At 73.7% G+C, this 57354-nt stretch carries 48 protein-coding genes and 1 pseudogene (1 of these 49 only partly in view); 22 read left to right on the top strand and 27 right to left on the bottom strand.

Features of this window, described 5'->3' with window-relative positions:
* From ilvB to KIT14_21880, 4 genes are all read right to left on the bottom strand, one after another.
* On the bottom strand, positions 1–1458 hold the 5' portion of the coding sequence (ilvB, locus tag KIT14_21895; GenBank protein ID MCW5893176.1) for a biosynthetic-type acetolactate synthase large subunit. Its footprint begins 390 nt before the window's first position; only the first 1458 of its 1848 coding nucleotides appear in the window; its start codon is at positions 1456–1458; its stop codon lies beyond the left edge, outside the window.
* 163 nt (positions 1459–1621) lie between these two features.
* A complete protein-coding gene (locus tag KIT14_21890; GenBank protein MCW5893175.1) occupies positions 1622–2197 on the bottom strand; it encodes a tRNA-(ms[2]io[6]A)-hydroxylase in 576 nt (191 codons plus the stop codon).
* Between the two features lie 83 nt (positions 2198–2280).
* Positions 2281–4206, bottom strand: coding sequence for a hypothetical protein (locus KIT14_21885; protein ID MCW5893174.1), 1926 nt, complete (start codon positions 4204–4206; stop codon positions 2281–2283).
* Between the two features lie 47 nt (positions 4207–4253).
* The gene (locus KIT14_21880) at positions 4254–5693 is read right to left on the bottom strand and encodes an amidohydrolase family protein (protein MCW5893173.1); all 1440 of its coding nucleotides are present in this window, start codon (positions 5691–5693) and stop codon (positions 4254–4256) included.
* A gap of 238 nt (positions 5694–5931) precedes the next feature.
* On the opposite strand from KIT14_21880, the gene KIT14_21875 reads away from it, so the two are divergent.
* Positions 5932–6600 (top strand): 7-cyano-7-deazaguanine synthase, encoded by a 669-nt coding sequence (locus tag KIT14_21875; GenBank protein MCW5893172.1) that lies wholly within the window; start codon positions 5932–5934, stop codon positions 6598–6600.
* Here KIT14_21875 and KIT14_21870 read toward each other — a convergent pair.
* The gene (locus tag KIT14_21870; GenBank protein MCW5893171.1) at positions 6582–7328 is read right to left on the bottom strand and encodes a class I SAM-dependent methyltransferase; all 747 of its coding nucleotides are present in this window, start codon (positions 7326–7328) and stop codon (positions 6582–6584) included. The two genes, KIT14_21875 and KIT14_21870, sit on opposite strands and share 19 nt — an antisense overlap.
* 185 nt (positions 7329–7513) lie before the next feature.
* Between KIT14_21870 and dusB the strand changes: the two genes are divergently transcribed.
* From dusB to KIT14_21855, 3 genes are all read left to right on the top strand, one after another.
* On the top strand, positions 7514–8602 hold the full coding sequence (gene dusB, locus KIT14_21865) for a tRNA dihydrouridine synthase DusB (GenBank protein ID MCW5893170.1): 1089 nt from the start codon (positions 7514–7516) through the stop codon (positions 8600–8602).
* A gap of 96 nt (positions 8603–8698) precedes the next feature.
* Positions 8699–9379: a recombination-associated protein RdgC gene (gene rdgC, locus KIT14_21860; protein MCW5893169.1), complete on the top strand. Its 681-nt coding sequence runs from the start codon at positions 8699–8701 to the stop codon at positions 9377–9379.
* The gene (locus KIT14_21855) at positions 9376–9918 is read left to right on the top strand and encodes a hypothetical protein (protein ID MCW5893168.1); all 543 of its coding nucleotides are present in this window, start codon (positions 9376–9378) and stop codon (positions 9916–9918) included. Before rdgC ends, KIT14_21855 begins: the two co-directional genes overlap by 4 nt.
* Positions 9919–9928: 10 nt before the next feature.
* Here KIT14_21855 and KIT14_21850 read toward each other — a convergent pair whose 3' ends face one another.
* Together KIT14_21850 and KIT14_21845 are read right to left on the bottom strand one after the other, a co-directional pair.
* Complete coding sequence (locus KIT14_21850; protein MCW5893167.1) at positions 9929–11749, bottom strand: sulfatase; 1821 nt, start codon at positions 11747–11749, stop codon at positions 9929–9931.
* A gap of 177 nt (positions 11750–11926) precedes the next feature.
* Positions 11927–12454, bottom strand: coding sequence for a gamma-glutamylcyclotransferase (locus tag KIT14_21845; GenBank protein MCW5893166.1), 528 nt, complete (start codon positions 12452–12454; stop codon positions 11927–11929).
* Between the two features lie 109 nt (positions 12455–12563).
* Here KIT14_21845 and KIT14_21840 point away from each other — a divergent pair, with 109 nt between their 5' ends.
* Together KIT14_21840 and arsC are read left to right on the top strand one after the other, a co-directional pair.
* Positions 12564–15254 (top strand): GNAT family N-acetyltransferase, encoded by a 2691-nt coding sequence (locus KIT14_21840; protein MCW5893165.1) that lies wholly within the window; start codon positions 12564–12566, stop codon positions 15252–15254.
* A gap of 54 nt (positions 15255–15308) precedes the next feature.
* Entirely contained in the window at positions 15309–15659 is a 351-nt protein-coding gene (arsC, locus tag KIT14_21835) for an arsenate reductase (glutaredoxin) (protein ID MCW5893164.1), read from the top strand.
* Positions 15660–15830: 171 nt separating this feature from the next.
* Here the strand turns inward: arsC and ettA are convergent, their stop codons facing one another.
* The 3 genes from ettA to KIT14_21820 all read right to left on the bottom strand — a co-directional run bounded on the left by ettA (position 15831) and on the right by KIT14_21820 (position 19291).
* Entirely contained in the window at positions 15831–17513 is a 1683-nt protein-coding gene (gene ettA, locus KIT14_21830; GenBank protein ID MCW5893163.1) for an energy-dependent translational throttle protein EttA, read from the bottom strand.
* Positions 17514–17846: 333 nt separating this feature from the next.
* A complete protein-coding gene (locus KIT14_21825) occupies positions 17847–18623 on the bottom strand; it encodes a DUF456 domain-containing protein (GenBank protein ID MCW5893162.1) in 777 nt (258 codons plus the stop codon).
* A 5-nt stretch (positions 18624–18628) separates the two neighbouring features.
* Positions 18629–19291 (bottom strand): methyltransferase domain-containing protein, encoded by a 663-nt coding sequence (locus KIT14_21820; GenBank protein ID MCW5893161.1) that lies wholly within the window; start codon positions 19289–19291, stop codon positions 18629–18631.
* 169 nt (positions 19292–19460) lie between these two features.
* Between KIT14_21820 and KIT14_21815 the strand changes: the two genes are divergently transcribed.
* The 4 genes from KIT14_21815 to KIT14_21800 all read left to right on the top strand — a co-directional run bounded on the left by KIT14_21815 (position 19461) and on the right by KIT14_21800 (position 24654).
* A complete protein-coding gene (locus tag KIT14_21815; GenBank protein MCW5893160.1) occupies positions 19461–21641 on the top strand; it encodes a DUF4215 domain-containing protein in 2181 nt (726 codons plus the stop codon).
* A gap of 131 nt (positions 21642–21772) precedes the next feature.
* A complete protein-coding gene (locus KIT14_21810) occupies positions 21773–22507 on the top strand; it encodes an FKBP-type peptidyl-prolyl cis-trans isomerase (GenBank protein MCW5893159.1) in 735 nt (244 codons plus the stop codon).
* Positions 22508–22626: 119 nt separating this feature from the next.
* Entirely contained in the window at positions 22627–23613 is a 987-nt protein-coding gene (locus KIT14_21805; protein ID MCW5893158.1) for a hypothetical protein, read from the top strand.
* 381 nt (positions 23614–23994) lie between these two features.
* A complete protein-coding gene (locus KIT14_21800) occupies positions 23995–24654 on the top strand; it encodes a hypothetical protein (GenBank protein ID MCW5893157.1) in 660 nt (219 codons plus the stop codon).
* A 6-nt stretch (positions 24655–24660) separates the two neighbouring features.
* Here the strand turns inward: KIT14_21800 and lpdA are convergent, their stop codons facing one another.
* The 4 genes and pseudogenes from lpdA to KIT14_21780 form a co-directional block, all read right to left on the bottom strand.
* Positions 24661–26046, bottom strand: a complete 1386-nt coding sequence (gene lpdA / locus KIT14_21795; protein MCW5893156.1) for a dihydrolipoyl dehydrogenase — start codon at positions 26044–26046, stop codon at positions 24661–24663.
* Positions 26047–26048: 2 nt separating this feature from the next.
* A pseudogene (odhB, locus tag KIT14_21790) lies at positions 26049–27375 on the bottom strand (2-oxoglutarate dehydrogenase complex dihydrolipoyllysine-residue succinyltransferase).
* A 29-nt stretch (positions 27376–27404) separates the two neighbouring features.
* Positions 27405–30236, bottom strand: a complete 2832-nt coding sequence (locus KIT14_21785) for a 2-oxoglutarate dehydrogenase E1 component (protein MCW5893155.1) — start codon at positions 30234–30236, stop codon at positions 27405–27407.
* Between the two features lie 51 nt (positions 30237–30287).
* A complete protein-coding gene (locus KIT14_21780) occupies positions 30288–30593 on the bottom strand; it encodes a hypothetical protein (GenBank protein ID MCW5893154.1) in 306 nt (101 codons plus the stop codon).
* Between the two features lie 92 nt (positions 30594–30685).
* Between KIT14_21780 and KIT14_21775 the strand changes: the two genes are divergently transcribed.
* Complete coding sequence (locus KIT14_21775; protein ID MCW5893153.1) at positions 30686–31735, top strand: redoxin domain-containing protein; 1050 nt, start codon at positions 30686–30688, stop codon at positions 31733–31735.
* Between the two features lie 44 nt (positions 31736–31779).
* On the opposite strand, the gene KIT14_21770 is transcribed toward KIT14_21775, so the two are convergent.
* The 3 genes from KIT14_21770 to ilvA all read right to left on the bottom strand — a co-directional run bounded on the left by KIT14_21770 (position 31780) and on the right by ilvA (position 36778).
* The gene (locus KIT14_21770; protein ID MCW5893152.1) at positions 31780–32817 is read right to left on the bottom strand and encodes a type IV pilus twitching motility protein PilT; all 1038 of its coding nucleotides are present in this window, start codon (positions 32815–32817) and stop codon (positions 31780–31782) included.
* A 187-nt stretch (positions 32818–33004) separates the two neighbouring features.
* Complete coding sequence (locus tag KIT14_21765) at positions 33005–35209, bottom strand: alkaline phosphatase D family protein (protein ID MCW5893151.1); 2205 nt, start codon at positions 35207–35209, stop codon at positions 33005–33007.
* A 57-nt stretch (positions 35210–35266) separates the two neighbouring features.
* Positions 35267–36778, bottom strand: coding sequence for a threonine ammonia-lyase, biosynthetic (gene ilvA, locus KIT14_21760; GenBank protein MCW5893150.1), 1512 nt, complete (start codon positions 36776–36778; stop codon positions 35267–35269).
* Positions 36779–36866: 88 nt separating this feature from the next.
* On the opposite strand from ilvA, the gene KIT14_21755 reads away from it, so the two are divergent.
* Entirely contained in the window at positions 36867–37259 is a 393-nt protein-coding gene (locus KIT14_21755; GenBank protein MCW5893149.1) for an MAPEG family protein, read from the top strand.
* Here KIT14_21755 and KIT14_21750 read toward each other — a convergent pair.
* Both KIT14_21750 and KIT14_21745 read right to left on the bottom strand, forming a co-directional pair.
* Entirely contained in the window at positions 37256–37765 is a 510-nt protein-coding gene (locus KIT14_21750) for a GNAT family N-acetyltransferase (GenBank protein MCW5893148.1), read from the bottom strand. The two genes, KIT14_21755 and KIT14_21750, sit on opposite strands and share 4 nt — an antisense overlap.
* Complete coding sequence (locus tag KIT14_21745) at positions 37762–38829, bottom strand: hypothetical protein (protein ID MCW5893147.1); 1068 nt, start codon at positions 38827–38829, stop codon at positions 37762–37764. Before KIT14_21745 ends, KIT14_21750 begins: the two co-directional genes overlap by 4 nt.
* Before the next feature lie 308 nt (positions 38830–39137).
* Here KIT14_21745 and KIT14_21740 point away from each other — a divergent pair, with 308 nt between their 5' ends.
* Positions 39138–39602: a DUF427 domain-containing protein gene (locus KIT14_21740; protein MCW5893146.1), complete on the top strand. Its 465-nt coding sequence runs from the start codon at positions 39138–39140 to the stop codon at positions 39600–39602.
* Positions 39603–39614: 12 nt separating this feature from the next.
* Here KIT14_21740 and KIT14_21735 read toward each other — a convergent pair whose 3' ends face one another.
* Positions 39615–40022: an OB-fold domain-containing protein gene (locus KIT14_21735; protein MCW5893145.1), complete on the bottom strand. Its 408-nt coding sequence runs from the start codon at positions 40020–40022 to the stop codon at positions 39615–39617.
* On the bottom strand, positions 40019–41209 hold the full coding sequence (locus KIT14_21730) for a transporter (protein ID MCW5893144.1): 1191 nt from the start codon (positions 41207–41209) through the stop codon (positions 40019–40021). The genes KIT14_21735 and KIT14_21730 overlap by 4 nt, the downstream gene beginning before the upstream one ends.
* A 91-nt stretch (positions 41210–41300) precedes the next feature.
* Here KIT14_21730 and KIT14_21725 point away from each other — a divergent pair, with 91 nt between their 5' ends.
* Together KIT14_21725 and KIT14_21720 are read left to right on the top strand one after the other, a co-directional pair.
* Positions 41301–43466 carry an acetate--CoA ligase family protein gene (locus tag KIT14_21725; GenBank protein MCW5893143.1) on the top strand — a complete coding sequence of 722 codons (2166 nt, stop codon included), beginning with the start codon at positions 41301–41303 and terminating at the stop codon, positions 43464–43466.
* Positions 43438–43641 (top strand): hypothetical protein, encoded by a 204-nt coding sequence (locus KIT14_21720; GenBank protein MCW5893142.1) that lies wholly within the window; start codon positions 43438–43440, stop codon positions 43639–43641. Before KIT14_21725 ends, KIT14_21720 begins: the two co-directional genes overlap by 29 nt.
* Before the next feature lie 6 nt (positions 43642–43647).
* On the opposite strand, the gene KIT14_21715 is transcribed toward KIT14_21720, so the two are convergent.
* Together KIT14_21715 and KIT14_21710 are read right to left on the bottom strand one after the other, a co-directional pair.
* Positions 43648–44331 carry a LysM peptidoglycan-binding domain-containing protein gene (locus KIT14_21715; GenBank protein MCW5893141.1) on the bottom strand — a complete coding sequence of 228 codons (684 nt, stop codon included), beginning with the start codon at positions 44329–44331 and terminating at the stop codon, positions 43648–43650.
* A 98-nt stretch (positions 44332–44429) separates the two neighbouring features.
* Positions 44430–45068: a TetR family transcriptional regulator gene (locus KIT14_21710; protein ID MCW5893140.1), complete on the bottom strand. Its 639-nt coding sequence runs from the start codon at positions 45066–45068 to the stop codon at positions 44430–44432.
* Positions 45069–45181: 113 nt separating this feature from the next.
* Here KIT14_21710 and KIT14_21705 point away from each other — a divergent pair, with 113 nt between their 5' ends.
* From KIT14_21705 to KIT14_21690, 4 genes are all read left to right on the top strand, one after another.
* Positions 45182–46690, top strand: coding sequence for an NAD(P)/FAD-dependent oxidoreductase (locus KIT14_21705; protein ID MCW5893139.1), 1509 nt, complete (start codon positions 45182–45184; stop codon positions 46688–46690).
* 78 nt (positions 46691–46768) lie between these two features.
* Positions 46769–48292, top strand: a complete 1524-nt coding sequence (locus tag KIT14_21700) for a hypothetical protein (GenBank protein MCW5893138.1) — start codon at positions 46769–46771, stop codon at positions 48290–48292.
* Positions 48293–48338: 46 nt separating this feature from the next.
* Positions 48339–50135, top strand: coding sequence for an ABC-F family ATP-binding cassette domain-containing protein (locus KIT14_21695; protein ID MCW5893137.1), 1797 nt, complete (start codon positions 48339–48341; stop codon positions 50133–50135).
* A 209-nt stretch (positions 50136–50344) separates the two neighbouring features.
* On the top strand, positions 50345–50656 hold the full coding sequence (locus KIT14_21690; protein MCW5893136.1) for a helix-turn-helix transcriptional regulator: 312 nt from the start codon (positions 50345–50347) through the stop codon (positions 50654–50656).
* On the opposite strand, the gene KIT14_21685 is transcribed toward KIT14_21690, so the two are convergent.
* The 4 genes from KIT14_21685 to KIT14_21670 form a co-directional block, all read right to left on the bottom strand.
* Positions 50629–51459 carry a hypothetical protein gene (locus KIT14_21685; protein ID MCW5893135.1) on the bottom strand — a complete coding sequence of 277 codons (831 nt, stop codon included), beginning with the start codon at positions 51457–51459 and terminating at the stop codon, positions 50629–50631. The genes KIT14_21690 and KIT14_21685 overlap by 28 nt on opposite strands.
* 11 nt (positions 51460–51470) lie before the next feature.
* Positions 51471–52319 (bottom strand): hypothetical protein, encoded by an 849-nt coding sequence (locus KIT14_21680; protein ID MCW5893134.1) that lies wholly within the window; start codon positions 52317–52319, stop codon positions 51471–51473.
* Positions 52320–52396: 77 nt separating this feature from the next.
* Positions 52397–52972, bottom strand: coding sequence for a tetratricopeptide repeat protein (locus KIT14_21675; GenBank protein ID MCW5893133.1), 576 nt, complete (start codon positions 52970–52972; stop codon positions 52397–52399).
* Between the two features lie 374 nt (positions 52973–53346).
* Complete coding sequence (locus KIT14_21670) at positions 53347–54765, bottom strand: hypothetical protein (protein MCW5893132.1); 1419 nt, start codon at positions 54763–54765, stop codon at positions 53347–53349.
* A gap of 153 nt (positions 54766–54918) precedes the next feature.
* Here KIT14_21670 and KIT14_21665 point away from each other — a divergent pair, with 153 nt between their 5' ends.
* From KIT14_21665 to KIT14_21655, 3 genes are all read left to right on the top strand, one after another.
* The gene (locus tag KIT14_21665) at positions 54919–55530 is read left to right on the top strand and encodes a hypothetical protein (protein MCW5893131.1); all 612 of its coding nucleotides are present in this window, start codon (positions 54919–54921) and stop codon (positions 55528–55530) included.
* 49 nt (positions 55531–55579) lie between these two features.
* Positions 55580–56452 (top strand): ferredoxin--NADP reductase, encoded by an 873-nt coding sequence (locus KIT14_21660; GenBank protein ID MCW5893130.1) that lies wholly within the window; start codon positions 55580–55582, stop codon positions 56450–56452.
* A 545-nt stretch (positions 56453–56997) separates the two neighbouring features.
* Positions 56998–57354 (top strand): hypothetical protein (locus KIT14_21655; GenBank protein MCW5893129.1); only part of this gene is annotated, 357 nt, incomplete at its 3' end.

Below are 57354 nucleotides of genomic sequence, written 5' to 3'. Positions count from 1 at the left end.
CTCGAGCTCGCCGAGGTTCATGCGGATCGAGCCGTCGCCGTCGACGTCGATGACGAGCTTGCCGGGGTTCGCGAGCTGCGCGCCGATGGCCGCGGGCAGGCCGAAGCCCATCGTCCCCATGCTGCCCGACGTGAGCCACGTGCGCGGATGCTTGAAGTCGAGGTACTGCGCCGCCCACATCTGGTGCTGGCCGACGCCGGTCGCGACGATCGCCTCGCCCTGCGTGATCGCGTTCAGCTGCTCGAGCACGTACTCCGCCTGGATGCGGTCGGAGCCCGCGTTGTACGCGAGCGCGTGCCGCTTCTTCAGATCCGCGAGATACGCCCGCCACGGCCCGAAGCCCTTCTTGAAGCCGGCGCCGTAGTCGGTGAGCTGGCGCAGCCCCGGCTTGCAGTCGCAGACGTGGGCCCAGTCGACGTGCTTCACCTTGCCGATCTCGGAGGCGTCGATGTCGAGGTGCGCGATCTTCGCGTTGGGCGCGAACTCCTTCACCTTGCCGGCGACGCGATCGTCGAAGCGCGAGCCGACGGCGAAGAGGAAGTCGCAGTCCTCGACGGCGTAGTTGGCGTACGCCGTGCCGTGCATGCCGAGCATCTGCAGCGACAGGTCGTCGGTCGTGTCCATCGCGCCGATGCCGAGCAGCGTCGTGACCGCGGGGATGCCGAAGCGGCGCGAGAACGTGCGCAGCTCCTCCGCGGCGTCGCCGTTGATGACCCCGCCGCCGGCATAGATGAGCGGCCGCTCGGAGGCGGCGAGCAGCTTCCAGAACGCCTCGGCCTCGGCGGGCTGGATGCCGGCGTTCTCGATGCGGTCGACGCGCTCCTTGTAGCCGTGCAGCGGCAGCAGGCCGTGGCCCTTGAAGACGCCTTCGGCGAGCTGGACGTCCTTCGGGATGTCGATCACGACCGGCCCCGGGCGCCCGTGCCGGGCGATGTCGAACGCGGTGCGGATGGTCTCCTCGATCTTGGTCTCGTCGGTGAGGAGGAAGACGTGCTTCGCGCAGGCGGCCATGATGTTGAAGACCGGCGCCTCCTGGAACGCGTCGGTGCCCATCGCCGCGCGCGGCACCTGGCCGCAGATGAGGACCACCGGCACCGAGTCGGCCTGGCAGTCACGGATCGGGGTGACCGCGTTCGTGGCCCCCGGCCCGGAGGTGACGAGGAAGACGCCGACCTTGCCGGTCGAGCGGGCGTAGCCGGCGGCCATGAAGCCGGCGCCCTGCTCGGTGGCGGGGACGATCAGGCGGATCTCCTTGTCGGCGTGCTCGGCGTTGTAGCGGAAGACGGCGTCGTAGGTGGGCAGGATGGCACCGCCGCTGTAGCCGAAGATCGTGTCGACGCCCTCGTCGGCGAGCACCTGCAGAATCATGTCGGCGCCGCTCATGGTCGTGCCGGCGAGCGGGTGCGGGGCGGGAGGGGTCGGGGTCTGGCGGAGGGCCGCCTTGGCCGCCTTGGTCATGGGTTCGCCTATACCGTGTCCTGGTTGCGGGCGCGACGGCGGTGGTCGCCGCGGCCGTACGCGGGCGAGGCGGGGTGCGCGGTCGGGGCGGGCACGGCGTTGCTCGCGCTCGGGGGGTGGCGAGTGCGGGGGGGCGTGCCCTCCTCGAGAAGGCTCGCTCGGGTCAGGCGTGGAAGCGGGGCGTCGGAGGCATCCGGGCCAGCACTGCTGCTTCGTGTCGGGCGAGCTCCTGGAGGCGCTGCTTTGCGGCGTCGGGTGAGGCGATCTCGGCGGCGAGGTCGACGTAGGTGGTGTGGTGGCGGGCCTCGGAGGCGAGGAGGCTGCGGTAGAGGGTGGCGAGGGGCTGGTCGGGGACGGCAGCGGCGAGGAGCTGCATGCGTTCGCAGCTGCGGGCTTCGATGAGGGAGAGGCAGAGGAGCGTGTCGAGGAGACGTTGCGGCTCGGGCGGGCGGACGGCGCGCAGGAGGGCGGCGGCGTAGGGGGCGGGCTCCTGGTGGCGGAAGGGGATGCCGCGCGCCTCGAGGTGTCGGAGGACCTCCTCGAAGTGGGCGAGCTCCTCGCGCGCCAGGCGGCTCAGCGGAACGAGGAGCGCGGGGCGCTCGGTGTAGCGGAAGAGGAGGCTCACCGCAGTCGACGCGGCCTTCTTCTCGCAGTGGGCGTGGTCGACGAGGATCTCGTCGAGGTGCGCGACGGCGCGCGCGACCCAGGCCGGGTCGGTGGGAGTCGCGAGGTTCAGCATCGTCCGGCGGCCGACGCTGGCACGCACCGGCGTGCGAGTCGAGGGCGGCCGCGACGCGGGCTGCGTCGCGGCCGCCCCCCCGATCAGGGCAGGAGCGGCAGGTCGGCCTGCTTGATGAAGTAGCCGAACATGTTGCACATGTCGTCGTCGGCCAGCTCGCCGAACACGACCGGCATGGGCTCGCCCTCGGCGTAGGTGCGCAGCGTGGTGTGGTAGCCCTGCGCCACCCCGCGGCGGAAGATGCAGGTCCGGGTGGCCGCGTCCCAGCCGCACGAGCCGCAGTTCTCGTGGCACCGCTTCGGCGGCTTCGACGGATCGCCCTCGACGCCGTTCGTGTGCGTGCACGTCCAGCGCAGGCCCTCCGTCTTGTCCACGAGGAGGTACGGCTTCTGGTACTCGACCACCGGGGCCCGGTCCCAGGCCGACGTGTAGTAGATGGGCGCATCCTCGGCGCCCGCCGGCTTGTTGCAAACCTGGTCCTTCGGACAGCCGCCGCCGCCCCCGCGGCCCGGCCAGCAGCGGCAGTCGTCGTCGCGCCCGCACGCCCAGTCCGGACGGCCCGAGCACGTGCCGCCGCGCACGATGTCGATCTGGAACTCCGTGCCGCGCTTGTGCATGTGGCCGAAGAGCTGGAACACGGCCGCGTCGGTCGAGCCGCCCGAGAGCAGCCCGCGCGGCATCCACATGCGCGAGTAGGTCTTCGACGTGTAGGGCTCGACGAAGAGGTCCTGGTAGTTGATGGCGAAGATGCCGTCGAGGATCGCCTTGAACTCACCCGGCTTGTAGAAGTCGAGGTTGAGCCAGGCCTCGGAGTAGATCGGCTGCGCGGGCTGGAACGGGTTCGTGTAGTGGAGGTTGGCGATCAGCACCGTATCGGGCGTGAGCACGGGGATGCCGACGCCCTCCGGGTAGTTCACCTCGTAGCGCGTGCCCGCCACCTGCGTGCCGCCGATCGGGATCGTGTACTGGCTGGCGTCGGGCGGGCAGTCGTTCGGGTTCTCGGACTCGCAGTTGGCGGCGTTGCAGGGGAAGAAGCCGTCGGCCCAGCCCTCGGGCGTCGGCCCGAAGTACGCGTACAGGAGCAGGTGATGGCTGCCCTCGTGCATGCGGTACGTCTGCTTCTTGATGATCGGCGTCTCGCCGGGCGCGTAGCCGGCCGCGAGGCCGAGCTGCTGCCAGGGGATGTTCTTGAACGCGAAGCAGGTCTCCCACTCCGTGCCCGGGACGACGTCGCGCTTCGGCGTGTAGAGCTGGAGACCCGTGCCCGGCGCGGGAGGCTCGAGGGCCGGCTGCGGCTCCCAGACGAAGTTGCCGGTGCGCAGCGGGCGGTCGTTGCAGGCCTTCTTGCCCTTACGCTTCTTGCCGCTGCCGTCCGAGGGCGGACACTCGTCGAACGTCGTCTTCGCGCCGCGATCGATCCAGCGCTCGATCAGCTTGATCGTGCCGTCGGACAGCTGCGAGCCCACCGGCATGCGGTCGCCCGGCGCGGTGCCGCGCAGCTTGCGGACGAGGAAGCTCGACTTCGGATCGCCGGGCACGACCAGCTTCGCGCCGCCCGCCTCGGGGTGGGAGGCCGGCCGATCGACGAGCGCCGCGTACGCGACCTCCTCCGACTCGAGCACGAGGCCGCCCTGGCGCGTGAGCGTCGAGTGGCAGGTCGACAGCGCGCAGCTCTGGGTGAAGACCGTCTGGATCGTGCGGAAGGGCCGCAGGCCCTTGCCGCAGCCCACGGCCGCCTCACAGCGCGCCACCGCCGTCTTGCAGCTACGCGGGAAGCCCCCCGACGCGATCGCCGCGTTCAGCGACTTCTTCACGCACTGCATGTACTTCTTGGCGTTGGTCGCGCCCGCGCAGTCGCACTCGCCGGCGATGCCGGTCTGCATCGCCGAGATGGCGGCGAGGTTCTGGCACTTCGACGTCATGCACTCGCTCTGCGCGGCCGCGAGCTGTGCACTGCCGACGAGCGCCATGGCCGCGAGCGCGAGCCCGCGCGAGATCGTCCCCATCATTGCGAACCTCCTGCGGCCCGAGCGGCCGCTCCCTTTCCGAAGAGCCCTCACCCGACCAGCTGCTTCTCGCGCCGGAGCATCGCGAAGAACTGCCGCCGCGTCTGCGGTCCCCACCAGCGCAGGCTGCGTCCCTCGCGGGCCCCGCCCTGTGCCTCCTGGAGCGTCGCCAGCTGATCGACGTTGATGGTGCAGCGCTTGGCCTTGCGCTTGACCCCGTAGAGACGGGCGGCGTTCTCGCCGAGGATGCGCTTCTTCACGCGCTCGGTGAGCTGCGGGAAGCCGTACTGCTCCCGCATCGGCGCCGGGATCTGGAGGTTCTTGAAGGCGTCGATGAGGAACTGCGGCGAGCCCCACCAGATGGAGTCCGTGCCCCAGAGGATGTTGCGCGAGCCGAACGTCTTCAGGAGCTGGCCCATGAAGCGAGCCGCCCCCTCGGGACCCTGATCGAGCAGGATGAACGCGAACGTGCTGCCGATCTCGGCGTAGCAGCGCTTGCGATGCTTCTTCGGCATCGCCTGGACGATCTCGATGAACTCGGAGTTGCCGAGCTTGCCCTCGGGATGGGTGTCGTCCTGGAACCAGCCCGAGTGGTAGGCGCAGAAGTTGAGCTTCGGGAAGTCGCGCACGACCTTCGGGAAATCCGTCGTCCGCACCGACTCGGAGCTGCCCCGCGCGAAGATCGCGGGCAGCCCCTTGTGGCAGTTGACGAGGCGCAGCCCGAGATCCTGCGCCTTCTGGAGCATCGGGTACGCGAGGTCCTCGTCGTCGAGACGCCAGCCGTCGTACGAGTAGGTGTAGGTCTTGAGGGCGCGGCCCTTCAGTGTCTTCACCTGATACTCGAGCGTCTCGAGCGACGTCACGGTTCCCTGCGGCGCCTTCGGATCGATGATCGCCTGCGACAGCGCGCGCTCCGAGCCGGCCAGCTGGTTGATGAGATCGCGCGTCGCCGCCATCGCGTCCGGGCCCATCGGTGCGCCGTAGGGCAGCCCGCTGATCACGCCCACGTCGGTCTCGCTGTTCACGTAGACCTCGCGGATGAAGTTGTTCTGCGCGATGCTCTCCGGGCAGTTGGCGCGCAGCTCGGGCGTGAAGGCGAGGAAGCACGTGCCGGTGCCCGGGAAGGCGGCGGTGTCGACGTGGTGCTGCTGCACGTCCATCACGAACAGCTTGCGGCCGAGCAGCTCACGGCCGGCGGCGATGTCGTCGCAGTGCACCTTCTTGAGCGGCATCGCGGCGGCGTCGCCGGACTGGTCGAGGCCGTGGAGCTTGTTCAGCACCATGAAGGCCGTCGCGGTGGCGGCCGCGGTACGCAGGAACTGGCCGCGCGTCAGACCGTGGCGCTTGGCGCGCGCTTCGGTCTCCTCGCGGATCAGCTGCGCGGCGACACGCTGCTTCGGAGTGATCCCGTTCGGCACCCACTCCATGTTGGAGACGGGTGCGACGGGGAACGGTAGGGTGACGTCGTCCTCGGGCGGTGTCTTCGGCATGCTTCCCCCTCCGAGCCCCACAGAAAGCCGAGACTCGTCCGTGGGGTAGCACGCCCGACTCGCAGCGGTCGATGTCGACCGAGCGAGGGAACGACCGCTCGCGCAGCCGATCGTGCCGGACAGCGTCATGGACCCCGCCGACGCCTTCGCAATCGCCCTGACGCGTGGCGCCGTGGGGCCACGACCCCGCCGATCGCGCACCTTGACGGGTGCCCCACCCGCCGATAGCGGCGCGCCCATGGAGAGCGTACGCGGCCCCGTCGGCGTGCTGTGCTCGGGCGGCCTCGACTCCGCGGTGCTGCTGGCCGAGCTCGGCCGCAACGTCGGCGCCATCCCTCTCTTCGTGCGGGCGGGCCACCCCTGGGAGGACGCGGAGCGTGCGGCGCTGGGGCGCTTCCTCGCTGCGGCCGCCGTGCCGGGTCTCGGCGCCGTGCGCGAGCTGGCGATGCCGATGACCGACGTCTACGGCCGCCACTGGAGCGTCACTGGCGACGGTGCTCCGGGGTGGGACGCGCCGGACGCGGCCGTCGAGCTGCCCGGCCGCAACCTCGTGCTGCTCGCGAAGGCGATCGTGCTCGCCGCGCTCGAAGGCTGGCCGACGCTGGCACTCGGCTCGCTCGCCGGCAACCCGTTCCCCGACGCGACGCCCGGGTTCTTCGCGGCGCTGGCGCGCGCCGCCGGCCCCGCGGTGCGCGCCGAGCTGAGCATCGTCGCGCCCTATCGCAGCCTCCACAAGGACGCCGTCATCCGCCGCGGCGACGGCCTGCCGCTCGAGCACACGCTCTCCTGCCTGCGCCCGACGGGCGGCGGCGACCACTGCGGCGCCTGCAACAAGTGCCGCGAGCGCGTCGAGGCCTTCGCACGCGCCGGCGTGCCGGACCGCACCGTCTACGCGCGCGGGCGCTGAGCCGCCCACAGCGCCTTCGACGCAGGGCCGTCGCCGAACGGGTCGTAGCCCTCGCACCCGAGCGCGACGAGCCCGGCGGCGGCGAGCGCGGCCGTCACCTCGGCGTCGGCGAACGGCCGCTGCCGGACGTGGTCGCGGCGCACGTCGGCGCCGCGACGGATCGTCACCTCCGCCTCGACACACGACGTGCCCGGCACCGGCGCGTGCGTGCGCGTCACGGTGACGTCGCCCAGCACCTGCATCTCCGTGCCCTGCCACCAGCGCGCGTACGCCGCGGGCAGGTTCAGCTCGAAGAGGAAGACGCCGCCCGCGACGAGCGCGTCGCGCACGGCGGCGCAGGCGGCGGCGAGGTCGCCGTCGGCGGTGAGCTGGTTCATCACCGTGTAGACGCAGATCGCGGCGTCGCACGGGGCGCCCGGCGCCAGCGCCCGCAGATCCTGCTCGAGGAGCCGCGGCGGGCGCGGCAGCGCGGCGGCGGCGACCTTGGCCCGCGCCACCTCCAGCATGGGAGCGGAGCGGTCGACACCGACGACGTCGAAGCCGCGCCGGGCGAGCGCCACGACGAGGTCGCCGGTGCCGATCCCGAGGTCGACGAGACGGCGCGCGCCCGGCGCCCACCGCCCGAGGGCCGCGAGGAGACGCGGCAGGATCAGCGCGTCGTAGGGCCCGCCGAACGCCTGCTGCCAGGCGTCGAAGTGCGGCGCGAACGCGTCGTAGGAGCCGGGCATCGCGGGCGCCGCTTGACGTGCCGGCGCATGCCGGTGCCTCTAGTCGCGTGCACGTATCGCCGCAAATCCCGCCCGACCGCGAGGCGACGCCGGTGAACCGCGACGTCCCGGTCGCGCGCCCCGGCGAGTTTCGCCCGCTGCGGATCGGCCCGCTCTCGGTGTGGCCGCCGATCGTGCTCGCCCCGATGGCCGGCGTCACGAACTACCCGTTCCGCACGCTGTGCCGCGAGTACGGGGCCGGGCTCTACGTCTCCGAGATGATCACGGCGCGCGGCTGGCTCGAGGGCAACCACCTGACGCGCCTCCTCGCCAGCGGCGGCCCCGGCGACGCGCCGCGCTCGGTGCAGCTCTACGGCAGCGATCCCATCGCCCTGCGCGACGCCGCGCGCGGCCTCGTGCAGGACGGCGTCGCGCATCTCGACCTCAACTTCGGCTGCCCGGTGCCGAAGGTCACGCGCCACGGCGGCGGCGCCGCCATCCCGGTGAAGCCGCGTCTCATGGCGCGGCTGGTGCGCGCCGCGGTCGAAGGGGCCGGCGCCGTGCCCGTCACGGTGAAGGTCCGCATCGGCATCGACGACGACATCTCGACCTACCTCGACGCCGGCCGCGTCGCCGCGGGCGAGGGCGCCGCCGCCATCGGCCTCCACGCGCGCACGGCGCAGCAGCTCTATGCCGGCGAAGCCGACTGGGACGCGGTCGCCCGCCTGAAGGCGGCGGTGACGACGATCCCGGTCCTCGGCAACGGCGACGTCTGGGAGTGCTGGGACGCGCTGCGCCTCATGCGCCGCACGGGCTGCGACGGCGTCATCGTCGGCCGCGGCTGCCTGCGCCGGCCGTGGCTGTTCGCCGAGCTCGGTGCCGTGTTCGCGGGACGCGAGCCCGCGCCGCAGCCGCGGCTCGGCGCAGTGGTCGGCCTCATGCGGCGCCACGCCCGGCTCCTCTGCGATTTCTTCGGCGAGTCGAACGGCATGCGCCAGATGCGCAAGTGGTGCGGCTGGTACACGGCGGGCTTCCCGCACACCGCCACGGTGCGTGCCGCGCTGGCGCGCATCGATCGCCTGGAGCAGCTCGACGCGATCCTCGCGACCCTCGATCCCGACGCCGCGTTCCCGCTCCACACCGTGCGCCAGAGCCGCGTGAAGGACGGCCGCGCGCAGAAGCGCGTCGCCCTGCCCCACGGCTACCTCGACGATCGCGACGACGACACGCCGCCCGCGGGTCCGCGCGATCCCGAGGAGCGCGCCGCATGGGAGCGCGCGCTCGACGGCGGGTGAGCGCGCGGCGCCTCGGACGCCACACTTCCGCGCTTGCGCGCGGGAGCGGGGCGGTGCTACCTCCACGCCCCCGACGCACGGAGGAACGGACGCCCCGTGGGACTGCTCTCTGCCAGCTCGACCATCACCCGCTTCATCGCTCCGCCACCGGCGCGTCTCGATCGCGACGCCACGGCCGAGGCGATCTCGCGCCGTACCTTCCGGCCGTTCGACGCCGACGCCGTCGCCGACAAGCAGACGTGCGGCTGGGTCGCGATCCACGATCCGCTCGCGGTGCTCGTCGAGCCGGCCGACCTCTTCTACCAGCAGTTCCTCGTGATCGGCTTCCGCTTCGACAAGCGCGCCGTGCCGGGCAAGCTGCTGTGGCTCGAGCGCCGCCGCCTCGAGGAGGAGCGCAAGGCCGAGCGCGGCATCCCGCGCCTGGGCGCCGCCGCGCGCCGCGAGATCAAGGACGAGGTCGAGGCGCGCCTGCTCGTGCGCGCCCTGCCCGCCCCGCGGCTGTTCGATTGCGCCTGGAACCTCGACAACGGCCGCGTCTACTTCAGCGGCAAGCAGAAGGCGGCGCGCGACGCGTTCGTCGACCTGTTCCGCGAGACGTTCGGCGTGCAGCCGGTGCCGCTGATCCCCTACCTCGCGGCCGAGCACGTCGGCCTGACGTCGCGCACCGTCGAGGCGGTCCGCTCCGTCGAGCCGGCGAGCTTCGTGCCCGGTGCCGCCGATCCGCGCGCCGACGTGCCGCACCTGCCCCTGCTGCGCGAAGAGGAGGCGGCGCCGTGAACGAGGACTTCCTCGCCGTCGTCGAGGCGAAGCGCTTCCTCGGGCGCGAGTTCCTCACCTGGCTCGTGCACCACGTCGAAGAGGGCGGCGGCAAGGTCGACGTCGAGGGCGGCACGATCGAGATCACGCTCGGCGACCGCGTGGTGCTCGAGGGCGGCGGGATCGATCGCCCGCGCCTGACGGTGGTCGGTCAGGGCGACCTCGGACCCGAGCTCGGCGCCGGCCTGCGGCGCGGCAAGGTCGTCGATCGCGCGCACCTGGTGCTCACCCGCGGCGAGCGGCGCTGGGAGCTGACGCTCGACGGCGGCATGCTCACCTACGACTCGCTGCGCTGCCCCGAGCTCGGCGAGCGCGATCACACCGCCGACGATCCGCGCGTCCAGTTCGAGAACGACCTGTTCCTGCGCCTCGCCGACATCGACGAGGCCATCGGCGTGCTCGACGGGCTCTTCGCCGACTTCTGCAAGCTGCGGGGCGCGTCGGCGTGGTCGGAGCGCACGCTGCCGACCCTGCGGCGCTGGGTCGAGACGCTCGGCTGACGCCGCGCGCTCAGTGCTCGCCGGGGGACGCGGCGAAGAGCGCGAAGGCACGCGTGCGCAGCGCGTCGCGGATGGTCTCGTACCCCCGCGCCGCGGCCCGGTTCTCGAGCTCCCACGGATCGCCGACGAGGTCGTAGAGCTCCTGCTCGCCGGTGGTGATGTCCTCGATGAACTTCCACGTCTCGGTGCGCAGCGCGACGAACTCCCGGTTGTCGAAGACCTGCCACTGCTCGAACAGAAGCTCCCAGCGCCACCCCGCTTCTTCCCCGAGGAGCAACGGGACGACGCTGCGCCCGTCGACCAGGGCCGGCGGGACGACGCCGGCGAGCGCCGCGACCGTCGGGGCGATGTCGATGTTCTGCACCAGACGCGCGCTCACCGTGCCCGCGGGCGCGAAACCGGGCGCGCGCACGACGAACGGCACCCGGATGCACTCCTCGAAGCCACACAGCTTACGGAGATGCAGGCGGTGCTCGCCGAACGTGAAGCCGTTGTCGGACGTGAAGATCACGACCGTGTCGTCGAGCGCCCCCGCGGCTTCGAGTCGCCCGAGCATGGCGTCCACCGCCTCGTCGATCGACTGGAGCGTCGCGGCGTGCCGCCGGTGGCTCTCGCGCGAGATCCCGATCCGCAGCAGGTGGCCCAGCGGCAGTGCCTGGAGCGACTGCGGCTTGTCGCCGACGTCGACCTCCTCGAAGTTCGGCGGCAGCGGCAGCGGCATATCCCCGAACAGGCCTTCGTGCCGCGGCGCCGGGCGCGGGTACACCGAGTCGCGCGCCGAGTGGGGACCGAACGGCGTGAAGTGCACGAGGAACGGCTCGTCCGCCGCGAGCGCCTCGTCCATGAAGGCGAGCGCCTGATCGCGCAGCACGTCGGTCGAGTAGCTCTCGCGCCCGGTGAACGTCTCCACGAGGCCGTCCTCGCCGACGACGTCGAAGTCGAAGTAGCTCTCCTCGCGCATCGCGCGCCAGCGGCTCCAGCCCGGCGGGACGTACCACGTCGGCTTCGCGGGCGGCCCGAGGTCGCGATAGCCGTTCAGGTACTTGCCGAAGAACCCGGTGCGGTAGCCGGCGGCCTGGAGCCAGGTGGCCATCGTCGAGGTGTCCGCGCCGACGAACTTCGTCGCCCCCCCGTTGGGCGGCACGAGCGTGTGGGTGCCGTGGTTGTGTGCCCACAGGCCGGTGAGGATCGTCGCGCGGCTGGGACAGCACACCGGCGTCGACACGAAGGCGTTGTCGAAGCGCATGCCTTCGCCCGCGAGCCGCGACTGTACGACCGGCATGAAGCCGAGCGAGTCCCAGCGCTGGTCGTCGGTGACGATCACCACGACGTTCGGAGGACGCGACGCCCCGCACTCGAGGCTGCGCGCACCCTGCGGCGAGCAGCCACGGAGCCGAACCGTCACGGCGTCGCGTCCGAGGCCCTCGAACAGCACGCGAAGCGGCGCTTGCGGGCGCCGGGTGCCGGTCTGGGCGTCGCCCAGCCGCTTGGCGACGAGGCGCATATCCCATGTGGGCTCGCCGCCGGCGGAACGCACGCGCAGGCGCAGCGTCAGACCGCTCGAGCGCTCGCGGCACCGGAGTCTGCGCCCCACCGCCCGGCAGCCGGTGGGGACGATCGTCGTGTCGAACGCGGCCCCGTCCTGCACACGAACGCGGAACCGGCCTTCGACGAGCGCCGGCACGACGTCGACCCGGCGCATGAGGACGTTCAGCCGCACGCGTCCGGTGGCACCCGCAGCCGCCGTATCCGGGGCGACGATCGCGCTCGCGATGCGGACCTGACCGGGCTGCGGCATCTGTGCCGACGCCGTCGCGACGGCGAGGAGCACGAGCGACGTCGCCGCCCGCAACGAGCCTGGATGACGACCGTGCGGCGCGGCGGCGGGCATACGGCGGACGGGTCCCATAGCCGCCCCGCCCCTGCCGCGCCAGGAAGCCCCGCACGACGGCCCTTCCCCTTCGGACCCGGCGCCGCGAGACCGGAGCCGGCGGGCTGGATCGCCGCCTCAACGGTCGCGCCGGCGCATGAAGGCGTCGAGCAGCGGTCGCGTGGCGCTGGCGAGCGCGCTCTCGGCTCCCGTCGGCACGCCGCGCAGGAACGCCAGCCACGGCTCCGGGAGGCCGTGCTCGAGCGCGCCGGCGATGATGAGCCCCATGTAGCGCGTCGAGGGCCGCAGGCTGCCGTCGCGCCGGTCCGACGACAGCGACGCCGCCTCGCACGGCCCATCCGACACCGCCGCCAGCGGCTCCACCGGGATCGTGACGCGCCGGTAGTTGCCGATCGCGACGCCCTCGGTGAGCTCGATGTGCGCGAGGTCGTCCGCGCTCACCGCGTAGGCGACGCCGATCGCCGTGGCCGCCGGATCGGGCACGAGATTCGCGAACGCCTCGCCGATGGGCAGCAGCGGCGGCTTGTCGAAGACCACGCGCCAGCCCGGCACCCGCACCGGCACCGCGCGCTCGCACACGATGCCGCGCCGGCCGCAGAACGTCTCGCGCTGCATGTTCGAGCCGTAGGCGAAGTACCAGATCATGCGGAGTCCCCCTCGGAGCCCCGTCGTACGGTGCGCCCCGGGCCGTTGGAAGCGACGGCGGGCGCCGAATCGCTGGCGCGCGACGCCGCCGTGCGTATGATCGCCCGCCATGGGCGCGACGCCGGCGACCTACGCGAGCGGCGGCATCCTGCGCGACGGCACCGCCGTCGTCGTCCGCGCCATCCGCCCGGAGGACCGCGCAGGGCTCGCGGAGCAGTTCGCGCGGCTCTCGCCCCAGTCGGTCTACTTCCGTTTCTTCCGCGTGAAGACGCGCCTCACCGACGACGAGCTCACCGCCTTCACGCAGCTCGACTTCGTGCGCCACGTCGCGCTCGTCGCCACGCTCCATCAGGACGGCGTCGAGCAGCTGCTCGGCGTCGCACGCTACGCCATCGTCGACGAGCGGCTGACGCCGCCCCACCGCGCGGAGGTGGCGTTCGTGGTGATGGACGACTGGCAGGGCAAGGGCATCGGCACGCTGCTGCTCGAGCACCTCGTGCCGCTCGCGCGCGCGGGCGGCGTCACCGAGTTCGAGGCCAACGTGCTCGGCGACAACAACCGCATGCTGAAGATGTTCGCGTCGAGCGGGTTCCGCGTCCGCCGCAGCCTCGACGCCGGGGTCTTCCAGCTGTCGTTCCCCACCGCGGAGACGCCCGAGCACCAGCGCATCCAGACCGAGCGCGACCGCGAGGCCGCGGCGCGCAGCCTCGACGCCGTGCTGCACCCGCGCGCGGTCGCCGTCGTCGGCGCCTCGGACCGCCCCGACTCGCTCGGCGGCGCCGTGCTGCGGAACCTCGTGCGCGGCGGGTTCACGGGGACGATCCATCCCGTGCACCCCCACGCCGCGACGGTCGGCGACCTGCCGGCGGTGCGGACGGTGTCGGCGATCGGGACGCCCGTCGACCTGGTCGTCGTCGCCGTACCCGCCGAAGCGGTGCTCGAGGTCGCCGAGGACGCCGCCCGCGCCGGCGCACACGCGCTCGTCGTCCTGTCGGCCGGATTCGCCGACGCCGGGCCCGAGGGCGCCGCGCGCGAGCGCGACCTCGTGACGCTCGCCCGGCGCGCCGGCATGCGCCTCGTCGGCCCGAACTGCATGGGCGTGCTCAACACCGACCCGACCGTCGCGCTGCACGCCACCTTCGCGCCCACGCTGCCGCCGGCCGGCCACGTCGCGATCCTGTCGCAGAGCGGCACGCTCGGCCTCGCGATCCTCGAGCATGCGCGTAACGTCGGCCTCGGCCTGTCGAGCTTCGTGTCGCTCGGCAACAAGGCGGACGTCTCGGGCAACGATCTCCTCGCGCACTGGGCCGAGGACGAGCGGACCCACGTCGTGCTGCTCTACCTCGAGGCGTTCGGCAACCCGCGTCGCTTCGCGCGCCTCGCCCCGCTGGTCGCGCGGCGCAAGCCGGTCGTGGCCGTGAAGTCCGGGCGCACGGCCGCACCGAGGCGCGCCACGCAGAGCCACTCGGGCGCACTGGCGAGCCTCGACGTCGCCGTCGACGCGCTCTTCGCCCACGCCGGCGTGCTGCGCACCGACACGCTCGAGGGCATGTTCGACGTCGCGACGCTGCTGGCGACGCAGCCCGTGCCGCCGGGCCTGCGCGTCGGCGTCGTCACCAACGCGGGTGCACCGGCCACCCTGCTCGCCGACGCCTGCATCGCCCGCGGCCTCACGCTGCCCGCGCTCGCAGCCGAGACCGCCGCGGCGCTGCCGGCGGGCGTCGCCGCCGCCAACCCGGTCGACCTGCGGCCGACGGCCGTGCCGGACGCCTACCGGCAGGCGACGCTCGCCGTCGGCCGCGATCCGGGGGTCGACGCGGTGGTGGTCGTCTACGTCCCCGCCCTGGTCACGCATCCCGCCGAGGCGGCGGCGGCGATCGCCGTCGCCGCCGGCGAGATGCCCGCCGAGAAGCCCGTGCTGACGGTGTTCCTCTCCGCGCGCGGCGCCCCCGCGCTGCTCGGCACCGGTCCGCGCCGCGCCATCCCGGCCTACGACTTCCCCGAGAATGCCGCCGCCGCGCTCGCCGCCGCCGCCCAGTACGGCGCCTGGCGCCGGCGTCCCCCGGGCAGCGCCCACGTCCTCGACGACTTCGCCCGCGACGCCGTCCGCGCCGTCGTCGAGCGCGCTCTCGACACCGCCGGCGGCGCCACCTGGCTCGATGCCGACGACATCGCCACCATCCTGCGCGCCGTCGGCATCGATCATGCCGAAACGGTGGTCGTCGCCCCGCGCGATGCGCGGGCCGCCGCCGCCCGCCTCGGCTTCCCCCTGGTGCTGAAGGCCGTCGCCCCCGGCCTCCTGCGCAAGAGCGACGCCGGCGCCGTGCTGCGCGACATCGGCGACGCGGCCGCCGTCGCGCCCGCCGTCGACCTGCTGCGCGACCGCGTCGCCCGCGCCGGCACGACGCTCGAGGCGGTCGTGCTCCAGCGGCAGGTCCCGGGCGGCATCGAAGCGCTGGTCGGCGTCACCAGCGACCCGACCTTCGGCCCGCTCGTCGTCTGCGGTCTCGGCGGCGTCCTGGTCGAGCTCCTGCGCGACGTCGCCTTCTGCGTCCCCCCGGTCACCGACCGCGACGCCGAGGAGATGCTCGCCCGCCTGCGCGCCGCGCCGCTGCTCGACGGCTACCGCGGCGCCCCGCCCGGCGACCGCGCCGCGCTCGCGCAGATCGTGCTGCGCATCTCGGCCCTGGTCGACGTCGTCCCCGAGCTGCGCGAGCTCGACCTGAACCCGGTGAAAGTGCTCGAGCCCGGCCGCGGCGCCATCGTCGTCGACGCCCGCATGCGGATCGGCCCGCTCTGACGCCGTCGCCGCCGCACCTTGCGACCGCCGCCGCCGCTCCGCTACGACGCCCGCATGGAGCGCGTGACCGTCTACCACAACCCCGCCTGCGGAAAGTCCCGCGGCGCCCTCGATATCCTCCGCGAGCGCAACGTCCCCCACGACGTCGTCCTCTACCTCGAGGCTCCCCCCGACCGCGCCACCCTGGAGCGCTTCCTCACCCTCCTCGCCGGCCCTCCCGCCGACCTCGTCCGCAAGGACAAGCGCTTCAAGGAGCTGGGGCTCGACCCGGCGTCCTACACCACCCGCGACGAGGTGGTCGCCCTCCTGCTCGAGCACCCGGAGCTGATGGAGCGCCCGGTGGTGATCCGCGGCGAGCGCGCGGTGATCGCCCGGCCTTCGGAGAAAGTGGAGGAGGTGCTGTGAGCTGACGCGGGCGCCGTGGCGTGGCGTCGCGGCGGCGGCTCTGCGCCGACGACGACCCGAGCAACCGCTCGAAGGAGAGCTGCCGCGGCCGCCCGCCGCCGGCGCCGCAGGGGCCGCAGGGGCCGCCGACGCGACGGCGCCGGCCGTTGCCCGGCCGGCGCCGCCCGCCGTTTACGCCGTCAGGCGGCGGTACTTGATGCGATGCGGGCGCTCGGCCTCGGCGCCGAGGCGCTTCTTCCGGTCCGCTTCGTAGTCCTGGTAGTTGCCCTCGAACCACACCACCTTGCTGTCGCCCTCGAAGGCCAGGATGTGGGTGGCGATGCGGTCGAGGAACCAGCGGTCGTGGCTGATGACGACCGCGCAGCCGGCGAACTGCAGCAGCGCCTCCTCGAGCGCGCGCAGCGTGTCGACGTCGAGGTCGTTGGTCGGCTCGTCGAGCAGCAGCAGGTTGCCGCCGCTCTTCAGGAGCTTCGCGAGGTGCAGGCGGTTGCGCTCGCCGCCCGAGAGGCTGCCGACCTTCTTCTGCTGGTCGGCGCCCTTGAAGTTGAAGCTGGCGGCGTAGGCGCGCGAGTTCACCTCGCGCTTGCCGACCATGACGATCTCGTTGCCGCCGTCGGAGATCTCCTGCCAGAGGCTCCAGTCGGGGTGCAGCGCCTCGCGGCTCTGGTCGACGTAGGCCGGGACGACGGTGTCGCCGAGGCGGAGGGCACCGCGGTCGGGCTGCTCGCTGCCGGTGATCATCTTGAACAGCGTCGTCTTGCCGGCGCCGTTCGGGCCGATGACGCCGACGATGCCGCCCTTCGGCAGCGTGAACGACAGGCCCTCGAAGAGCAGCTTCTCGTCGAACGCCTTCTGCAGGTCCTTGGCCTCGACGACGAGGTCGCCGAGCCGCGGGCCGGGCGGGATGGTGATCTGCTGCACGCCCTGGCGCTGCTCCTGCGCCTGGTCTTCGGCGAGCAGCTGCTCGTAGTTGGCGAGGCGCGCCTTGCCCTTCGCCTGGCGCGCGCGCGGCGCCATCCGCACCCACTCGAGCTCGCGCTGGAGCGTGCGCTGGCGGGCCGACGTCTCCTTCTCCTCCTGGGCGAGACGGTTCTGCTTCTGCTCCAGCCAGGAGGAGTAGTTGCCCTCCCAGGGGATGCCGGCGCCGCGGTCGAGCTCCAGGATCCAGCCGGCGACGTTGTCGAGGAAGTAGCGGTCGTGGGTGATCGCGACCACCGTGCCCTTGTACTCCTGGAGGTGCTGCTCGAGCCACGCGACCGACTCGGCGTCGAGGTGGTTCGTCGGCTCGTCGAGGAGCAGCAGATCGGGCTGCTGGAGGAGAAGCCGGCAGAGCGCGACGCGACGGCGCTCGCCGCCCGAGAGGTGCTGCACCGACGCGTCGGGCGGCGGGCAGCGGAGCGCGTCCATCGCCACCTCGAGCTGGTGGTCGAGCTCCCAGGCGTTGGCGGCGTCGATCTGGTCCTGGAGACGGCCCTGCTCGGCGAGGAGCTTCTCCATCTCGTCGTCCGACATGGGCTCGCCGAGCTTCATCGAGAGCTCCTCGAAGCGGGTCAGCAGGTCGCGGGTGGCGGCGACGCCCTCCTCGACGACCTCGCGCACCGTCTTCTTGGGATCGAGGACGGGCTCCTGCGGGAGGTGGCCGACCTTGTAGCCGTCGCCGAGGACGGCCTCGCCGCCGAAGTCCTGGTCCTGCCCGGCCATGATCCGGAGCAGCGTCGACTTGCCGGCGCCGTTGTGGCCGAGCACGCCGATCTTCGCCCCGTGGTAGAATGAGAGCCAGATGCCCTTCAGAATCTCCTTGCCCTGCGGCGTGGTCTTCCGAAGGTCCTTCATGGTGTAGATGAACTGCGGCATAGCCGTCCGATGATCCGCACCGAGGGGCGCGTGTCAACGTTCGGCCCTTTGGAGGCGCCGGGGCGGTCTGCTACCGGGAGGCCCCATGCGACGGCTCGCCGGGCTCGCCCTCCTCCTCTGCCTCCTCGCCGCCTGCGGCGGCGCCGCGAAGAAGAGCGGCCTGCGACACACGCCGGACACCCGCTACCTCGGGCAGATCCTCGACGCGCGCGACCTCGGCGCCGAGGTGCTGCGCCAGGAGGCGGCGGCCGATCCGGCGCTGGCCGCGTTCCTGCAGCAGGACGGGGGTCCGGACTTCGTGCTGCTGGCGAGCCCCACCGACCTCGAGCTGATCTACACGCGGGGCGCGAGCGAGCTGGTGCACTTCCACCGTCCCGCGCTCGGCGAGCCCAGCACCCACAGCGTCGTCTCACCGCTCCCCTCCGGCCTGATCGGGCTCCTGCCCGCCGATCTGCGCGCCGGCACCGGGGCGCCGCTCCAGCCGGGTGGCATCGGTTGCTGGCACACGGCGATCCCCGACGGCCACTGCCGCACCTGCTGCCGCGGCACGATGGCCTGCGTGATCGAGTGCCCGGCGCCCGACGCCTGAGGGCCCGGCCCCGTCTCGAAGAGCAACGCCGCCGCCGACAGGATCAGGATCACCAGCGCCAGCGCCAGCTTGGTCGCGACGCCCACGGCGCGCCCGAGGACCGCGCCGACGCCGATGCGGAGGTCCGGCGCGCCGTGGCGCCGCGCCCACATCTCGCCGGCGATGGCGCCGGCGAAGGTGTCGACGAACGACATCACGACCGCCCCGAGCACCGGGATCGGGATGCCGCCGACGAACGCCCCGACGATGCCGCCGACGAGCGCGCCCCACCCCGCCGCGTGCGAGCCGCCGAAGCGGCGCGCGCCCCATTGACCCAAGAGGAACTCGACGACCTCGCCCACCACCGCGAGCCCCGCGAACGTCGCCACCCAGCCCCAGCCGAGCCGCACGCCGTCCGACGCCAGCACCACGCCCGCGCACGCCGCGACCTGGAGCCAGATGCCGGGCAGCCCGAGCGGGATCAGCAGCAGCCCGAGCACCTGCACGGCGAAGAACGCCGCCAGCCCCAGCGCTGCCAGCATCGCCGTCACCGGCGCGCGAAGATCAGCACGTACTGATACGGCAGCACGTCCGGCGCCGACAGGAGGCGGTAGCCGGCGCGCTCCATCTCGGCCACCACCTGCTCCTCGGCGAGCTTGTGGTCCATCGCCGGCCCCTCCGGCAGCGGCCGCTTGTGCCAGTCGACGATCGCCACGCGTCCGCCCGGGCGCAGGACGCCGGCCGCGCGCCGCATGTAGACCACGCGCGCGTCGATGTGGTGGTAGGTGTCGACGACGAGGAGCAGGTCGACGCCCGCGGCCGGCAGGCGCACGGCGGTCTTCGAGGTCAGCACCGGCACCACGTTCGCGGTCTCCTCGCGCTCGGCGCGCTCGCGCAGGTGGGCGACGAGCTTCGGCTCGACCTCGACGGCGTAGACGGTCCCGTGCGGCCCGACGGCGCGGGACAGGTAGCGGACGAAGTAGCCCGTGCCCGCCCCGAGATCCGCGACCGCCGTGCCCGGCAGCACGGCGAGGGCCGCGACCAGGTCGGCGGGCTTCTGCCAGGCATCGCGCTTCGGATCGTCGAAGACGCTCTCCCAGTACGGCACGTCGTCGAAGACGCGGTCGGAGGTGGCGTGGTCGCCGGGCGCGGCCGCGAACGCGACCGCCGCGAGCGTCAGGGACAGCACCAGGCCGCGCGCACACCGCATGCGGTCCGACCGATAGCATGCCCGGCCGCGGGCGCGAGCGATGCCGCATGGCGCACGGCGCCCGCGCTCCGCGGTGATGACGCGCGCTACGTTTTCGGCGGCGCGCGCCCGGTGCGCGCGCCGCCGGACGGGCGCCGTGCGGGGGCACATGGATTGCTGCCTGCGCGGCGTGATGCTCGCATCCCGCATCCTCCTCGCCGTCGCCGTGTGCGCCGTGGCTGCGCCGGCGCACGCCGAGCGCCTCGTGTCCGCCGAGCCCGCCGGCCGCGGCGCCGTCTCGCGCCCCGGCCTGGGCGCGGTCGAGCGGCTGCGCGTCGACCCGGGCGCGCTCGGGCGGCTGCGCGGGCGCACGGCGGCGGTGATCGACGATCTGCCGCTCGGCCGCACGCGGCGCGCGACGCTCGATCTCCGCCGCATCGAGCCGCTGACGCCGGACGCCCGTCTCGTCGTCATGACCGCCGGCGGCCCGCGCGCCGGCACCCCGCCGGACGAGGCCTACTTCGCGGGCAGCGTGCGCGGCGAGCCCGGCACGTACGCCCTCGTCGTGGCCGGACGCAGCCGCGTGCACGGCTTCGTCGTCTCGGGCGGCGACCTCTACGCCTTCGGCCCCGATCAGGCGGGCCGCCATCGCAGCTGGACGCTCTCGCAGCTCGACGCCGCGACCTGGAAGGCCCCGGGCGACTTCTGCCACCTGGACCTCCACAAGGAGGCGATGTCGGCGCCGTCGGCCCTGGCGGCGCTGCGCCGGCAGCTCGAGGCCGCGCCGCCGCCGGTGGCCAAGCTGGGCACGCTCCGGCGCGTGCAGGTCGCCGTCGAGACCGACCGCGAGTTCTTCGAGAAGTTCGGCGACGCGCAGCTCGCGATGGACTATCTCGCGAGCCTCACCGCCGCCGCGAACGTCATCTACGAGCGCGACGCGCAGCTGCGCATCCAGCTGTCGTACGTGCGCCTCTGGGAGAGCGGCAACGACCCGTGGACCACGGGCGACACGGAGCAGGCGCTCTACGAGGTGCAGGACTACTGGCTCGATCCCGCGCACGCGATGGGCGCCGTCGCCGGCACCCGCGACCTCGTCCACTTCCTCTCCGGCAAGCCGGTCACCGGCGGCATCGCCTATCTCGACGCCGTCTGCGACCCGACGTACGGCTTCGGCGTCTCGCAGGTCTTCGGCGGCTTCGACGTCATGGACCCGTACGACATCTGGGACGTCATGGTGTTCGTGCACGAGCTCGGCCACAACTTCGGCTCGCCGCACACGCACTGCTACAACCCGCCGATCGACCGCTGCTTCAACGCGGAGCCCAGCTGCTACGGCGGCGCGGTCGTGTGGAGCTCGAGCGGCACCCTCATGAGCTACTGCCACCTGAACCCGAGCGGCGGCCTGGCCAACGTGAAGCTGCTCTTCGGCGATCGCGTCGGCAGCCGCATCAAGGACTTCACGCGCGCGCAGAGCTGCCTCGACGTCGTGCCGACGAGCTGCGGCAACGGCAGCCTCGACGCGGACGAGGAATGCGACGACGGCAACACCGCGTCGGGCGACGGCTGCTCCGACGCCTGCACGCTCGAGACGACCTGCGGCGACGGCGTCATCGAGGGCAAGGAGCAGTGCGACGACGGCAACGCCGTCGCCGGCGACGGCTGCTCGCCGGTCTGCACGCCCGAGGTCTGCGGCAGCGGCGTCGTCGACCCGGGCGAGACCTGCGACGACGGCAACACCACGCCGGGCGACGGCTGCGACGCCGCCTGCCAACGCGAGCCGCGCTGCGGCGACGGCACGCTCGACGCCGACGAGGAGTGCGACGACGGCAACACCGTGTCGGGCGACGGCTGCTCGGCCGGCTGTGCCGCCGAGTCGTGCGCCGTCGTGATCCCGCACCAGAAGCTCTGGGCCCCGGCCCGCCTGACGATCCTGCACGGCGCCCGCAGCGACCGCGTGAAGCTGCGCGCCCGCTTCGGCATCCCGGTGCCGCCGGCGAACCTCGCCGTCGGCACGGCGGGCCTGCGCATCGAAGTCGCCGACGCCACGGAGGCGCCGGCGCTCGCGCTCACCGTGCCGGGCGGCGCGCGCTGGCGCGGCAAGGGCGCGCGCCTCGACTACGTCGACGCCTCGGGCACGAGCAGCGACGGCGTCCAGCGCGTCACGCTGCGGCCCGCCGTGGGCGCCGGCGTCACCAACGTCGACCTCCGCCTGCGCGGCAAGGGCAGCTTCCCCGTGACGGGCGCGGATCTGCCGGTCAGCGTCACCGTGCTGCTCGGCGACGAGGCGGCGGGCACCGCCGCCGCCTGCGGCCGCTACGCCTTCCCGCTGTGCACGGCGACGCGCACGGGCAAGAAGATCGTCTGTCGCTGAGCTGCGGCGAGGCGCGCAACGCGTCTCGCCGGACGCCGCACACGGCGCGATGCATGCGCCGCGCCGTGGTTGCACCCACCCAGGAACGCGGATACATCCGCGCCACTCAAGCCGGGAAGGAGTCCCCCGTAATGCGAACCCTCGTCGCGCTCGCCGTCTCGTGCTCGCTCGCCGTGGCCACCGCCACCGCCGCCGAGCCGACGCTTCAGACGGACGACCAGAAGACCCTCTACGCCATCGGCCTGTCGCTGGCGCGCAACCTGTCCACGTTCGGCCTGACGAAGGAAGAGCTCGCCGTCGTCGCCGCCGGCATGGAGGACGGGCTCTTCGCGAAGGACAAGAAGGTCGACATCGAGACCTACGGCCCCAAGATACAGGCGTTCGCGCAGGCTCGCGCCAAGGTCGCCGCGGAGACCGAGAAGAAGAGCTCGGCCGAGTTCCTCGCCAAGGCCGAGAAGGAGCCGGGTGCGAAGAAGACCGAGTCTGGCCTCATCTACAAGGAGACCAAGGCCGGCACCGGCGAGTCGCCGAAGCCCACCGACAAGGTGAAGGTGAACTACCACGGTAAGCTCACGGACGGCACCGTGTTCGACAGCTCGAAGGACCGCGGCCAGCCCGCCACCTTCCCGCTGAACGGCGTCATCAAGTGCTGGACCGAGGGCGTGGCGATGATGAAGGTCGGCGGCAGCGCGACCATCGTCTGCCCGTCGGACATCGCCTACGGCGACCGCGGCGCACCGCCGCGCATCAAGCCGGGCGCGACGCTCGTCTTCGACGTCGACCTGCTCGAGATCGTGAAGGACGCGCCGCCGCCGGCGGTGCCGGGCACGGCGCCGGCGCCGGACGCCGCACCGAAGACGCCCTGACCGTCCGGTGACTGCTGCGGGTGCCCGCCACGGCGGGCACCCGCGGCGGCACCACCCGGCATCCGCCTCGCGGTCTGCGAACGTTGCTCGCTACGGAGCAGGCCGCTATCGCATCGACGATGCCCGCGCGCCGTCGACCCAACGTCCCGGAGGACCGGGTCCGACGCGCACTGCGGCCGCTCCTGCTGGCGGCCCTCCTGTGCGCGCCGGCCTTCGCAGACGCCGCCAGCTGCGTGTGCGCCGACCGCGACGGCTGCACCACCCCACCGGCGTGCGCCGACGCCGTCCCCGGCGACGCCTGCTCCCCCGACGGTCGCAGCGCCTGCCGCATCACCCTCGGGAGCAGCGCGGATCCGACCTGCTGCTGCACGTGCGGACGCGGCCCGGGACCCCGCTCGTGTGTGTTCGCGCCGGTGATCGGGCGTGCGAACGGAGCGCTCGGCGCGCTCGACTGCGGGCGCGCCGCGACCAGGGCGATGACCGCCGCCCTCGAGGATCTCGCGCTGCGGCTCGGGCGTGCCGAGCGCGCGTGTCGGGACGGCTCACGTCAGGCCTCCCGGCTCGTCAACGGGGCCCGGCGCCGTCTCGAGCGCCTGCGACGCAAGCTCGTGAAGCTGGTCGAGCGCGGCAAGGCCACCGCCGAGTGCGCCGCGCGTCTCGGCAGCGCCGTCGACGCGCTCGACGCCGACGTCGACGACATCGCCGCGCGCGGCATGCCCGGCGGCGGCACGCCGGTGACGACGACCACGCTGCCGGGCAGCGCCGTCTGGTGTCAGGGCACGCTCGCCCGCGCGGGCGGCTTCGCGCTCGACGTCGCCTTCACCTGCCCCGGCGGTCCCGGCGTCTTCACGGCCTTCGGGATCCGCGTGCCGAGCCGTCATCAGATCACCGCCTTCACCCCACCCTCCGGCTTCACCTGCGAGATCCGCACCTGGACGACGCCCAACGACTACTGGAGCTGCACGGGCGCGTTCGCGCCGGGCACGCCGGTCGACGGCGGCCGGCTGGTGCTCGATCCGGCACCGAGCGCCGGCATCGCCGCGAGCCTGTGGGTGCTGCAGGGGCCGGCGCGCTTCGGGGCCTTCTCCCTGCTCGACGCCGGCTGAGCGGTTTGCGACTCGGCGGCACCGCCGCCATCGTGATCGCGGCGCCGGCGTGGCGCGCCGGCGCGCCTGCGGCGCACGGCGGGGAGGTCGCATGCGGACGGGATGGTGGCTGCTCATGGTGCTGGCGTGGCTCGTCGTCGCGGCACACGCGTCGGCCCTGTGCGTCTGCGGCGATCGCGACGACGGCTGCGCCTCGGCGGCAGCCTGCGCCGGCAGCACCGCGGGCGACGCCTGCGCGCCGCCGCGCGCCGCGACCTGCAAGATCACGGTCGGGCTCGGCACCGACGCCGTCTGCTGCTGCGGCTGCTCGCGGGGCGCGGGGCCGCTCTCCTGCCGCTTCGACGTGCCGCGGGCCGCGGCGGCCGCGCTCGACACGCCGCCATGCGACGTCGCGGCCGCGACCAAGGCGGCCCGGCGCGCCGCGGCGACGCTGCGCGCGGACTCGGCCAGTCGCAGGAGCGCTGCCTCGCGAGCAGGCCCGGCGCCGACCGCAAGCTCGCCGCCGCCGTCCGCGGGCTGACACGCCTGCGCACGAAGCTCGCGAAGCTCGTCGCCCGCGGCAGGCTCGACGACGCCTGCGCCGAGGCGTGGACGGGCATCGCCGACGGCCTCGACGCTGCGATCGCGGAGGTCGCCGAAGCCGGCGGCCGCGGCGTGCCGCCGCCGACCACCACGACCACGACGCTGCCCGACGTCGCCCCGCCCCTCGCCTGCACCGGCACGCTCGCCGACCAGGACGGGCTCGTCGCCATGAGCTTCGCCTGCGACGTCGAGCCCGGCCTCTACACCGGCTTCGACGTCGTCTTCACCGGGCACGCGATCGTCGCCAGCCAGGTGCCGCCGGGCTTCGCGTGCGCCGCCGCAACGACGACGGCGGCGGCCGACACCTGGCACTGCACGGGGACCTTCACGCTCGCCGTCGGCCTCACCGCCGGGCGCGTCGGGCTCGATCCCGCGCCGACGCCGGCCACCGCCGCGACGCTGACCCTGCGCGCGGCCGGCGGCGACGAGGGCCCGTTCCCGATGAGCTGGCTGCCGTAGCGCCGCTCAGATGTTGAGGCTGCGCTTGGCGACGCCGAGCGCGGCCTCCTTGAGCGCCTCGGGCAGCGTCGGATGCGCGTGACAGGTGCGCGCGATGTCCTCGCTGCTCGCCCCGAACTCCATCGCGAGCGCGGCCTCGGCGATCAGGTCCGACGCGCGCGGGCCGAGGATGTGAACGCCCAGCACACGATCGCTGGTCGCGTCGGCGATGACCTTGACGCTGCCCTCGGTGGCGTCGAGGCAGCGGGCGCGCGCGTTGGCCTGGAACGGGAAGGTGCCGGTGCGGACGGCCAGGCCCTTCTCCTTGCAGGCCTCTTCCGAGAGGCCGACGCTCGCCAGCTCCGGCGCCGTGTAGACGACGTTCGGGATCACGTCGTAGTTCACGTGCACCGGATGGCCGGCCATGCCCTCGACCGCGGCGATGGCCTCCTCCTCGGCCTTGTGCGCCAGCATCGGCCCGGCGATGACGTCGCCGACGGCATACACGCCCGGCACGCTGGTCTCGAAGCGGTCGTTCACGGTGATGCGACCCTTGGCGTCGAAGGCGACGCCCAGCTCGCGCGCGCCCGAGCCGCCCGCGAACGGCCGGCGCCCGACGGCGACGAGCGCGACGTCGGCCTCGAGCGTCTCGGCCGCGCCCTTCGCTTCGACCGTGAGGCGCAGGCCGTCGGCGGTGCGCTCGGCGCCGGTCGCCGTCGTCTCCATGCGAAAGACGATGCCCTGCTTCTCGAGCGCGCGCTTGAGCGCCCGGCCGATCGTGCCGTCGGCCCACGGCACGATGACGGGCAGGAACTCGACGACGGTCACCTCGGCCCCGAGCCGGCGCCACACCGAGCCCAGCTCGAGCCCGACGGCGCCCGCGCCGACGACCACCAGCCGCTGCGGCACGCGCGCCAGCGCCAGCGCCTCGGTCGACGACAGGACGCGCTCGCCGTCGAACGGCAGCGCCGGCAACGGCGTCGGCTCGCTGCCCGTGCACAGCAGCACCCGTTTCGCCAGGGCCACCTGCTCGCCGACGGCGACGCGGTCCGGCGCCACCAGCTTTCCGGTGCCGGTGAGGCGCGTGATCGCGTGCTTCTTGAAGAGCCCGGCGATACCGCTCGTGAGGCCGCCGACGATCTTCTCCTTGCGCGCCATCATGGCGCCGAGGTCGAGCCCGACGTCGCCGACCCGGACGCCGTGCACGCCGATGCCCTGGCGCACGTAGTGATAGTGCTCGCTCGAGTCGAGCAGGGCTTTCGACGGGATGCAGCCGACGTTGAGGCACGTGCCGCCGAGCGGCCCGTCCTTCTCGACGCAGGCCACCGTCATGCCGAGCTGCGCCGCACGGATGGCGCCGGTGTAGCCTGCCGGGCCGCCACCGACGACGACGAGGTCGTACGCGTCGGCCACGGTCAGACCTCGAGCAGGAGCCGCGTCGGATCCTCGAGCCGCTCCTTGACGCGCACGAGGAAGGTGACCGCCTGCTCGCCGTCGACGATGCGGTGATCGTAGGAGAGCGCCACGTACATCATCGGGCGAACGACGATCTCGTCGCCGACCACCACCGGGCGCTTCTCGATCTTGTGCATGCCGAGGATGCCGCTCTGGGGCGGGTTCAGGATCGGCGTCGAGAGCAGCGAGCCGTAGACGCCGCCGTTCGAGATCGTGAAGGTGCCGCCGGTGAGGTCGTCGACGCTGAGCTTGCCGTCGCGGGCGAGGCCGGCGAGGCGGTCGATCTCGCGCTCGAGCTCGGCGAACGACAGGCGCTCGGCGTGCTTCACGACCGGCACCACGAGGCCGCGCGGCGTGCCGACGGCGATGCCGAGGTGGACGAAGTGCTTGAAGACGATGTCGGTACCGTCGATCTCGGCGTTCACCGCCGGGATCTCCTGGAGCGCCGCGATGCAGGCGCGCCCGAAGAACGACATGAAGCCGAGGCCGATGCCATGGGTCTTCTGGAAGCGTTCCTTGTACTGCGCGCGCAGCGCCATGACCGCCGTCATGTCGATCTCGTTGAACGTGGTCAGGATCGCGGCGGTGTGCTGGGCCGCGACCAGCCGATCGGCGATGCGCCGGCGGATCGGCGGCATGGGCACGCGCTCCTCGCCGTCCTGCGGTGCGCGCGGCGCGTGACGCGCGGCGGCCGGCGGTGCCGGCACGGCACGCGGCGGCGGCACCTGCTCGTCGCGGCGCGCGGCGGCGTGACGGTCCAAGTACTCGAGCACGTCGCCCTTGGTGAGGCGGCCGCCCTTGCCGGAGGCCGGAATGTGCGCCGGGTCGAGGCCGTGCTCCTCGAGCAGGTTGCGCACGGCGGGGAGCGGTCCGACGAGACGGCCGGGGGCGCCGGCCGGGTCGTCGTCCGCCTCCGCCGCAGCGCGCGGCGCCGGCGCGGCGGCGGGCGGCAGGGCGCTCGTGGCCGGCTCGGGCGGCGCCGCAGGGGCGGCCGGCGCCGCGGGCGGCGCCGGCGTCGCGGCCCGCGCCGGCCGACGCGCCGGCGCGCGGCGCGGCGCCGTCCTCGATGCGGGCGACCAGCTCGCCGACCGCCACCGTCTCGCCCGCGGGCTTCAGCACGCGCAGCACGCCGATGCCGCCCGCCGGGATCTCCGTCGTCGCCTTGTCGGTCTCGATCTCGAGCACGACGTCGTCGGTCGAAACCGACTGCCCGTCCTCCCGCACCCAGCGCACGATGACGCCTTCCGTCACCGATTCGCCGAGGCTCGGGATGCGCAATTCCACCATCCGCCCTCCTCCGCCGCCGCCGGCGCCGCTCACAGGCGCGCGAAGGCGCGGTTCACCAGGTCGGCCTCTTCGGCCTGATGCATCTTGTAGGAGCCCGTCGCCGGGCTCGCCGCTTCCTCACGGCTGATGTACGAGAGCCGCCGCTCCCCGATCATCGGCGGCAGGCGGTGCGACATGAAGTTCCACGCGCCCATGTTGTGCGGCTCTTCCTGCACCCAGTACACCTGGTCGGCGTTCGGATAGGTCTCGAGGATGGCGCGCAGCTCGGCCTGCGGGAGCGGATAGAGCTGCTCGACGCGCACCAGCGCCGCGGTCGCCAGCTCGCGCTCCCGCCGCCCTGCGAGCAGTGCGTAGTATATCTTGCCGCTGCACAGGATGAGGCGACGCACCGCGGCCGGGTCGACCGCGACGCCCGTCTCCACCGCGCCCCCGCGTGCGGGGTCGTCGAGCACGGGCTCGAAGGTGCCGTCGGTGAAGTCGCGCAGGCGCGACACCGCCAGCTTGTGGCGGAGCAGGCTCTTCGGGCTCATCACCACGAGCGGCTTGCGGAACTTGCGGTGGATCTGGCGGCGCAGCGCATGGAACAGCTGCGCCGGCGTCGTCAGATTGCAGACCTGCATGTTGTTCTCGGCGCAGAGCTGGAGATAGCGCTCGAGGCGCGCGCTCGAGTGCTCGGGGCCCTGGCCCTCGTAGCCGTGCGGCAGCAGCATCACGAGGCCGCTCATGCGCTGCCACTTCGACTCGGAGCTCGAGATGAACTGGTCGATGACGACCTGCGCACCGTTGGCGAAGTCGCCGAACTGGGCCTCCCAGACGACCAGCTTGGTCGGATCGGCGCAGCTGAAGCCGAACTCGAAGCCCAGGCACGCCGCCTCCGACAGCATGCTGTCGATGATCATGACGTTGGCCTGGCCGGGACGGATGCTCGCGAGCGGCACGTAGGTCGCGTCGTTCTCGACGTCGTGCAGGACGGCGTGGCGGTGGCTGAACGTACCGCGGCCCGTGTCCTGGCCCGAGAGGCGCACGGCGGTGCCCTCGAGGAGCAGCGAGCCGTAGGCGAGCGTCTCGCCGCAGCCCCAGTCGATGAGGCCTTCGTCGGACACCATGGCCGCCCGCTGCTCCATCAGCCGCATGACCTTGGGGTTCGGATGGAAGCCCTCCGGGACGCGCGTGAGCGCCTGTGCGATCAGGGCGAGCGTCTCGCGCGGCACCCGGGTGTCGGCGCTCCAGTCGTCGCCGGCCCAGCCGAGGCCGCGCCACAGGCCGCCGAACACGAAGACCTGCTGGCGCGGCATGAAGTCGCGCGCGTAGCCCTGCGCGTCGCTCAGCAGCTCGCGGAACTCGGTGGCGCGGCGGTCCGCCTCCTCCGCAGGCACGACGCCGGACGCCGCGAGCGCGCCCCGGTAGAGCGTCAGCGTCGTCGGGTGCGCCGCGATCTGCTTGTACATCACCGGCTGCGTGAACGTCGGATCGTCGAGCTCGTTGTGGCCGTGCCGGCGATAGCAGACGAGGTTGATGAAGACGTCCTTCTTGAAGGTCTGCCGGAAGTCGATGGCGAGGCGGATCGCCTGGATGGCCGCCTCGGGGTCGTCGCCGTTCACGTGGAACACCGGACCCTGGATGATCTTCGCGACGTCGCTCGGGTGCGGCGTGAAGCGGAACGCCTGCGGCGGGGTCGTGAAACCGATCTGGTTGTTGACGATGATGTGGACCGTGCCGCCGGTCCGATAGGCCTCGAGCTCGGACAGCCAGAGGGTCTCGGCGACGACGCCCTGCCCGGTGAACGCGGCGTCGCCGTGGATCAGGACCGGGACCACGCGGCTGCGCGCGATGTCGCGCAGGTGGTTCTGCTTCGCGCGCACCATGCCCTCGATGACCGGGTTGACCGCTTCGAGGTGGCTCGGGTTCGGGCTGAGCGACAGGTGCACCTTGTGCCCGGCGCGCGTGGTGTGATCGCGCGAGTAGCCCTGGTGGTACTTGACGTCGCCGTCGCCGGTGACCTCGCGCGAGAGCATGCTGCCCTCGAACTCGGCGAGCACCATCTCGTAGGGCTTGCGCAGGATGTTGACGAGGACGTTCAGGCGTCCGCGGTGCGCCATGCCCAGCACCATCTCCTCGACCCCGAGCGCGCCGCCGTCCTCGATGAGGAAGTCGAGCATCGGGATGAGCGCGTCGGCGCCCTCGAGCGAGAAGCGCTTCGCGGTGGGGTAGCGGACGTGCAGGAACTGCTCGAACCCCTCGGCGTAGACGAGCATGTCGAGGACGCGCTGGCGGTCGTCGGTGGTGAGCGACGGGTAGTTGAGCGACGGCTCCATGCGCTCCTGGAGCCAGACGCGTTCCTCGCGCACGGGGATGTGGAGGTACTCGACGCCGAGCGTGCGGCAGTACGTCGTCTGGAGGCGAGCGATGAGCTCGCGCAGCGGCATCGGGCCGGCGCCGCGGAAGCTCGCCGGCTGCACGACGCGGTCGAGGTCGGCATCGCGGAACCCGAACTCGCTCGGGGCGAGCAGGGGATGCAGCTCGGGCTTGGACGCGAGCGGATTCAGGTGCGCGGAGAGGAAGCCCAGCTCGCGGTAGGAGTGCACCAGATCGAAGACGCCGATGACCGGCGCCGGGGTGACCTGGGCGGCGGGCGCCGGCGCGGCCGCGGCGGCCGGCGTCGGACCTGCCGCGGCGTCGGCCGCCGCCGCACCGTTGCCCGCATGCGCGAGGTCGCCGTTGCCGCTCTCTCCGGCCAGCTCGTAGCCGGCGAAGAACAGCGCCCAGCTGGCGTCCACCGAGGACGGCTCCGCCTTCCACCGCCGATACTGTTCCGCCACGAAGTCCTTGTTGGCGAGCGCCACGCCCTCCAGCGCGTTCATCCCAATCCTTCTAGCCGTCGCCGGGAGGGTTGGCCACCCGGGACGCGAGCCTCATGCGTCGCCCTGGCGCACGCGGCGACGATGATGGATGCCGGCGTTGCGCAGGCAGTCGTCGAGCGCCTCCTCGGCCGTGTCGCCCTCGCCGACCGGCCGAAAGGCGCCGGGCGACGCACGATCGGTGGCGACGGCGAAGAACGGCCGCGCCGACGCGCCTTTCAGCGGACGCAGCACCTTCACCTCGTAGCAGACCTGCTCCGCGCCCTCGAAGTCGAAGGCGACCTGGCACTCGGCGACGACGGCGGCCGCCTCCACCATGTGCTGCGTGAAGCGGACGCGCGACCAGTCGAGGGGCGGCATCGGCGACGATCATGCCGACCGGGCGCCGGCGGGGAAAGGCGCGCCGCCCCGCGCCCTTGCCCCCGCGGCGCCGTGCGGAGTAGCTGCGGCGCATGCCGTTCACCCTCCTCGACGACGGTCGCCCGCTCGCCGTCGACGCCACCGCCACGGCCGACGGCCGCGTCCTCCTCGCGCCCGCGGCGCTCGCCGCGCTCGGCTGGACGCTGCGCCCCGAGGGCCTCTGCCGCGACGCGACCTGCGTGCCGGTGCGCGATCGGGACGGCCTCGCGACCGCGGCGGGCGTCGACCTCGGCGAGCTGGCGCGGCTGCTCGGACGTCCGCTCGCCGTCGACGTCGCCACCGCGACCGCCGCGCTCGGCGCCTCGGCCGCCGAGCGCGGCGCCCGGCTGCGCTCGCTCGAGGCCCCCGACGTGACGCTGCCGGCGCTCGACGGCACGCCGCACGCGCTCGCGGACTGGCGCGGGCGAAAGGTCCTGCTGCTCGCGTTCTCCTCGTGGTGCGGCTGCCGCCACGACCTGCCCGCCTGGCAGGCGATCCACGCCGAGCTGGCGCCGGCAGGCTTCACGCTCGTCGCCGTCGCGCTCGACCGCGCCGCCGAGGACGTCCGGCCCTGGGTCGACGCCGCCGCGCCGACGTTCCCCGTGCTGCTCGACGCCGAGCACCGGCTCGCCGACCTCTACCGCATCACCAACGTCCCGACCGGGGTGTGGATCGACGAGGCCGGCCGCATCGTGCGCCCGAACGACGCCGCCTTCTCGACCGACACGTTCGTGGCGATGACCGGCGCCCCGGCCGCTCCCCACCTCGCCGCGCTGCGCGCCTGGGTGCGGGACGGCGTGCGGCCGTTCGACGACGCCGGCGTGCGCGCGCGGCAGATGCTCCCCACGCCCGCGGAGCAGCAGGCACGCACGCAGGCGGCGCTGGCGCGCCATCTCCTCGCGCGCGGCGAGCCCGACGCCGCCGAGCGCCAGTTCCAGGCCGCCGAGGCGCTGGCGCCGCACGACTGGACGATCCGCCGCGGCAGCATGTGGTCGCGCGGCAAGGACCCGTTCGGGGCCGACCTCATCCCCCTCATGGAGGAATGGACCGCGGCCGGGCGGCCCTACTACCCGGCCATGCGCGACCCGGCGTCGCGCGAGTAACGCTGCAACACGGCGTTGCGCCGGGCGCAACGCCGAGAAGACGATCAGGCCGCCGCCGTCGCGCCGGGCATCCCCGCGGGCTTCGGCAGCAGCTCCTTGTCGATGATCCCGCGCTTCACGAGGTCCTGCAGCGCCATGTCGAGCGTCTGCATGCCGAGGCGCGTGCCGGTCTGCATCATCGACGGGATCTGATGCAGCTTGGCCTCGCGGATCAGGTTGCGCACCGCCGGCGTCCCGATCAGCACCTCGCACGCGGCGACGCGGCCGCCGCCCTTCTTCTTGAGCAGCGTCTGCGAGATCACGGCCTCGAGCGACTCGGAGAGCATGGTGCGGATCTGCGACTGCTGGCCGGCGGGGAAGGCGTCGATGATGCGGTCGACCGTCTTCGGCGCGCTCGAGGTGTGCAGGGTGCCGAACACGAGGTGCCCGGTCTCGGCGGCGGTGATGGCGAGCGAGATGGTCTCGAGGTCGCGCAGCTCGCCGACGAGGATCACGTCGGGGTCCTCGCGCAGCGCGCTCTTCAGGGCGTTCGCGAACGAGTGCGTGTGCGGGCCGACCTCGCGCTGGTTGACCAGGCACTTCTTCGGTCGGTGCACGAACTCGATCGGGTCCTCGACCGTGAGGACATGGCCCTCCCACGTGTCGTTGATGTGATCGAGCATCGCCGCGAGCGTCGTCGACTTGCCCGAGCCCGTCGGCCCGGTGACCAGCACCAGACCGCGCTCCTTCGTGCACAGCTCCTTCAGCACCGGCGGCAGCTCCATCGACTCGAGCGCCGGGATCCTGGTCGGGATCGTGCGCAGCACCGCGCCCGGGCCGCGGTTGTGCTGGAAGACGTTGACGCGGTAGCGGCCGACGCCGTCCAGCTCGGTCGCGAAGTCGGCCTCGAGGTTCTCCTCGAAGTGCTTCTTCTGCGGCGGGCCCATGATCGAGGTGACGAGGGACAGCACCGTCTCGGCGTCGAGCGGGCCGGTTTCGGTCCGCACGAGGTCGCCGCAGACACGCAGCATCGGCGGCTCGCCGGAGCTCAGGTGGAGGTCCGAGGCGCCCTTGTCGGCGGCCTCCTGCAGCAGCGCTTGCATGGTCGGCATGCCGGCTGCGGGTTGCAAGCCGCGCGCCATTCCCCGGTCGGGCCGGTGCGCACGGAGCCGCCGCGCGCGGGACGATCCGCGCGGACGGCGGCGGCACGAGCGACGAGGACGTGCCGCCGCGTCCAGATCTGGTCGTCGACGCGGGACGGGCGGCCTGCCGCCCGCCCCGCGTGGCGCGCTATTCGGCGGTGAGCGTGAAGGTCCGGATGACCTCGCCGTTGTTGTCCTTGTAGGCGACCGCGGCCGTGGCGGTGTCGGCGACGATGCTCACGTAGTTGCGCCGATCGATGTCGTAGTACTGCACCGTCGGGAAGAGCGACGGGAGGCTGCCGACGAGCCCCAGCACCGCCGGCGGCAGCTCGCGGTAGATCGGATCCATGCCGATGGCGCCCGCGACGATCTCCGGGATCGCACCGCCCGCCGGGCCCGGGTTGGCGGCGCCGGTGTTGTAGATCGCGGCGTGGATGTCGGTGGAGAGGAAGACGACGTTCCGCACGTGGTCGTTCGTCATCGGGTTGCCGTCGGGATTGCGGATGAACTCCATGATCTCGGTGCGCTCCGCCGCATAGCCCTCCCAGCGGTCGTAGGGCACGAAGAGCAGGCTCGTCAGCAGCGGGCCGTTCATCACGAACTTCCACTTCGCGGTCGAGCTCTGGAGCCCCGCCTTCAGCCACGCCTTCTGCGCGGCGCCGAGGTAGGTGCGGCTCGGGCTGTTGATCTCGGTCGTGCACGGGCCCGCCGGCGGCAGCGTGGCCGGCTGGCCGCCCGACAGGCAGGCCGGCTGCGTGAGGTAGGCCTGTGGGTTGCGGTACTGGCGCGCGTCGATGACGAAGAACTCCGCAACGTCGCCCCACTTGAAGCTGCGGTAGAGCCGCATCGGGTCGACGCCGTCCTCGCGCACCGGCTGCCAGTCGCGGAACGCGTGGTTTCCGGCGATGATCTGCGGGCCGAAGGCGCCGAACGGCGAGCCGTAGTAGTCGTTCGTCACCTCGTGGTCGTCGGTCATGCTGACCGTGCCGGTGCTGGCCATGAGGTCGCGCAGCGCGCGGTCTTCGCGGTTCTCCCGGTACTTCGTCCAGTACTCCGGCAGCGTGGTCGCGATGCCCGTGCCGCTGCGCGGATCGTCGCCGTAGATCGTGTCGCCGATGTACAGCCATAGGTCCGGTGCATCGCGGGTGATCCCCTCGAGGACGCTGTACGGCATGAAGAAGGCGTTCGAGTCGCCGGTGAAGGCGAAGTGGAGCGGCGCCGTGGAGGACGGGGACGGGGCGGTGCGCACGCGGCCGGTGCGGCTCGTGTCGGCGCCCTGGGTGAAGCGGTAGAAGTAGGTCGTGGCGGCCGACAGCCCGCTCACGTCGGTCTTGACGACGTTGTCGCGTGCCGGGTTGGGAACCAGGCCCGGCTGGGTCTGCACGACGTTCGTGAAGCGCGCGTCGGTGGAGACCTCGAGGGTCACCGGCCCGGGTCCGTCGGCGCGCGTCCAGGCGATGAAGGCGCTCGGCGTGGCGTCGCCGGCGGCCACGCCGTACGAGAACGGCGCGGCGTCGGAGAGCGGATAGACCGCCGCCGCGCCCGTGTCGCCCTGCACCGCCGACGCCGCGGCGAGGCAGCGCGAGAGCCGCGCGACGGGCGGGATCGCGTTCGCGTTCGTGACCCCGACGCGCAGGAACGTGAGGAAGCTGAACGGGTGCACCGGCGCGCCGGCGCGCGTGTCGCCGCACTCGCCGCCGAACTCGATGGCGGCGTCGAGCACCTGCGCGTCGGTGCACTTGGTCTCGACGACGGCGATCAGCTTCTCGCGCGCCTTGTCGAGCTTCGCGAGGGTCTTCTCGTCGGGGCAGCGCGCGCCGCTGCCGGAGAACACCGCCTTCTTGGCGCAGGCGCGGCGCAGCTTCAGGCGCGCGTTGGCCGCCTTCTGGATCGCCTTCCCGATGGTCTTCTGGCAGGCGCGCACGCCGGCGTCGGCGAGCTGCCCGGCGTCGTCGTAACCGGTGTCGATGAGCTCGTCGGCACGCGGCCCGTGCACGGCGGCGACGACGCAGGTGACGACGTCGCCGACGGTGGCCGCGCCGTCGCAGGCGAGGCCGAGGTCGGCGTCGGCGATGGTCGCGCCCGGGCATTTGGCCGTGACCGACTTGGTCAGCTTGTCCTGGGCCTTGGCGAGCGACGTGACGACGCCCGCGTCGCTGGCGCAGTCGGCGGGCGTGCCGCTCGCGGCCCGACCGTCCCGGCACTTCCCGAGCGTCTTCGCGCGTGTACCGAAGTACTTGCCCGCGGCCGACGCGATGGCGTCCTGGCATTTCTGCGCCGGCGTCGGTGCCGCGACGGCCCCGTGGGCCACGACGGTGACGACGAACGCGACGATGATCCCCCTCGTACGCATGGAGCGTCCTCCTGGGCGGACGCTAGCGCAGCCGGAATCCGGCTGTCCATGAATTATTCAGCCAAGGAAGAGGCGGCCGGCGGGGTTCGCGGACTCGTCGGTGTAGGCGAACCCGAGCCGGTCGAGGCGCGCGCGCAGCTCGTCGCGCTCCGGCCCGGGGACCTCGAGGCCCACGAGGACGCGGCCGAAGGCCCCGCCCGCGTTGCGGTAGTGGAACAGCGAGATGTTCCACCGCTGGCCGAGGCTCTCGAGAAACTGGAGCAGTGCGCCGGGGCGCTCCGGGAAGTCGACGGCGAGCAGCACCTCGTCGCGGACCGCAGGCGTCCGCCCGCCCACCATGTGCCGGACGTGGGTCTTCGCGAGGTCGTTCTCGGACAGGTCGATGCAGGCGGTGCCGTCGTGCGCCAGGCGCGCGAGCAGCGCCTGCGCCTCGTCGCGCCCCGCCACCTCGACGCCGACGAACACGTGCGCCGCGTCGCGCGTGGCCAGCCGGTAGTTGAACTCGGTGACGCTGCGGTCGCCGATCCGGCGGCAGAAGGCGAGGAAAGCGCCCGGCCGCTCGGGGATGGTGGCCGCGAAGAGCGCCTCGCGATGCTCGCCGACCGCCGCCCGCTCGGCGACGTAGCCGAGGCGCGCGAAGCTCATGTTGGCGCCGGAGAGGACGGCCACGGCCGGTCCCGCGGCGAGGGCCCCGTCGGCCGCCAGCCGCTTCAGCCCGGCGACGCCGAGCGCGCCCGCGGGCTCCAGCACCGAGCGCGTGTCGGTGAAGACGTCGCGGATCGCGGCGCATATCTCGTCGACGGAGACGGTGACGATGCCGTCGAGATAGCGCCGGCAGAGCGCGAACGTGTGCTCGCCCGGCGTGCGCACGGCGACGCCGTCGGCGAAGATGCCGACGTGGTCCAGCGCGACGCGCGCGCCCGCCGCCAGCGAGCGCGCCATGGCGTCGGCGTCGTCGGGCTGCACGCCGACGACGCGCACGTCGGGCCGCAGCTCCTTCACGACCGCCGCGATGCCGGCGGCGAGCCCTCCGCCGCCGATCGGCATCAGCACCGTGGCGAGCGCGCGCGGCGCCTGCGAGAGCAGCTCGAGGCCGACGGTCGCCTGCCCGGCGATCACGTCGGGATGGTCGTACGGCGGCACGACGGTCATGCCGGTGTCGGCCGCGACCGCCGTGCAGTGGGCCGCGGCGTCGGCGTAGTCGTCGCCGACCAGATCGATGCTGGCGCCGAGCCGGCGCACGGCGTCGACCTTGATGGCCGGCGTGGTGCGCGGCATCACGATGTGCGCCCGCAGCCCGAGCTTGCGCGCCGCGAACGCCACCCCCTGCGCATGGTTGCCGGCCGACGACGCGATCACGCCCGCGGCCCGCTCCGCCTCGGACAGGTGCACGATGCGGTTGTAAGCGCCGCGGATCTTGAACGAGAATACGGGCGTCAGGTCCTCGCGCTTCAGCAGGACGACGCGGCCGAGGCGCCCGCCCAGGCGTGGGGCGGGATCGAGCGGCGTCGGCTCCGGCAGGACGTCGGTCACGTGCGCGTTGAAGGCGCGGCGGAGCATGGCGTCCATGCCGTCGGTTGTGCCCGGCTCGCACGGACCTTGCCAGCACCGCCCGGCTCCGCTTCCGCCGCGCCGGGAAGCATGCTAGCGGCGCGCCATGACGACCGACCTGTGGATGCTGGTGTGGACCGCGATGCTCTGCCTCACCCTGCCGGTCGTCTACGCGTCCGGCCGGCTCTCGTCGCCCGGCGGCCTCGCCTACGGGATGGGCAACCGCGAGGGCGAGCCGCCGCCGGAGCCCGCCTGGGTGAAGCGCGGCGTCCGCGCCCACGCGAACCTGGTCGAGAACCTCGCGGTGTTCGCGATCCTGGTCCTCGTCGCCCACCTCGCGGGCAGGGCCAACGCGACCACGGCGCTGGGCGCCACCCTCTTCTTCTGGGCCCGGGTGGCGCACGCCGCAGTCTACGTCCTCGGCCTCACCGGCATCCGCACGCTGGCGTTCTTCGCGGGGACGGTCGGCGAGCTCCTGATTCTGGCGCAGCTCTTCTAGCCGCGCGCCCGCTCCCAGCGTTCGAGCGGGCCCGCGGGCCCTGCCTCGCGGCCGACGCGAATCATGCCGAGCCGCGCCATCACGCGCAGCGAGGCCGTGTTCGGAACATCGGCGCGGGCCACCACGCGCGCGAGGCCGCGCGGTCCGAGGCCCCAGTCGAGAACCACCGCCGCAGCCTCAGTCGCAAGGCCCTGACCCCACGCCGCAGGCGCGAGGCCATAGAGCAGCTCGGCGTCCGGCCCACCGCCGTAGGGCAGCAGCGCGACGAAGCCCACGAGCGCGGCGTCGCCGAGCCGCTCGACGACCCACAGGCCGAGCCGGCACGCGGCGGCCGCCGCCGACCAGCCGGCGATCGCCGCAGCGGCGTGCGCGCGCGGAATCGCGACGTCGTCCCAGAGGAATCGGCGCACCGCGGGGTCGATCCACAGCGCATGCAGCGTATCGACGTCATTCGTCGTCGCCTGCCGCAGGCGCAGGCGCGCGCTCGTCAGCGTGGGCAGCATCATCGTGGGGACTGCACCACCGCGTAGACGCGCTCCTCGTCGACCGCCGGCGGCGGCGCGCTCGCAACCGGCGGCGGCGCGTCGCGCGGCTCGAGCGTCGCGGCCCATGGCCGGCCCGGCGCGACCGCCGCCTGCCAGCGGCCGTCGCGTTCGATCGGCACGGGCACGCCGGGCGCCCACGTCGTGCCGTGCGACCAGGGCACGACGCGCCAGCGTGCGCCGACGGCGGGGGCGACGCGGCCGTGGAGACGACCGTCCGGCTCGAGCGTCGCCGTCAGCGTCAACCGCAGCAGCTCCTGCGCGAAGCGGCGCGGCGTGCCGTCGGCGCGGAACAGCCCCGCGTGCGGGCCGACGGGCGTCGTGCGCCACGGCTGATCGTAGGCCTCGAACATCGCCGCCGGCACGCCGCGGCTCGACAGGCACAGGAAGTAGGCACGCTGGTACGACGGGTTGGCCACGCCGCCGCCGGCGGCCGCGAGGCCGCTCGCGCCGAGACGCAGGATCTGTCCCGCGGGCAGCGTCTGCTCGACGCGCCGGTAGTCCGCGATGGCGATGCCGCAGGCCGCCTGCGAGCCCTCGTCGGCGCTCGGGAACGCCAGCGGCGACGGCTCGTCGCCGAGCGCGCGCAGCACGGCGTCGGTCGCGAGGACGTCCGCCGCCTCGCGCACCACGACCGGACGCCCGGTCGCACGCAGGCGCGTCACCGCCGCACGCAGGGCGTCGCGGTCGTAGCGCGTGCCGAGACCGCCGCTGCCGACGGCGTAGCCGTCCGCGCAGCGGCGAGCGTGCGCCGCCGCCCGCACCTCGGCCGCGTCGCCCGGATCGGCGACGCCGAGGACGACGCTCGGCAGGCCATGACGCTTCAGGTGCCGGCACACCGGCGCCAGCACGCGGGGGCTCGCCCAGGTGGCGACGAGGTCGACGCCGAGGGCGCGGAGGTCGGCAGCGTCGGCGCGCAGCTCGCGCGCCCGCGGCCGCCACGCCGGGTCTCCCGGCGCGTAGCCGCGCGGCGTGTAGACGACGGCGCGTCCCGTCTCCGCCGCCGCGGGCAGGGTCGCGAGCGACACGACGACGGCCAGACCCGCCGCCGCGCTCCACCGGGGAGGACACCGTCGCCGCACGCGCACGCGACCGGCGTCCTAGGCGCTGGCCCCGCGTCCCGCAACCCCGACGCCGCAACGCCTCGCCGCCACGCCGACGCAAGGGCCCGCGAGACTTGCCTGAGCTGGCGGTGCGTGTAGCCAGGACCGCGCATGAAGTCGTTGGACGTCCGGGGAGCGCCGGACCCGAAGAAGCTGCGCGTATGCTGCGAGATGCGATGCGCGCTCCCGCTGGAGCCCCTGAACGCCGGCCGCGCGGCGGCCTGACAGGTCGCATGTCGCACCCGAAGCAGGAGTGCGTGTGGGATTACCCGTGCCCGCCGCGCATCGAATGCGTCCGCCGCCACGTGCAGGTGGTCTACAACGGCGAGGTCATCGCCGACTCGCAGCGCGCGCTCCGCGTGCTGACGATCAGCCACCCGCCCAACTACTACTTCCCGCGCGGCGACGTCCGCCTCGAGTGCCTGCGCCCGAGCGCCTACGCGAGCGCCTGCTCGTGGAAGGGCATCGCGCGCTACTTCGACGTCGTCGTCTGCGGTCGCCAGACGATGCAGGGCGCCTGGACCTTCCCGGCTCCCGAGCCCGGCTACGAGCTGCTCGCCGGCCACTATGCGTTCTTCCCGAGCCGCATGGACGCGTGCTTCGTCGACGGCCAGCGCGTCGTCGCACAGCCGGGCGACGCGCACGGCGGCTGGGTGACGCCGGACGTGCTCGGCCCCTTCGGGCCTGCCGGCCGGTGAGCCCGCCCGCGCTCAGCGCGGGCGGAAGATAGGCAGCGTCACCGCGTCGCTCGCGTCCTCGAAGTCGACGCGCACGGGCAGGCCGATGCGCAGGTCGGCCGGCGCCACGTCGCGCACCCAGGTGAGGAGCCGCGGCCCCTCGGCCAGCTCCACGACGACGGTCGCGTACGGCAGGTCGAGGAAGCCCGGGTGCATCGGCTTGTGGGTGACGGACCACGCGTAGACCGCGCCCTCCCCCGCCGAGCGCGCCCACTCCCACGCCTCGCTGCCGCACGCCGCGCACCACAGGCGCGGCACGTGCCGCCAGACGCCGCACGCGGTGCAACGCTGGAAGCGCAGCTCGCGCCGCTTCGTGAAGGCGTAGAACTCGGCCGTCAGCCCCTGGAGCTTCGGCAGCGGCCGCGCGAAGACGTCGCTCATGCGAGGCTCCGCAGCACCGCGAGGCCGCCGTCGCCGAAGTCGCCCCAGCCGGTGACGATGCCGACGCGCGCGCCGTCGACCTGCGCCGCGCCGGCCTGGCCGCGCAGCTGGCGCACCGCCTCCACGACGTGGTTCATGCCGCCGACGTGCGCCTGCGAGAGCAGCCCGCCGTGCGTGTTGATCGGGCAGCGGCCGCCGAGCGCGACGTTGCCGTCGGCGACGAAGCGCGGGCTCTCGCCGCGCGCGCAGAAGCCGGCCTCCTCGAGCTGGTGCAGCACCTCGAAGGTGAAGCAGTCGTACACCTGCGCGAAGTCGGCGTCCTCGGGGCCGAGGCCCGCCATCGCGTAGGCGCGCGGCGCCGCGTGCGTGAGACCGATGGTCAGGAGATCGGGCCGGTTCACGATGTCGTCGGCGGGCCACGGATGGCCCTCGGCGACGCCGCTGATCGCGACCGGCGGCTGGCGCAGCCGCTTCGCGCGCTCGGTGGTGGTGACGATCACCGCCGCCGCGCCGTCGGTCTCGAGGCAGCAGTCGAGCAGCTTGTAGGGCTCGCAGATCCACGGCGACGCGAGGTAGTCGTCCATCGTCATCGGCCGCCCGCGCATGACCGCGCGCGGATTCAGCTGCGCGTGCGCGCGGCAGGCGACGGCGACGGCGCCGAGCGCCTCGCGCGGCGTGCCGTAGGTCTGCATGTGCCGCTGCGCCATCAGCGTGTACCACTGCGCCGGCGACGCCGAGCCGTACGGAAGGTAGAAGTCGCGCACCGGGACGCCGATCGACGCCTCGAAGCGCGCCAGCTCGTCCTCCAGCGCGCTGAAGTCGCCGCGCACGCGGCGACCCGAGAAGCCGTTCCAGCCGAACGTCACGAGCACGTGCGACGCGATCCCGAACGCCACCGCCATGGCCGCGTTCTGGAGCCCGACGACCGGGCTCGCGCCGCCCATGTTCACCTGCACCGCCCAGCGCAGGTCGCGGACGCCGAAGTTGACCGCGAAGTCCTCCGCCGACGCGCCCCAGATCGGCGTCACCACGCCGTCGACGTCGCCCGGCGCGAGGCCCGCGTCGGCCAGCGCCGCGCGCGCCGCCTCGAGCATGAGGCCGAGCTCGCTCTTCCCCGACCCCGGCGCGCGACAGTAGGCGGTCTCGCCGATGCCGACGAGCGCGGCCTGGTCGCGGAGCGAGAGCACGCCGGGGCTCTACCAGCGGGCGCGCGCGAGCGGCAAGCACGCGGCCGCAATTTGACACCATGCGGCCGCCCGGCCAAACCGGTCCCCGCCCATGGCCGCCCCGTCGTCGCGCACCCTCTCCGAGCACGCCTCCGCCGCTCTCCTGGCCGCGTACGACGTGCCGGTGGCACGCGCCCAGCTGGTCGCCGACGCCGACGCGGCGGTGCACGCCGCCGCCGGGCTCGGCTTCCCCGTGGTCGTGAAGCTCTGCGGCGACGCCATCGCGCACAAGACCGAGCGCAACCTCGTGCGCCTCGGCTGCGGCGAGGCGGGCGCCGTCCGCGCCGCGGCGACGGAGCTCCTCGGCCAGGCGCGGCCCGACGACGGTCCCGTCGCCCTCCTCGTCGCCGAGCAGGTGCGCGGGCGGCGTGAGCTGATCGCCGGCCTCGTGCGCGATCCGCAGTTCGGCCCGTGCGTCGTGCTCGGGCTCGGCGGCATCTTCACCGAGGCCCTCGGCGACGTCGTCTTCGCCGCCGCGCCGCTGGCGCCGGCCGAGGCGCGGCGCATGATCGACGGGCTGCGCACGCGGCGCCTGCTCGGCGCGTTCCGCGGCGAGCCGGCCGTCGATCGCGACGCGCTGGCGGCGATCCTCGTCGGCCTCGGGCGCCTCGGGGTCGAGCGGCCCGAGGTCGAGAGCGTCGACGTGAACCCGCTCATCGTGCGCGACGGCACGCCGGTCGCCGTCGACGCGCTGGTCGTGCTGGGCGACGCCGCCGCGCCCGCCCCGATGCCCGCCGCGCGCGACGCCGCGACGCTGCGCGCGCGCTTCGCCCCGCTCTTCCATCCGCGCGGCGTCGTGGTCGCCGGCGTGTCGGGGCACCCGGGCAAGTTCGGCTTCGTCGCCTTCCACAACATCCTGCGCTTCGGCTACCGCGGCGCGCTCTTCGGCGTGAACCGCGAGGGCGCGACGGTGCTCGGGCACCAGACGCTGCGCGACGTCGCCGCGGTGCCGGACGGCGCCGCCGACCTCGTCTTCGTCTGTACGCCGACGGCCGCGAACCCGGGGCTGCTGCGCGCCTGCGCCGCGCGCGGCGTCCGGGCAGCGTTCGTCGCCAGCGGCGGCTACGGCGAGGCGGGCGACGAGGGCCGCGCGCTCGAGGCCGAGCTGGTCCGCACCGCCGACGCGTGCGGCATCCTGCTCGCGGGCCCGAACGGCCAGGGCCTCGTCTCGACGGCCGATCATCTCTGCGCGCAGATCGTCGCGCCCTATCCGCCGCCGGGCCGCATCTCGGTCGCGAGCCAGAGCGGCAATCTGGTCTCGGGCTTCCTCAACTACGCCGTCGCGAGCGGCATCGGCGTCTCGAAGGCGATCTCGTGCGGCAACTCGGCGCAGACGACGATCGCCGACTACCTCGAGTACTTCGCCGTCGATCCGGACACCGCGGTCGCGCTCGCCTACCTCGAAGGCATGGCCGACGGCCGCCCGTTCCTCGCCGCCGCGCGCCGCCTGGTCGCCGAGAAGCCGCTCGTCTTGGTGAAGGGCGGCGCCGCCGCCGAGGGGCAGAAGGCGGCCGCGAGCCACACCGGCTCGCTCGCCACCGACGACCGCGTCTTCGACGGCGTCTGCCGCCAGCTCGGCGTCCTGCGCGCGCCGACCGTCGAGCACGCCTTCGAGTGGGCGGCGACGTTCGCTACCCAGCCGCTGCCGCGCGGCCGCCGCGTCGTCGTCTTCACGACCGCGGGCGGCTGGGGCGTGCTCACCGCCGACGCGCTCGCCGCCGCCGGCCTCGCGCTGACGCCGCTGCCCGCCGATCTCAAGACCACGATCGACGGCATGGTGCCGGCGCGCTGGAGCCGGCAGAACCCGATCGACCTCGCGGGCGGCGAGACCCGCGACACCATCCCGCAGGTGCTCGATCTGGTCTGCGCACATCCCGACGTCGACGCCGTCGTCTTCCTCGGCCTCGGCATCCAGGCGAACCAGGCGCACGTCTTCCGCAGCGGCGCGTTCCATCCGGACCACGGCCTCGACCGCATCGTGGAGTTCCACGAGCGCCAGGACCGCCGCTACGCCGAAGCCGCGACGCAGGCGTCGGAGCGGCACGGAAAGCCGGTGCTGGTCGCGACCGAGCTGGTGCACACCGATCGGCATTACGGCAACGCCGGTCCGGTCGGCGTGCGCGAGAGCGGCCGCCTCTGCTACCCGAGCGGCCATCGCGCCGTCGCGGCGCTGCGCGCCCTGGTCGAGTATGCCGAGCTCCGATCCGCCCGATCCTGAGCTGGTCCGCACCGTCGGCCTGTGCGCGCTGTGCACCCACGCGCGCGTGCAGGAGACGGCCCGCGGCAGCCGCTTCTGGCGCTGCGGCCGCGCGGCCACCGACCCGCGCTTCGTGCGTTACCCGCGGCTCCCCGTCGGCGCCTGCCCGGGCTTCACGCCGCACGCGCCGCGCTGACGCGGATCAGGCGCTCTCGTCGAGGACGACGCGGGTCGAGCCGCGCAGGTCGGGATGCCGCAGCCGATCCTCGAGCTCGACGATGCGCCGCGCGCTCTGCTGGCGCTCGGCAAGCGCGGCCCGGCGCTTGTCGTCGAGATCGAGCGCCAGCGACCGCGCCCATGCCGACGCACGGCGCTCGCGCCCCAGCGCGGCGACGGTGACGGCGAGCGAGCCCGCCAGCAGGAGGCCGCCGACGACGAGCGCCCACAGCGCCACGCTCCAGCGCGTCTCGAGCGCCGCGAGCCGGGCCCGATCCGCCTCCACGAACGTCACCCCCTCGCGAGCGACGACGAGCGCCCGCTCGGCCGCCCGCAGGCGCTGCGCGAGCGTGCCCCGCTCCGCCTCCGCCGCGGCCGCACGCGCCTCGGCCGCGGTCGCCCGTGCCGTCGCCGGGTTCGGCACGCGGAACGGGAAACCGAGCGGGATGCGTCCCGCGTCCTTCACGCCGTTGTCGCCGAGGAAACGGCCGATCTGGTCGGGTGCGACGCCGAGCGCGGCGGCGATGGCGCTCGCCGTGTCGCCCGCCTGCGCGCGGTAGACGATGGTCGCACCGCCGTCCGCCAGCTCGACCGCCGGCGCCGCGAACGCGGCCGTCGCGCCCAGCCCGAGGGCCACGACGACGGCCAGAAGGCTCTTCGTGTGTGGCATGCGGAACCCGCGCTCCCGGTTCCCCGCCCACCGCCGCAACCGTCTCCTGGATACGCCGCGCGCTCCGATCCGGCAATCCCGGAGCGCGCAGCGAAGGCTCAGGACTTCGCCGTGGCGGCGTCGTGCGCGAGCGGCAGCACGCCGACGGCGTACTGCGTCAGCACGTCGACGACGGCGTCGAAGTCGGTCCAGCGGCCGTCGACGTAGGCCGTCGCCAGCGCCTCCGTCTGCGCGATCATCCCCTCGGCGATCATCTCGACGCGCTCGCGCTCCGCCGGCGTGGACGCCGGCAGCCCGAGCTGCACGAGGTCGTCGACCAGGTCACGCCGGATGTCGGCGCGCAGCACCCGTGCCAGCTCGCCGAGCGGCGAGGCCGGCTGGTGCAGCTCCTGGAGATAGAGGCGGAGCAGCACCGGATGCTCGACCCAGGTGCGCAGCGGGACGCGGAACGTCTCCTTCACCGCCTCGACCCCCTGCCCGGCGAGCACGGCCTGCCGCGCAGCCCGCAGCCGCGTGCGCAGGAGCCCCATCTGCTCCTCGCCGAGCGTCCGCAGGAGGTCGTCCTTGTCGCGGAAGTGGACGTAGAAGGTCGGCTGCGCGACCCCCGCCGCCCGCGCCACCGCGCTCGCCGAGAGACCGCCGTAGCCGGTCTCGGCCAGCACCGTCGCCGAGGCCTCGAGGAGACGGCGCCGGGTGATCGACTTGGCCTCCTCCCGGGTCAGCGTCCGCGTCGCCATGGAATATGACCGATAACAGCATTGCCGGAGCCGTTCAACGACAAATCACCACCCTGTATTGACAGGGCATTTTCGCCGATAGAGGTATCACCTACGAACGGAGGACGCAGGCCATGCAGGACTTCCCCATCGTCATCGTCGGCACCGGCTTCTCGGGCATCGCCATGGGCGTGCTGCTGCGCCGGGCCGGGATCGAATCGTTCACCATCCTCGAGAAGGCGGACGACGTCGGCGGCACCTGGCGCGACAACCACTATCCCGGCGCGGCCTGCGACGTGCCTTCGCACCTCTACTGCTTCTCCTTCGAGCCGCGCCCGCAGTGGTCGCGCGCCTTCTCGCCGCAGGCCGAGATTCACGCCTACCTCCGTCACTGCGTCGAGAAGTACGACCTCCGCCGCCACATCCGCTTCGGCTGCGCCGTCAGCGGAGCCGAGTTCGACGCCGCGGCCGGCACCTGGACGGTGCGCATCGAAGGCCAGGCGCCGCTGGTGGCGCGTGCCCTCGTCCTCGGCAACGGCGCGCTCTGCGAGCCGGCGATGCCCGACATCCCCGGCCTCGCGACCTTCACCGGCCCCTGCTTCCACTCCGCGCGCTGGGACCACGACGTCGACCTCGCCGGCAAGCGCGTCGCCGTCATCGGCACCGGAGCCAGCGCCATCCAGTTCGTGCCGCAGCTGGCGCCGCGGGTCGGCCATCTGGACCTCTTCCAGCGCACGCCGCCCTGGGTGCTGCCGAAGCCCGACCGCCGCATGCGGCGCTTCGAGCAGCGCCTCTTCCGCCGGCTGCCGTTCGTGAACCGGCTGCACCGCGCGTGGATCTACTGGACCATGGAGGCGCGCGCGCTCGGCTTCGTCGTCAACCCGAAGCTGATGACGCTGCTCCAGCGCCTCGCGCACCGCTACCTCGCCCGCGCCGTCCCCGATCCCGTCCTGCGCGAGAAGGTGACGCCGCGCTACGCCATGGGCTGCAAGCGCATCCTGCTCTCGAACGACTACTACCCCGCGCTCGGGCGCGAGAACGTCGACGTCGTCACCGAGGGCATCGCCGCGGTGACGCCCGCGGGCGTCCGCACGCGCGACGGCGTGCTGCACCCGGCCGACGCCATCGTCTGCGGCACCGGCTTCATGGTCGGCGACTTCCTCACCCGCCTCCACGTCGTCGGCCGCGGCGGCCGCACCCTGCACGACGCCATGGCGGCGCGCGACGGCCACTACCTCGGCATCGCCGTCCACGGCTTCCCGAACCTCTTCATGCTGATGGGCCCGAACACCGGCCTCGGCCACAACTCGATGATCTTCATGATCGAGGCGCAGGCGCGCTATGCGCTCCAGGCCATCCAGGCCCTGCGCCGCCGGCGCCTGCGCTTCGTCGACGTGCTCCCGGCGCGGCAGCGCGCCTTCACCGACGCCCTCCAGGCGAAGCTGCGCCGCTCGATCTGGGCGAGCGGCTGCCAGAGCTGGTACCTGGACGCCGACGGCTACAACACCACGACGTGGCCGGGCTTCACCTGGCAGTACTGGTGGCAGACCCGCCGGCTCGCGCTCTCCGACTACGAGTGCGTGCCCGAGGGCACGCCGGCCCACGAGCCGGTCGCGACGCCCCTGCCCGCTCCGGCCACCTGAGCACCTGCGCAGCCGCGACACGTCCGTCGCGAAACGTCTTGCCCGGCGCGGTCGGCGGGCGGTACGGTCTGCGCCCCCATGCGCAGCCTGTCCGTCGCCCTCGTCGCCGCCGCCGCCCTGCTCCCGACCGTCGCCGCCGCCCAGGTGGGCGACGCCTACCTCTGCTACCAGACGCGTCCCAGCCGGGGCGCGGCACGCTTCCCCGGTCGCGTCGTTGCGGTCGCCGACCGCTTCGGGGCGCGCAGCGTCGACCTGCCGAAGCCGCAGCACGTCTGCACGCCGGCGGGCGTCGACGGCGGCACGGTCGGCGACGCGACGACGCATCTCGCGTCCTACCGCGTGCGCACGACGATCCCGGCCGCCGCGCCGCAGCGCGGGCTGCGCCTCACCACCGCCGTCGCGACGCTCGACGTCGATCTGAAGATCCCCGCCCTCGCGACCGCTCCGGCGGCGACGGACGCGGGCGCCGCCCCGGCGCCGCCGGATCCCGCCGCGCACGACGTCAACCACTACCAGTGCTGGAAGGCAGGCTCGACGCGCGGGACGCCCGGCCTGCCGAAGGGCCTCACGGCCCGGGTCGCCGACGCGTTCGGCGCCGAGCGGACGTACACGCTGAAGGGGCTGCGCAGCGTGTGCACGCCGGCGCGGGCCGACGGCGCCGACGTCGAGCGCGCCGCCGCGAGCCTCGCCTGCTTCAAGGTCCGCCGCGCCCGCGCCGAGGCCGCGCCGACGCCCGCGCGCGGGCTGCACGTCCGCGACGACCTCGGCCCGCAGAGGCTCGACCTCGGGCGCGAGGATACGCTCTGCCTGCCGGCGGTGCTCGACGACGGCCGCTGCAACGGCGACGCCGCGCTCTGCGACCGGCGCTACGATCAGGTCGCCTACGCGACCACGCACAACGCGATGTCGAACGCCGACGAGGGCTGGCTCGGGCCGAACCAGCGGCGCGGCATCGGCCGCCAGCTCGAGGACGGCATCCGCGGCCTCATGCTCGACACGCACTACGACGGCGGCGTCGCGCACCTCTGCCACGCGTTCTGCCAGCTCGGGAAGGAGACCCTGGTGAGCGGCCTCTTCAAGATCCGCCGCTACCTCGACCTGCACCCGCAGGAGGTGGTGACGATCATCTTCGAGGCCTACGTCTCCGAAGCCGACACCGCCGCCGCCTTCGCCGCCGCCGGCCTGCTGCCGGCGCTGCACGTGCAGCCCGCCGCGGCGCCGTGGCCGACCCTGCGCCAGCTGATCGACGCCGAGACCCGCCTCGTCGTCTTCACCGACGTGCGCGGCGCCCTCCCCTGGCACCACTACGTGTGGGACTACGCCTCCGAGACGCCGTACTCGTTCGAGACGCCGGCGCAGCTCTCGTGCGCGCCGAACCGCGGCAACCCGAGCCGCCCGCTGTTCATCCTGAACCACTTCCTCACCCAGATCCTCGGCAGCCCGCAGCTCGCCGAGCAGATCAACCACAACCCGCTCTTCATCGACCGCGCGCGCGCCTGCCAGACGGCGCGCAACCGGCTGCCCAACTTCGTCACCGTCGACTTCCACGACATCGGCGACGTCTTCGCCGTCACCGCGACGCTGAACGGGCTCGCGCCGTAGGCGGCTTGCGTCCCCGGGGCGGACCGGCCATGGACGTCCTCCGCCCATGGCCCTCCTGCTCGGCTGTCAGAACGTCACCAAGGCCTACGGCGCCGCGCCGCTCTTCGCCGACGTGTCGTTCGGCGTCCACGACGGCGACCGCATCGGGCTCGTCGGCCCGAACGGCGCCGGCAAGTCGACGCTGCTGCGCCTGCTCGCGGGTCTCGAGACGCCGGACGCGGGCACGATCGCGCTCCGCCGTCAGGCGCGGCTCGCCTTCGTGCCGCAGCACCCGACCTTCCCCGACGATCGCCCGATCCTGGCGATCGTCGACGACGCGCTCGCCGGCGACGGGCTCGACCCGACGGCGCGCGCCGTGCGCGTCCGCGCCACCCTCACCCGCTGCGGCTTCGCCGATCCCGACGCGACCCCGGGTCCGCTGTCGGGCGGCTGGCGCAAGCGGCTCGCGATCGCGTGCGCGCTCGTCGCCGAGCCCGACCTCCTGCTCATGGACGAGCCGACGAACCACCTCGATCTCGAGGGCATCCTCTGGCTCGAGGAGCTGCTGGAGGGCCTCGCCGCCGCGCAGCTCGTCGTCAGCCACGACCGCTGGTTCCTCGAGCACACCGCGCGGCGCGTCCTCGACCTCGACCCGGTGCATCCGGGCGGCTTCTTCGAGACCCGCGGCCGCTACAGCGACTTCCTCGAGCGCAAGGACGCCGCCCTGCACGAGCAGGCGCGCTGGCAGGCGACGCTCGCGAACCGCGTGCGCCGCGAGACCGAGTGGCTGCGCCGCGGTCCGAAGGCGCGCACCACGAAGGCGCAGTCGCGCATCGACGAGGCCGGACGGCTGGCGGACGAGCTGGCCGCGGTGCAGGCACGGCAGACCCGGCGTACGACCGCGCTCGACTTCACGGCCACCGAGCGACGCACGAAGCGGCTCCTCGTCGTCGAGCACGCCGCCAAGGCGTTCGGCGCACGCCGCGTGCTCGACGACGTGAATCTCGTCCTCGGCCCCGGCACCCGGCTCGGCCTCCTCGGCGCGAACGGCAGCGGCAAGTCGACGCTCATCCGGCTCCTCACCGGCGCGCTCGAGCCCGACGCCGGCCGCATCGAGCGCATCCCCGGGCTGCGCATCGCCACCCTCGACCAGCACCGCACCGCGCTCGACCCGACCGTGCCGCTGCGCCGCGCGCTCGCCCCCGAGGGCGACCAGGTGGTCTTCGGCGGGCGGCCGATCCACGTCGCCGGCTGGGCGCAGCGCTTCCTCTTCCGCCCCGAGCAACTGCCCATGGCGGTCGGCCGGCTCTCCGGCGGCGAGCAGGCGCGCGTGCTGCTCGCGGCGCTGATGCTCCAGCCCGCCGACGTGCTCGTGCTCGACGAGCCGACCAACGACCTCGACATCCCGACCCTCGAGGTGCTCGAGGAGAGCCTGCTCGAGTTCCCCGGCGCGGTCGTGCTGGTCACGCACGACCGCTTCCTCTTCGAGCGCGTGACCACGACGGTGCTCGCACTCGACGGCAGCGGCGCGGCGGTGCCGTTCGCCGACTACGCGCAGTGGGAGGCGCAGCGCCGTGCCCGGCCGGCGGCGGCGAAGTCGAAGGCCGCCGCCCCTCTGCCCGCACCGCCGAGGCCGGCGGCGAAGCGCCTCACCTGGGCCGAGCAACGCGAGTGGGACGGGATGGAGGCCGCCATCCTCGCCGCCGAGACGCACCTCGCGTCCTGCCAGGCGGCGCTCGACGATCCCGCCGTCGCCAGCAGCGCCGACGAGCTCGCCGCACGCTGCGCGGCGCTGCACGGCGCGCAGGAGGCGATCGATCGGCTCTACACGCGCTGGAGCGAGCTCGAAGCCAAGCGCGGCTGAGGCCGTACCCGGCGGCGGACCGCGCGCCGCCGGGACGCTAGCTCGCGACGCGTTCATCTTGCGATCAAGCCGCGCCTGCGCCATGAGAGGCGCGAGCGATGCCGCACAGCCGTCCGCCCGACAGCCCCACGCAACCCGCGCCCGCCCGGGCGGACGAGGAGCCGGAACCCCCATCGAGCCTGGTCGAGCGCGTGCGCGCGGTGTTGTCGGTGGCAGACCCGTCGCCGAGCGTGCACGCGATCGCCACGGCGCTCGGCACGAGCGTCCGGACGCTCCAGCGCCGCCTCGCCGAGCAGGGATGCAGCGTCGAGAGCCTGCTCGCGACCCGCCGCCGTGTCGCGGCGCTCCGCCTGCTCGGCGACACCGACGCCAAGGTCGTCGACATCGCCTTCGACCTCGGCTACTCGGACCACGCGCACTTCACGCGCGCGTTCCGCCGCTGGACCGGACAGTCGCCGATCGCGTATCGCCGCGCCCGCCTCCTGCCCGGCCGTCAGAACGCGAAGCCGAGCGCGCTGTAGGGTCCACGCATCTCGAGGTTCCCGGCCGAGTCCGGCCCGAAGTCGTGATCGAACGAGATCGCGCGGTAGCCGAGGCCGAGCCACGGTTGGCTGCCCCACGGGCTCCACGGGAGCCACCAGCGCACACCGCCGACGAGCCCCCAGATCAGATCCGAGCTGGCGCCGAAGCCGCCGATGTCGCCGCGGAAGTCGAGCGACAGGCGGTCGTGCACGGGCACCTCCCAGCGCACGCCGATCATCGGATCGGCCCAGTCGAACGCCTCGTCCGCGGCGAGCGCGCGGCCGACGACGCCCGGGCGCTGCGTGTCGGCACGCAGGACGTTGCCGAGGTGCATGATGCGCGTGCCGGCGTAGACGCCGAGGGTCAGCGGACGGCGGCGGTCGCGCAGCGTCCAGGCGCCGAGCTGGTAGCCGAAGCCGACGTCGATCGCGACGGGGTACATCGTGAGCTTGGCGTCGAGCGTCGTGCAGCACACCTTGGCGTCGGTCTTCAGCTCGACGTAGCCGCCGAAGGCGTCGAGGAAGGCGCTCCAGCGTCCGTACGACGCCTGGAACCAGGCGGCGCCGGCGAGCGCGTCGCCGTCGAACAGCAGGGTGAGGAGATCGTCGACGGTGAGGTCGACGAAGGCGGTCCGGTTCTCCACCTCGACGGTGCCGAACGTGCCGGTGAGCCAGGCGTACGGCGCCACCTCGAAGCGCCAGGCGGACGCGCCCGCGGCGGGGACCTCCTCGGCCGCCGCGAGCCCCGGCAGGGCCAGGGCCAGCACGAGGGCGAGCGCGCGCACGATCGGATGCTGCGGCACCGCCCCTCCCCTCAGGATGCCGGGCACGCCTTCACGCAGGCGACGTACGCGTCGCCGCAGGCGGTGAGGCCGGGCGCCGCGGCGTCGCGGGCGGCCAGCCGACAGGTGAACGCCGTCGCCCCCGCCTCCTGCTCGCACGACTCGCGCTGCGGGCTGCCGGGCGGCTCGGTGGCGCGACAGGCGGCGACGGCGGCGTCCTTCGCCTGCACGCACGCGCCGACCGCCGCCCCGAGCGTGGCCTCGATCGGCGCCTCGCAGGCCCGGCGCGTCGCCCCACAGGCCTGCGCGCAGGTCGCGTCCTTGTCGAGACAGGCGCTCGCCGTGATCTGGAACGTCCGCCGGCACGACTGGAGCGCCGCACGGCGTGCCAGCCGCGCCGCCCCCTTGCACGCCGCGGCGCCGGCGGGCGGAGTGCCCGGACCACAGTCCTGCCGGCAAGCGTCGCCGGTGCGGTCGCACTCGGCCAGCGCGTCGCGCGACGCGCGGCGCGCGCCGGCGCGGCACTCGTAGCCGTCGAGCTGCGCGCGATCGACGCACCGGGCACGCTTCTTCGGCGCCGTCGGATGGCTCGTCACGCACCGCGCGAGCGCGCTCTCGAGCTGCGCATCGCAGTGCGCGATCTGGTCGGGATGGCCGGTGGCGTCGCGACACTCCTCTTGCGTCTCGAGGCACGCCCCGACGCACACCGGGTCGCGCTCGAGGCAACGCGCCCGCTCGAGGACGAAGGCGCCGTCGGCGCTGCCGCGGCACTCCTGCTGCTCGCTCCGCGCCGCACGGAAGCACGGCCCGCCGCACGTCGCGGCACTGCCCGCGGCGAACGCATCGCCCGGCACCGTCGCGGCGAGCAGCAGCATCAACATCGATCCGATCATCGTCCCGACGGGCGTCCCTAGCCCGCCGTGCGTCCCCCCGCTTGCCATCTGACGCCAGCGCGCGCTCACGAGCGCCGCGGGCGCACGATCGCGGCGGTCTGCACGCGGGCCGCGAGCTGCGTCCACTCGGGCGTCGCCCGCAGCGACGCGAAGTCGTCGTTGTCGTCGAGGAGGGGCGGTGCGGCGAGGCCGAGGTCCGCGGCCTCGCCGAGCAGCGCGAGCGCGCCGCCGGCGTCGCCGGCCAGCGCGGCGAGGCAGGCGAGGTTGTAGGGCGGGATCCACGAGTCGGCGCGCACGCGTCCCGCCGCCGCATAGTAGTCCCGCGCCGCAGCGTCGTCGCCGAGGAAGCGCGCCGCGTTGCCCGCCTGGACGAGCACCTCGAAAGGCGTCGGCAGCGCTGCCAGCACCCGGCGGTAGTACGCGAGCGCGCGCGCCCAGTCATGGCGGTCGTAGAACAGGTCGGCGAGCCGCCGGTGCACGTGCGGGTAGCTCGGATCGACGGCGATCGCGCGCTCGTACCAGGCCTCGGCGCCCGCGGCGTCGCCGCGTACCGCGGCCACGCCGCCGAGGTTGCTCATCGCCTCGACGTAGGACGGCGCCAGCTCCAGCGCCGCGCGGAAGCGCCGCTCGGCCTCGTCCAAGTCGTCGCGGCGCAGGGCCAGCGCGCCGAGCGCGCCCAGCACGCGATGCTGGCGCGGATCGCGCGCGAGCGACGCTTCGTACTCCCGCCGGCGGACACAGCCCGGTCATGATCGAGCTGTGCGCCGGCAGCGTGATCGGCGCCGACGAGGCGGCGTCGGCACAGCGCACGCCCTCGCGGGCCAGCCCGTCGATCGCCGGCGTCTGCGCGAGCGCGAAGCCGTAGCACCCGAGCCGATCGGCGCGCAGCGTGTCGACGGTGACGATCAGCAGGTTGGGCGGCTGCCGCCGATCGCAGCCGGCGAGGCCGGCGGCAAGGACGAGCAGCACGCCCCAGGCGCGGCCTCGGCGGCACGGGGCCGCGCGCCGCGGCGGTTCACGATCCGGTCGCAGTGCCCGACTTCCCCTGCGTCGCCTTGTAGGTGAACGCCTGGCTGGTCGCGTACGCTCCGGGCCCGGCGTCGAACACCACCGGCAGCGTGACCGGGACGTTCTTCTCGCTGGCGTCGACGAGGCCGTAGTCCGCGAGCGCCGTCTGGAAGTCGCCCTTCAGGTGGAAGGTGAACTTGTAGGTGCCGGCCTTGGTGACGCCGTTCTTCAGCGAGGCGTTCAGCGCGAACTTGTTGCCGTTGCCGTCGTTCGCCTTGCCCTGCTTGTCCAGCACGAAGGCCTGCTGCACGCCGCCGACGTCGACCGTCACCGGCAGGCCGGCGAGCGAGACGCCCTCGGCGACCGTCAGCTTGCCCTTCCACTGGATCGTGTCGGCGCCGGTCTTCTTGAACTTCAGCTCGATGGTGGCCGACTTGAACTGCGGCGGCGTGATGGGTGCGAAGTTGACGACCTGCGACAGCTCGGCCTCGCTGAGACAGTTGATGCTCTTCGCATCCAGGTCGACGAGGTTCTCGACCGTGTTCTTCGCCTGCTTGCTGCTCCCCTGCACGGTGGAGAACGTCATCACGATCGCCGTGCCGCCCGCCGCGATCGTCGGCGTCCACGTGAACGCGGCCTGGCCCGCGCTGTTGATGCCGACCGACGTCGGCGGGCTCACCGCGCCCGGCCCCTGCACGACGAAGCCCAGCCGCGGCTGATCGGACTGCACGTTGCCCGGCAGCATCTGCGCGGTGGTGAACCACTGTACGGAGGCGCCGAGGCTCGAGCCGCCGGTCGAGGTCGCGACGATGGACGTGTCGCTCCCCGAGCCGAGGAGGCCGCGCAGCGAGATGCCCACCTCGACGGGAGCGGCGCCGGTGTTGGTGACGACGTTCATCCAGCGCACGAAGTCGCCGTTGCTCGGCACGAAGACCTTGCGGCTCACCGCCAACGACGGCGCGGTGAAGGTCTGGGTCGGGAACACGAGCTGGCGGTTCGCCCCGTTCTGCTCGCACTCCTCCGCCGCCAGCGGCTCGCCGGGATTGTAGATACGCGGTGCCGGCAGCGGCGTGCCGCCCACCGACGTGATGGCGAGTCCGTTGAAGCCGGCGAAGGCGTTGGTGAGCGGAATGTCCACCTGGCGCTGCACCGTGTAGACGGTCGCGAAGCCGAAGAACGGCGTGAAGCCGACGAAGTAGCTCGTCACCGTGACCGGCTTCACGTAGGTGGCGTTGGTGAGCGCGCCCGACGCGTTCGAGAGGTCCTCGAGCGGGTCGACGTCGGTGTTGACCCAGTACTTCGTCCCGTTCTGATCCTTCAGCTCGATGGGCAACGCGTGCCCGAGGGACGCGACGGCGAGCACGGCGACGGCCGTGATGCCGCGGAGCCTGCAGGCTCCGCGCTCCCGATGACGATGTGCGATCACGACACTTCCTCCTTCGTGTCCCATGGTGGAGCCGACGCCCGCCGCCTTGCGCGCCGACGATGCGCGCCGCCCGTCACCGGGGTCTTGCCATTTGACGCCAGCATCGCGGCGCTTTTGACGGCCCGGGTCGGCGCGGCTACACGTCCTGGGCCCATGCCGTTCCACGCGCTGCTCGCGGACGGATCGTCCGCGACGATCACGGTGGCGATCGAGACCACGCCCGGCGTGCGCGTGACCGCCGCGACGCCGGCGCTGGACGCGGTCGCGAGCCGCGCCGTCGCCGCCGCCGCGCGCGCGCTCGAGGCGCGTCGCCTGGTGCCGTCGGTGCTCGGCTGTCGGCTCGCCGTCGACGCCGCGGGCGAGCCGGACGCGCTCGGGCTGCCGCTCCTCCTGGCCTACGCGGCGCACGCGCTCGGGCATGCCCATGGGCGAGCGCTGCCGATCGGCGTCGCCGCCGCGGGCGGCGTCGGCGGCGACGCGGCCGACGCGCCGATCACGGCCGTGGACGCGCTCGACGGCCGCGCCCAGGCCGGCACGCTGGCGCTCACCCCGGGCGGCACCGTCGTGCTGCCCGCCGCCGGCGCGGCCGCGCTGTCACCCGACGTCCGCCAGGAGCTGGACGATCGCAGCCTCGCCCTGGTGCGCGTGGCGACCGTCGACGACGCGGTCGCCACCGTCGCCCGCCTGCTCCTCGGTACGGAGACGGGTGCGACGCCCGCCCCGCGCGGCGTCGGGGCCTGGCTGCGCTCGCGCTTCGGACGCTGAGCCGCGCGCGGGCTTGGCATCCCGCGCGATGCGCGCCATGGTCGGCCGCATGCGCCGCGACGTCGATGCGACGGATCCGTCGCTGCGTGCGCTCCTGCTCCACGTCGAGCAACGGCGCGCGCGGGCACGGCAGCGCCTCGCCGGCGTGGCCCCGGCGCCTGCCGCGACGACCGACGCGCGACGACCCGCGGCGGCCGACGGCGCCGCAGGCCGCGAGGGAGCGGGCAGCGGCGCCGCCGTCCTGCGCCTCGAGCGGCCGACGCCGGACCTCCTGCGCGTCGTCCTCGCCCGCCCGCCGGGCTTCACGTACCGCGCCGGCCAGTCGGTGCGACTCGTGCTGGGCGGCGTGCGCCGGCGCTACACACTCGTGTCCGCGCCGCACGAGCGCGACCTCGAGCTCTTCGTCGAGCTGGTGCCGGGCGGTCCGATGTCGGAGCGCTGGCGGGCGCTGCGCCCCGGCGACGCCGTCGGCCTCGCGGGCGCGGCGAAGGACGGCCTCGCCCTCGCCCCGGACGCGCGCCGCCACCTGATGCTCGCCACCGTCACCGGCGTGAATCCGTTCGTCAGCCTGCTGCGCGACGCCGTAGAGCGCGGCCGGCGCGATCTCGGCTGCGTGCTCGTGCACGGCGCCAGCTACGCCGACGAGCTCGGGTACGCCGACGAGCTGGCGGCGCTCGCGGCGGCGCGGCCGGACCTCCTCGTCTACCTGCCGACGATCAGCCGCCCCGGCGAGGCACGCAACGCCGGCTGGACCGGGGCGCAGGGCCGCGCCGAGGCGCACCTCGACGCCGCCGTCGCCCGGCACGGCCTGGCGCCGGCGACGACCGCCGCCTACGCCTGCGGCCATCCCGCCATGATCGACGGCGTGCAGGGACGCCTCGGCGAGCTCGGCTTCACGGTACAGGTCGAGCGCTACGCCTGAGCGGCTCGACGCGGGCCGACGGCGGCGATCCGAGGGCCGGCCGTGCCCCCGCGCCGAACGGCCCTGCCGATCCGGACACACGCGCTCCCGCCGGCGGCGCTCGTGGGCTGCGGAGCCCTGGGCGTGCTCGCCTGCACGAGCCGCCTGGTCGCCTTCCACGACTCCGACTCGTTCCTGCCGACGCTCGTCAGCATCCAGCACTGGACGCCGTACTACTGGGGGCAGGCGCGCTGGGGGCATGCTGGTGCCCGCGCTCTTCGGCTGGCTCGACGAGCCGATCGCGAACCTGCTCGCGCAGACCGCGGTGATGGGATTCACGGGCGCGGCGGTCTTCCCGCTGCTGGCTCATCACCTGCGACCGCGACGTTCCGCGCCGCTCGTGGCGCTGCTCGCGCTCTTCGTCGCGACGACGGCCGACCATCTCCTCTTCTGCTGGTTCCTCGCGCAGCCGTACGCGATCGGGCTGGCGCTGGCGCTGCTCGCTCTCGGACGCCTCGCCGGACCCGGGCCGCGACACGCCGGGGCTCGGCGTCCTCCTCCTGCTCGTGGCCGCGTGGGTGAACCTCGCGACGATCGCGGTGGCGCTCGGGCTCCTCGTCGGGAGCACCGCCGGCGGCGGCGCCGCTGCCCGGCGCGCCCCGCGGCATTTCGCCGTGGTGGCATGTGTGGCGTCGTTCGTCGCCTGGCTGGCGCCGCACGTCGCCACGCCGCTGCCGGGCGAGACGAGCCTGCTGCGCGCCACCCTCGTGGGGGCCGCACGGACCGACTTCGGCGGCCCGATGCCCGCGGCGACGGCGCTCGCCGGCATGAGCGCGCTCGCGCTCCTCGGCCTCGTACCGCGGCGCGGACGGCGGGCGTACGCGGCGCGCTGGCTCGCGCCGCTGGCGACCGGCGGCGCCGCC

The organism is bacterium (assembly GCA_026129405.1).
Taxonomy (GTDB): domain Bacteria; phylum Desulfobacterota; class Binatia; order DP-6; family DP-6; genus JAHCID01.
Note: the sequence above shows the minus strand (reverse complement) of the source record. Positions and strands in the feature narration are given on the sequence as shown.

Coding starts and splice junctions, on each gene's coding strand:
- KIT14_21890 (MCW5893175.1), bottom strand. CDS start 2,197: ATGCTGAACCTCGCGACTCCCACCGACCCGGCCTGGGTCGCGCGCGCC.
- KIT14_21885 (MCW5893174.1), bottom strand. CDS start 4,206: ATGATGGGGACGATCTCGCGCGGGCTCGCGCTCGCGGCCATGGCGCTC.
- KIT14_21880 (MCW5893173.1), bottom strand. CDS start 5,693: ATGCCGAAGACACCGCCCGAGGACGACGTCACCCTACCGTTCCCCGTC.
- KIT14_21875 (MCW5893172.1), top strand. CDS start 5,932: ATGGAGAGCGTACGCGGCCCCGTCGGCGTGCTGTGCTCGGGCGGCCTC.
- KIT14_21870 (MCW5893171.1), bottom strand. CDS start 7,328: ATGCCCGGCTCCTACGACGCGTTCGCGCCGCACTTCGACGCCTGGCAG.
- dusB (MCW5893170.1), top strand. CDS start 7,514: ATGGCCGGCGTCACGAACTACCCGTTCCGCACGCTGTGCCGCGAGTAC.
- KIT14_21845 (MCW5893166.1), bottom strand. CDS start 12,454: ATGATCTGGTACTTCGCCTACGGCTCGAACATGCAGCGCGAGACGTTC.
- KIT14_21840 (MCW5893165.1), top strand. CDS start 12,564: ATGGGCGCGACGCCGGCGACCTACGCGAGCGGCGGCATCCTGCGCGAC.
- arsC (MCW5893164.1), top strand. CDS start 15,309: ATGGAGCGCGTGACCGTCTACCACAACCCCGCCTGCGGAAAGTCCCGC.
- ettA (MCW5893163.1), bottom strand. CDS start 17,513: ATGCCGCAGTTCATCTACACCATGAAGGACCTTCGGAAGACCACGCCG.
- KIT14_21825 (MCW5893162.1), bottom strand. CDS start 18,623: ATGCTGGCAGCGCTGGGGCTGGCGGCGTTCTTCGCCGTGCAGGTGCTC.
- KIT14_21820 (MCW5893161.1), bottom strand. CDS start 19,291: ATGCGGTGTGCGCGCGGCCTGGTGCTGTCCCTGACGCTCGCGGCGGTC.
- KIT14_21810 (MCW5893159.1), top strand. CDS start 21,773: ATGCGAACCCTCGTCGCGCTCGCCGTCTCGTGCTCGCTCGCCGTGGCC.
- KIT14_21805 (MCW5893158.1), top strand. CDS start 22,627: ATGCCCGCGCGCCGTCGACCCAACGTCCCGGAGGACCGGGTCCGACGC.
- KIT14_21800 (MCW5893157.1), top strand. CDS start 23,995: ATGCGACGTCGCGGCCGCGACCAAGGCGGCCCGGCGCGCCGCGGCGAC.
- KIT14_21785 (MCW5893155.1), bottom strand. CDS start 30,236: ATGAACGCGCTGGAGGGCGTGGCGCTCGCCAACAAGGACTTCGTGGCG.
- KIT14_21780 (MCW5893154.1), bottom strand. CDS start 30,593: ATGCCGCCCCTCGACTGGTCGCGCGTCCGCTTCACGCAGCACATGGTG.
- KIT14_21775 (MCW5893153.1), top strand. CDS start 30,686: ATGCCGTTCACCCTCCTCGACGACGGTCGCCCGCTCGCCGTCGACGCC.
- KIT14_21770 (MCW5893152.1), bottom strand. CDS start 32,817: ATGCAAGCGCTGCTGCAGGAGGCCGCCGACAAGGGCGCCTCGGACCTC.
- KIT14_21765 (MCW5893151.1), bottom strand. CDS start 35,209: ATGCGTACGAGGGGGATCATCGTCGCGTTCGTCGTCACCGTCGTGGCC.
- ilvA (MCW5893150.1), bottom strand. CDS start 36,778: ATGGACGCCATGCTCCGCCGCGCCTTCAACGCGCACGTGACCGACGTC.
- KIT14_21755 (MCW5893149.1), top strand. CDS start 36,867: ATGACGACCGACCTGTGGATGCTGGTGTGGACCGCGATGCTCTGCCTC.
- KIT14_21750 (MCW5893148.1), bottom strand. CDS start 37,765: ATGATGCTGCCCACGCTGACGAGCGCGCGCCTGCGCCTGCGGCAGGCG.
- KIT14_21740 (MCW5893146.1), top strand. CDS start 39,138: ATGTCGCACCCGAAGCAGGAGTGCGTGTGGGATTACCCGTGCCCGCCG.
- KIT14_21735 (MCW5893145.1), bottom strand. CDS start 40,022: ATGAGCGACGTCTTCGCGCGGCCGCTGCCGAAGCTCCAGGGGCTGACG.
- KIT14_21725 (MCW5893143.1), top strand. CDS start 41,301: ATGGCCGCCCCGTCGTCGCGCACCCTCTCCGAGCACGCCTCCGCCGCT.
- KIT14_21720 (MCW5893142.1), top strand. CDS start 43,438: ATGCCGAGCTCCGATCCGCCCGATCCTGAGCTGGTCCGCACCGTCGGC.
- KIT14_21715 (MCW5893141.1), bottom strand. CDS start 44,331: ATGCCACACACGAAGAGCCTTCTGGCCGTCGTCGTGGCCCTCGGGCTG.
- KIT14_21710 (MCW5893140.1), bottom strand. CDS start 45,068: ATGGCGACGCGGACGCTGACCCGGGAGGAGGCCAAGTCGATCACCCGG.
- KIT14_21705 (MCW5893139.1), top strand. CDS start 45,182: ATGCAGGACTTCCCCATCGTCATCGTCGGCACCGGCTTCTCGGGCATC.
- KIT14_21700 (MCW5893138.1), top strand. CDS start 46,769: ATGCGCAGCCTGTCCGTCGCCCTCGTCGCCGCCGCCGCCCTGCTCCCG.
- KIT14_21695 (MCW5893137.1), top strand. CDS start 48,339: ATGGCCCTCCTGCTCGGCTGTCAGAACGTCACCAAGGCCTACGGCGCC.
- KIT14_21680 (MCW5893134.1), bottom strand. CDS start 52,319: ATGTTGATGCTGCTGCTCGCCGCGACGGTGCCGGGCGATGCGTTCGCC.
- KIT14_21665 (MCW5893131.1), top strand. CDS start 54,919: ATGCCGTTCCACGCGCTGCTCGCGGACGGATCGTCCGCGACGATCACG.
- KIT14_21660 (MCW5893130.1), top strand. CDS start 55,580: ATGCGCCGCGACGTCGATGCGACGGATCCGTCGCTGCGTGCGCTCCTG.